This window comes from Roseateles cavernae, assembly GCF_040187885.1.
Taxonomy (GTDB): Bacteria; Pseudomonadota; Gammaproteobacteria; order Burkholderiales; family Burkholderiaceae_C; genus Roseateles_E; species Roseateles_E cavernae.
The window spans coordinates 1-54,799 of the sequence record NZ_JBDPLH010000003.1 but is presented as its reverse complement, the minus strand read 5'-3'; the positions used below and the strand labels follow the sequence as shown (position 1 = coordinate 54,799).

57 protein-coding genes and 1 riboswitch (1 of these 58 cut by a window edge) are annotated in these 54,799 nt (G+C 66.7%); of the genes, 42 read left to right on the top strand and 15 right to left on the bottom strand.

Features of this window, described 5'->3' with window-relative positions:
- The 3 genes in view from ABGI63_RS10890 to ABGI63_RS10880 are tightly spaced (at most 27 nt apart) and all read left to right on the top strand, a layout consistent with a single transcriptional unit that may run on beyond the window.
- Positions 1-126, top strand: the 3' end of a protein-coding gene (locus ABGI63_RS10890) for a heavy metal translocating P-type ATPase (protein WP_349742452.1). The gene continues 2,232 nt to the left of window position 1, outside the view; the window shows 126 of its 2,358 coding nt (coding positions 2,233-2,358); its start codon lies off the left edge, out of view; the stop codon is at positions 124-126.
- Positions 123-524, top strand: coding sequence for a Cu(I)-responsive transcriptional regulator (gene cueR, locus ABGI63_RS10885; protein ID WP_137941337.1), 402 nt, complete (start codon positions 123-125; stop codon positions 522-524). Before ABGI63_RS10890 ends, cueR begins: the two co-directional genes overlap by 4 nt.
- A gap of 27 nt (positions 525-551) precedes the next feature.
- Positions 552-1,439, top strand: coding sequence for a pirin family protein (locus ABGI63_RS10880; RefSeq protein ID WP_349742451.1), 888 nt, complete (start codon positions 552-554; stop codon positions 1,437-1,439).
- Positions 1,440-1,441: 2 nt separating this feature from the next.
- On the opposite strand, the gene ABGI63_RS10875 is transcribed toward ABGI63_RS10880, so the two are convergent.
- The 3 genes from ABGI63_RS10875 to ABGI63_RS10865 all read right to left on the bottom strand — a co-directional run bounded on the left by ABGI63_RS10875 (position 1,442) and on the right by ABGI63_RS10865 (position 3,582).
- Positions 1,442-1,984: a cysteine hydrolase family protein gene (locus ABGI63_RS10875; RefSeq protein ID WP_349742450.1), complete on the bottom strand. Its 543-nt coding sequence runs from the start codon at positions 1,982-1,984 to the stop codon at positions 1,442-1,444.
- Between the two features lie 72 nt (positions 1,985-2,056).
- Positions 2,057-2,923 (bottom strand): pirin family protein, encoded by an 867-nt coding sequence (locus ABGI63_RS10870; protein ID WP_349742449.1) that lies wholly within the window; start codon positions 2,921-2,923, stop codon positions 2,057-2,059.
- A 35-nt stretch (positions 2,924-2,958) separates the two neighbouring features.
- Positions 2,959-3,582: an FMN-dependent NADH-azoreductase gene (locus ABGI63_RS10865; RefSeq protein WP_349742448.1), complete on the bottom strand. Its 624-nt coding sequence runs from the start codon at positions 3,580-3,582 to the stop codon at positions 2,959-2,961.
- Positions 3,583-3,707: 125 nt separating this feature from the next.
- Here ABGI63_RS10865 and ABGI63_RS10860 point away from each other — a divergent pair, with 125 nt between their 5' ends.
- The gene (locus tag ABGI63_RS10860) at positions 3,708-4,619 is read left to right on the top strand and encodes a LysR family transcriptional regulator (RefSeq protein ID WP_349742447.1); all 912 of its coding nucleotides are present in this window, start codon (positions 3,708-3,710) and stop codon (positions 4,617-4,619) included.
- Between the two features lie 7 nt (positions 4,620-4,626).
- Here the strand turns inward: ABGI63_RS10860 and ABGI63_RS10855 are convergent, their stop codons facing one another.
- On the bottom strand, positions 4,627-5,352 hold the full coding sequence (locus ABGI63_RS10855; protein ID WP_349742446.1) for a TonB family protein: 726 nt from the start codon (positions 5,350-5,352) through the stop codon (positions 4,627-4,629).
- 154 nt (positions 5,353-5,506) lie between these two features.
- A riboswitch (TPP riboswitch) is annotated at positions 5,507-5,642 on the top strand.
- 87 nt (positions 5,643-5,729) lie between these two features.
- Between ABGI63_RS10855 and thiC the strand changes: the two genes are divergently transcribed.
- The 6 genes from thiC (at position 5,730) to ABGI63_RS10825 (ending at position 12,127) form a co-directional block, all read left to right on the top strand.
- Positions 5,730-7,598 (top strand): phosphomethylpyrimidine synthase ThiC, encoded by a 1,869-nt coding sequence (gene thiC / locus ABGI63_RS10850; protein WP_349742445.1) that lies wholly within the window; start codon positions 5,730-5,732, stop codon positions 7,596-7,598.
- A gap of 82 nt (positions 7,599-7,680) precedes the next feature.
- Positions 7,681-8,718 carry an FAD-dependent oxidoreductase gene (locus ABGI63_RS10845; protein ID WP_349742444.1) on the top strand — a complete coding sequence of 346 codons (1,038 nt, stop codon included), beginning with the start codon at positions 7,681-7,683 and terminating at the stop codon, positions 8,716-8,718.
- Complete coding sequence (gene thiS, locus ABGI63_RS10840) at positions 8,715-8,918, top strand: sulfur carrier protein ThiS (RefSeq protein ID WP_349742443.1); 204 nt, start codon at positions 8,715-8,717, stop codon at positions 8,916-8,918. The genes ABGI63_RS10845 and thiS overlap by 4 nt, the downstream gene beginning before the upstream one ends.
- 1 nt (position 8,919) lies before the next feature.
- Entirely contained in the window at positions 8,920-9,711 is a 792-nt protein-coding gene (locus tag ABGI63_RS10835; protein ID WP_349742442.1) for a thiazole synthase, read from the top strand.
- Between the two features lie 5 nt (positions 9,712-9,716).
- Positions 9,717-11,360, top strand: a complete 1,644-nt coding sequence (locus ABGI63_RS10830; protein ID WP_349742441.1) for a PfkB family carbohydrate kinase — start codon at positions 9,717-9,719, stop codon at positions 11,358-11,360.
- A 35-nt stretch (positions 11,361-11,395) separates the two neighbouring features.
- Entirely contained in the window at positions 11,396-12,127 is a 732-nt protein-coding gene (locus ABGI63_RS10825; protein WP_349742440.1) for a glutathione S-transferase, read from the top strand.
- 3 nt (positions 12,128-12,130) lie between these two features.
- Here the strand turns inward: ABGI63_RS10825 and ABGI63_RS10820 are convergent, their stop codons facing one another.
- Together ABGI63_RS10820 and ABGI63_RS10815 are read right to left on the bottom strand one after the other, a co-directional pair.
- Positions 12,131-12,793: an ion channel gene (locus tag ABGI63_RS10820; protein ID WP_349742439.1), complete on the bottom strand. Its 663-nt coding sequence runs from the start codon at positions 12,791-12,793 to the stop codon at positions 12,131-12,133.
- 43 nt (positions 12,794-12,836) lie between these two features.
- Entirely contained in the window at positions 12,837-13,187 is a 351-nt protein-coding gene (locus tag ABGI63_RS10815) for an antibiotic biosynthesis monooxygenase (RefSeq protein WP_349742438.1), read from the bottom strand.
- A 132-nt stretch (positions 13,188-13,319) separates the two neighbouring features.
- On the opposite strand from ABGI63_RS10815, the gene soxR reads away from it, so the two are divergent.
- On the top strand, positions 13,320-13,793 hold the full coding sequence (gene soxR, locus ABGI63_RS10810; RefSeq protein WP_349742437.1) for a redox-sensitive transcriptional activator SoxR: 474 nt from the start codon (positions 13,320-13,322) through the stop codon (positions 13,791-13,793).
- A 12-nt stretch (positions 13,794-13,805) separates the two neighbouring features.
- Here soxR and ABGI63_RS10805 read toward each other — a convergent pair whose 3' ends face one another.
- The gene (locus tag ABGI63_RS10805; protein WP_349742436.1) at positions 13,806-14,300 is read right to left on the bottom strand and encodes a hypothetical protein; all 495 of its coding nucleotides are present in this window, start codon (positions 14,298-14,300) and stop codon (positions 13,806-13,808) included.
- A gap of 133 nt (positions 14,301-14,433) precedes the next feature.
- Between ABGI63_RS10805 and ABGI63_RS10800 the strand changes: the two genes are divergently transcribed.
- The 9 genes from ABGI63_RS10800 to ABGI63_RS10760 all read left to right on the top strand — a co-directional run bounded on the left by ABGI63_RS10800 (position 14,434) and on the right by ABGI63_RS10760 (position 20,931).
- Positions 14,434-14,652 carry a TOBE domain-containing protein gene (locus tag ABGI63_RS10800; RefSeq protein WP_266004691.1) on the top strand — a complete coding sequence of 73 codons (219 nt, stop codon included), beginning with the start codon at positions 14,434-14,436 and terminating at the stop codon, positions 14,650-14,652.
- Positions 14,653-14,662: 10 nt separating this feature from the next.
- Positions 14,663-15,256: an RBBP9/YdeN family alpha/beta hydrolase gene (locus ABGI63_RS10795; RefSeq protein ID WP_349742435.1), complete on the top strand. Its 594-nt coding sequence runs from the start codon at positions 14,663-14,665 to the stop codon at positions 15,254-15,256.
- 178 nt (positions 15,257-15,434) lie between these two features.
- A complete protein-coding gene (gene ssuE / locus ABGI63_RS10790; RefSeq protein ID WP_349742434.1) occupies positions 15,435-15,986 on the top strand; it encodes an NADPH-dependent FMN reductase in 552 nt (183 codons plus the stop codon).
- 31 nt (positions 15,987-16,017) lie between these two features.
- Complete coding sequence (locus ABGI63_RS10785; RefSeq protein WP_432767405.1) at positions 16,018-16,998, top strand: sulfonate ABC transporter substrate-binding protein; 981 nt, start codon at positions 16,018-16,020, stop codon at positions 16,996-16,998.
- Positions 16,995-18,182, top strand: a complete 1,188-nt coding sequence (gene ssuD, locus ABGI63_RS10780) for an FMNH2-dependent alkanesulfonate monooxygenase (protein ID WP_349742433.1) — start codon at positions 16,995-16,997, stop codon at positions 18,180-18,182. Before ABGI63_RS10785 ends, ssuD begins: the two co-directional genes overlap by 4 nt.
- 4 nt (positions 18,183-18,186) lie before the next feature.
- Positions 18,187-18,600 carry a VOC family protein gene (locus ABGI63_RS10775; RefSeq protein WP_349742432.1) on the top strand — a complete coding sequence of 138 codons (414 nt, stop codon included), beginning with the start codon at positions 18,187-18,189 and terminating at the stop codon, positions 18,598-18,600.
- The gene (ssuC, locus tag ABGI63_RS10770; RefSeq protein ID WP_349742431.1) at positions 18,572-19,384 is read left to right on the top strand and encodes an aliphatic sulfonate ABC transporter permease SsuC; all 813 of its coding nucleotides are present in this window, start codon (positions 18,572-18,574) and stop codon (positions 19,382-19,384) included. The genes ABGI63_RS10775 and ssuC overlap by 29 nt, the downstream gene beginning before the upstream one ends.
- Complete coding sequence (locus ABGI63_RS10765; protein ID WP_349742430.1) at positions 19,381-20,250, top strand: ATP-binding cassette domain-containing protein; 870 nt, start codon at positions 19,381-19,383, stop codon at positions 20,248-20,250. The genes ssuC and ABGI63_RS10765 overlap by 4 nt, the downstream gene beginning before the upstream one ends.
- Positions 20,251-20,286: 36 nt before the next feature.
- Positions 20,287-20,931, top strand: a complete 645-nt coding sequence (locus tag ABGI63_RS10760) for a peroxiredoxin (protein ID WP_349742429.1) — start codon at positions 20,287-20,289, stop codon at positions 20,929-20,931.
- A gap of 2 nt (positions 20,932-20,933) precedes the next feature.
- Here the strand turns inward: ABGI63_RS10760 and ABGI63_RS10755 are convergent, their stop codons facing one another.
- The 5 genes from ABGI63_RS10755 to ABGI63_RS10735 all read right to left on the bottom strand — a co-directional run bounded on the left by ABGI63_RS10755 (position 20,934) and on the right by ABGI63_RS10735 (position 25,671).
- Positions 20,934-21,794: an ABC transporter permease gene (locus tag ABGI63_RS10755; protein ID WP_349742428.1), complete on the bottom strand. Its 861-nt coding sequence runs from the start codon at positions 21,792-21,794 to the stop codon at positions 20,934-20,936.
- Entirely contained in the window at positions 21,791-22,609 is an 819-nt protein-coding gene (locus ABGI63_RS10750) for an ABC transporter ATP-binding protein (protein ID WP_349742427.1), read from the bottom strand. The genes ABGI63_RS10755 and ABGI63_RS10750 overlap by 4 nt, the downstream gene beginning before the upstream one ends.
- Positions 22,609-23,616, bottom strand: coding sequence for an ABC transporter substrate-binding protein (locus tag ABGI63_RS10745; protein ID WP_349742426.1), 1,008 nt, complete (start codon positions 23,614-23,616; stop codon positions 22,609-22,611). Before ABGI63_RS10745 ends, ABGI63_RS10750 begins: the two co-directional genes overlap by 1 nt.
- 23 nt (positions 23,617-23,639) lie before the next feature.
- Positions 23,640-24,539, bottom strand: coding sequence for a TauD/TfdA dioxygenase family protein (locus ABGI63_RS10740; protein WP_349742425.1), 900 nt, complete (start codon positions 24,537-24,539; stop codon positions 23,640-23,642).
- Between the two features lie 91 nt (positions 24,540-24,630).
- Positions 24,631-25,671 carry an isopenicillin N synthase family dioxygenase gene (locus tag ABGI63_RS10735; protein WP_349742424.1) on the bottom strand — a complete coding sequence of 347 codons (1,041 nt, stop codon included), beginning with the start codon at positions 25,669-25,671 and terminating at the stop codon, positions 24,631-24,633.
- Between the two features lie 155 nt (positions 25,672-25,826).
- Here ABGI63_RS10735 and ABGI63_RS10730 point away from each other — a divergent pair, with 155 nt between their 5' ends.
- The 17 genes from ABGI63_RS10730 (at position 25,827) to ABGI63_RS10650 (ending at position 42,747) form a co-directional block, all read left to right on the top strand.
- Positions 25,827-27,155 carry an O-acetylhomoserine aminocarboxypropyltransferase/cysteine synthase family protein gene (locus ABGI63_RS10730; protein ID WP_349742423.1) on the top strand — a complete coding sequence of 443 codons (1,329 nt, stop codon included), beginning with the start codon at positions 25,827-25,829 and terminating at the stop codon, positions 27,153-27,155.
- 306 nt (positions 27,156-27,461) lie between these two features.
- Positions 27,462-28,679: an acyl-CoA dehydrogenase family protein gene (locus ABGI63_RS10725; RefSeq protein ID WP_349742422.1), complete on the top strand. Its 1,218-nt coding sequence runs from the start codon at positions 27,462-27,464 to the stop codon at positions 28,677-28,679.
- Positions 28,680-28,689: 10 nt separating this feature from the next.
- A complete protein-coding gene (locus ABGI63_RS10720; RefSeq protein WP_349742421.1) occupies positions 28,690-29,502 on the top strand; it encodes a methionine ABC transporter ATP-binding protein in 813 nt (270 codons plus the stop codon).
- The gene (locus ABGI63_RS10715; protein WP_432767404.1) at positions 29,495-30,172 is read left to right on the top strand and encodes a methionine ABC transporter permease; all 678 of its coding nucleotides are present in this window, start codon (positions 29,495-29,497) and stop codon (positions 30,170-30,172) included. Before ABGI63_RS10720 ends, ABGI63_RS10715 begins: the two co-directional genes overlap by 8 nt.
- Before the next feature lie 26 nt (positions 30,173-30,198).
- The gene (locus ABGI63_RS10710; RefSeq protein ID WP_349742420.1) at positions 30,199-31,011 is read left to right on the top strand and encodes a MetQ/NlpA family ABC transporter substrate-binding protein; all 813 of its coding nucleotides are present in this window, start codon (positions 30,199-30,201) and stop codon (positions 31,009-31,011) included.
- On the top strand, positions 31,008-32,405 hold the full coding sequence (locus ABGI63_RS10705; RefSeq protein WP_349742419.1) for an LLM class flavin-dependent oxidoreductase: 1,398 nt from the start codon (positions 31,008-31,010) through the stop codon (positions 32,403-32,405). Before ABGI63_RS10710 ends, ABGI63_RS10705 begins: the two co-directional genes overlap by 4 nt.
- Positions 32,402-33,394: an aliphatic sulfonate ABC transporter substrate-binding protein gene (locus ABGI63_RS10700; protein WP_432767403.1), complete on the top strand. Its 993-nt coding sequence runs from the start codon at positions 32,402-32,404 to the stop codon at positions 33,392-33,394. Before ABGI63_RS10705 ends, ABGI63_RS10700 begins: the two co-directional genes overlap by 4 nt.
- 10 nt (positions 33,395-33,404) lie before the next feature.
- Positions 33,405-34,241 (top strand): ABC transporter permease, encoded by an 837-nt coding sequence (locus tag ABGI63_RS10695; protein WP_349742417.1) that lies wholly within the window; start codon positions 33,405-33,407, stop codon positions 34,239-34,241.
- On the top strand, positions 34,241-34,969 hold the full coding sequence (locus ABGI63_RS10690) for an ABC transporter ATP-binding protein (RefSeq protein WP_349742416.1): 729 nt from the start codon (positions 34,241-34,243) through the stop codon (positions 34,967-34,969). The genes ABGI63_RS10695 and ABGI63_RS10690 overlap by 1 nt, the downstream gene beginning before the upstream one ends.
- Before the next feature lie 25 nt (positions 34,970-34,994).
- On the top strand, positions 34,995-35,798 hold the full coding sequence (locus ABGI63_RS10685; protein WP_349742415.1) for a MetQ/NlpA family ABC transporter substrate-binding protein: 804 nt from the start codon (positions 34,995-34,997) through the stop codon (positions 35,796-35,798).
- Positions 35,799-35,927: 129 nt separating this feature from the next.
- Entirely contained in the window at positions 35,928-36,920 is a 993-nt protein-coding gene (locus ABGI63_RS10680) for a sulfate ABC transporter substrate-binding protein (RefSeq protein ID WP_349742414.1), read from the top strand.
- Positions 36,920-37,801, top strand: a complete 882-nt coding sequence (cysT, locus tag ABGI63_RS10675; RefSeq protein ID WP_349742413.1) for a sulfate ABC transporter permease subunit CysT — start codon at positions 36,920-36,922, stop codon at positions 37,799-37,801. Before ABGI63_RS10680 ends, cysT begins: the two co-directional genes overlap by 1 nt.
- Complete coding sequence (gene cysW, locus ABGI63_RS10670; protein ID WP_349742412.1) at positions 37,798-38,688, top strand: sulfate ABC transporter permease subunit CysW; 891 nt, start codon at positions 37,798-37,800, stop codon at positions 38,686-38,688. Before cysT ends, cysW begins: the two co-directional genes overlap by 4 nt.
- Positions 38,685-39,665, top strand: a complete 981-nt coding sequence (locus tag ABGI63_RS10665) for a sulfate/molybdate ABC transporter ATP-binding protein (protein ID WP_349742411.1) — start codon at positions 38,685-38,687, stop codon at positions 39,663-39,665. Before cysW ends, ABGI63_RS10665 begins: the two co-directional genes overlap by 4 nt.
- Positions 39,662-40,591, top strand: a complete 930-nt coding sequence (locus ABGI63_RS10660) for a CysB family HTH-type transcriptional regulator (protein WP_349742410.1) — start codon at positions 39,662-39,664, stop codon at positions 40,589-40,591. Before ABGI63_RS10665 ends, ABGI63_RS10660 begins: the two co-directional genes overlap by 4 nt.
- Before the next feature lie 89 nt (positions 40,592-40,680).
- Entirely contained in the window at positions 40,681-41,625 is a 945-nt protein-coding gene (locus ABGI63_RS10655) for a CysB family HTH-type transcriptional regulator (RefSeq protein ID WP_349742409.1), read from the top strand.
- A gap of 105 nt (positions 41,626-41,730) precedes the next feature.
- A complete protein-coding gene (locus tag ABGI63_RS10650) occupies positions 41,731-42,747 on the top strand; it encodes a sulfate ABC transporter substrate-binding protein (protein WP_137941315.1) in 1,017 nt (338 codons plus the stop codon).
- Positions 42,748-42,866: 119 nt separating this feature from the next.
- Here the strand turns inward: ABGI63_RS10650 and ABGI63_RS10645 are convergent, their stop codons facing one another.
- Complete coding sequence (locus ABGI63_RS10645) at positions 42,867-43,688, bottom strand: class I SAM-dependent methyltransferase (protein WP_349742408.1); 822 nt, start codon at positions 43,686-43,688, stop codon at positions 42,867-42,869.
- Here ABGI63_RS10645 and ABGI63_RS10640 point away from each other — a divergent pair.
- The 4 genes from ABGI63_RS10640 (at position 43,660) to ABGI63_RS10625 (ending at position 49,229) form a co-directional block, all read left to right on the top strand.
- Entirely contained in the window at positions 43,660-44,532 is an 873-nt protein-coding gene (locus tag ABGI63_RS10640) for a LysR family transcriptional regulator (RefSeq protein WP_349742407.1), read from the top strand. The genes ABGI63_RS10645 and ABGI63_RS10640 overlap by 29 nt on opposite strands.
- Positions 44,533-44,680: 148 nt before the next feature.
- Positions 44,681-45,490, top strand: coding sequence for a TnsA endonuclease N-terminal domain-containing protein (locus tag ABGI63_RS10635; RefSeq protein WP_349742406.1), 810 nt, complete (start codon positions 44,681-44,683; stop codon positions 45,488-45,490).
- Positions 45,487-47,730, top strand: a complete 2,244-nt coding sequence (locus ABGI63_RS10630; RefSeq protein ID WP_349742405.1) for a TnsB C-terminal domain-containing protein — start codon at positions 45,487-45,489, stop codon at positions 47,728-47,730. Before ABGI63_RS10635 ends, ABGI63_RS10630 begins: the two co-directional genes overlap by 4 nt.
- A 5-nt stretch (positions 47,731-47,735) precedes the next feature.
- On the top strand, positions 47,736-49,229 hold the full coding sequence (locus tag ABGI63_RS10625) for an ATP-binding protein (RefSeq protein ID WP_349742404.1): 1,494 nt from the start codon (positions 47,736-47,738) through the stop codon (positions 49,227-49,229).
- Between the two features lie 796 nt (positions 49,230-50,025).
- Here ABGI63_RS10625 and ABGI63_RS10620 read toward each other — a convergent pair.
- Positions 50,026-51,804, bottom strand: coding sequence for a TniQ family protein (locus ABGI63_RS10620; RefSeq protein WP_349742403.1), 1,779 nt, complete (start codon positions 51,802-51,804; stop codon positions 50,026-50,028).
- Between ABGI63_RS10620 and ABGI63_RS10615 the strand changes: the two genes are divergently transcribed.
- Positions 51,703-53,772, top strand: coding sequence for a TnsD family Tn7-like transposition protein (locus ABGI63_RS10615; protein WP_349742402.1), 2,070 nt, complete (start codon positions 51,703-51,705; stop codon positions 53,770-53,772). The two genes, ABGI63_RS10620 and ABGI63_RS10615, sit on opposite strands and share 102 nt — an antisense overlap.
- 625 nt (positions 53,773-54,397) lie before the next feature.
- Here ABGI63_RS10615 and tnpB read toward each other — a convergent pair.
- Entirely contained in the window at positions 54,398-54,775 is a 378-nt protein-coding gene (tnpB, locus tag ABGI63_RS25880; protein ID WP_432767412.1) for an IS66 family insertion sequence element accessory protein TnpB, read from the bottom strand.
- Positions 54,776-54,799 lie beyond the last annotated feature (24 nt).

Here is a 54,799-nt window from a genome sequence, read left to right as displayed (position 1 = left end):
GGCATCCCGCTGGCGGCGCTGGGCTATCTGAACCCGGTGATCGCCGGTGCGGCAATGGCGCTGTCCAGCGTCTCGGTGCTGGGCAATGCGCTGCTGCTGAAGCGCTGGAAGGGCCTGGCGACATGAGCACGCTGTTCAATATCGGCGAGGCGGCCGCGCGTTCGGGCGTCTCGGCCAAGATGCTGCGGCACTACGAGTCGCTGGGCCTGCTGCCTCAGGTCGCGCGCACCGAGGCCGGCTACCGGCTCTATTCGGACAAGGAGGTGCACACGCTGCGCTTCATACGCCGCGCCCGCGATCTGGGCTTCTCGATCGCCGAGATCACCGAGCTGCTCAAGCTCTGGCAGAACCGCCGGCGCGCCAGCAGCGAGGTCAAGCGCATCGCGCTGGCCCATGTGGCCGACCTGGACCGCCGCCTGGCCGAGATGACGGCGATGAAGCGCAGCCTGGAGGCCTTGGCCAGCTGCTGCCATGGCGACGAGCGGCCCGACTGTCCCATCCTCGACGGTCTGTCTGAGGCATGATCGCCGCTCTGACGAAAGGAGCCCTCAATGGCCTTGATTGAACGTTTCACCGCCAAGCAAGGCGAGGTCGGCGGCCTGCCGATCAGCCGTGCGCTGCCGGTCGTGGGCCGCCGCACCGTCGGCGCCTGGTGCTTCATGGACCATGCCGGCCCGGCCACGCTGGCGCCGGGCCAGGGCATGCGGGTCGGCCCGCATCCGCACACCGGGCTGCAGACCTTCAGCTGGATGATAGAAGGCGAGATCCTGCACCGCGACTCGCTGGGCAGCGAGCAGGTCCTGCGCGCCGGCCAGGTCAATCTGATGACGGCCGGGCGCGGCATCTGCCACTCGGAGGAGTCGCTGACCGATAGGCTGCAGCTGGCCCAGCTGTGGATCGCCTTGCCGGAGCACAGCCGCTTCGGCCCGCCGCGCTTCGAACATTTCGCCGCGCTGCCGCAGCTGAGCCTGGGCGGCTTCGCGGGCACGCTGCTGGTCGGCAGCCACGGTGGCGCGCGCTCGCCGGTGCCCAGCGATACCGAGCTGCTGGGCATGGACCTGGCCTGTGCCGCTGCGGCCGAGGCCGAGCTGGCGCTGCAAACTCATTTCGAACACGGGCTGATGGCGCTGGAAGGCGAGCTGACGCTGCAGCTGGACGACGGCGAGACCGCCTCGCTGCAGCCCGGCGAGCTGCTGTATCTCGCGCCCGGCCAGACCCGGCTGCAGCTGCGCAGCACGGCGGCCGCGCGGCTGCTGCTGCTGGGCGGCCCGCCCTTCCCGGAGCCGCTGCTGCTGTGGTGGAACTTTGTCGGCCGCAGCCCCGACGAGATCCGCCGGTTCGCGGCCGACTGGAACGCCGGCCAGGGCTTTGGCGAGGTCAGGGGCTATGACGGCGAGCGCCTGCTGGCGCCCGAGGTGCCGGCGCTGCGCGCGCCCTGATCTCAGGGGTCGAGATCGATCTGCGCACTCGGCTCGGCGCTGATGCGCGGGCCGAAGCTGCTGATCTCGGACAGCGTGACATTGTGGTGCTCGCGGATGAAGGCAGCACCGGCATGCGGCTTGTCGTGCGTGGTGTGCGCATCGGCCGCCAGCACGACCTCGAAACCCAGCGCGGCGGCGCGGCGCGCGGTCGTGTCGACGCAGAACTCGCTGGCATAGCCGCACAACACGACGCGCCGGCGGCCATGCTTGGCCAGCCAGTCCGCCAGACCGGTGCGCAGAAAGGAATCCGGCGTGGTCTTGCGCAAGAGCGCATCGCCGACGCCGATATTCAGCTTCGACTCCAGCAGCCAGCTGTCCGAGTGAAAGGCCAGCAGACCCTCGGCGGTCTCATGCTGGATGAAGGCCACCGGCACACGCTCCTGATGCGCCCGGGCGGTCAGCGCATTGATGCGCGCCACCACCGCATCGGCCTCGAAGGGCCGCGGCTCGGGCTCGAACAGCCCGCGCTGCACATCGATGACAAGAACAGCGGTTTCGCTCATGGACGACTGCTTTCACTGCGGCCAGGCCGGGACTCGTCAGTCTATACCCGGCCCGCCGCAGCAATGGCTCACTCAGGCCAGCTTCCCCGTCTGGAAGTCACGCACCGCCTGCATCAGCTCGGCCTGGGTGTTCATCACGAAGGGGCCGTACTGCGCGATCGGTTCGTCCAGCGGCTTGCCGGCGATCAGGATCGCGCGGGTCGGCTCGTCGCCGGCGCTCAGCCGCACACCGTCGCTGCCCGGCGTGTTGGCCAGTATCGCCATGCGTTGCGGCGGCACCGTGCAGCCGGTCTCGAAGCGCAGCGCGCCGCGATAGACGTAGACAAAGGCGTTGTGCGTCTCGGGCAGCAGCTGCTCGAAGCTCGCACCGGGCGCCAGATGCAGGTCCAGGTACAGCGGCTCGGTGTGCTCGCGCTGCACCGCGCCCTTGACGCCATGGCTTTCGCCGGCGATCACGCGCACCTTGACGCCGTCCCGTTCGAACTCCGGGATCTCGGTGCTGGCGATGTCGCGGTACCAAGGGTCACGCAGCTTGTCCTTGGCCGGCAGATTCAGCCACAGCTGGAAGCCTTCCATCCGGCCCTGCTGCTGCTCGGGCAGCTCGCTATGGATCACGCCGCGGCCGGCGGTCATCCATTGCACGCCACCGCCCTCGATCAAGCCCTCGTTGCCGGCCGAGTCGCGGTGCCGCATCCGGCCTTCGAGCATATAGCTGATGGTCTCGAAGCCGCGGTGCGGATGGTCGGGAAAGCCGGCGATGTAGTCATCGGCCTGGTCCGAGCCAAAGGCGTCCAGCATCAGAAAGGGGTCCAGGCGGCGCTGCAAAGTGTTGGTCAGCACGCGGGTCAGCTTGACCCCGGCGCCGTCGCTGGTCGCCTGGCCGGCGACCAGTCGCTCCACCGCGCGCGGCTGGGTCAGCGTCAGTGTGGTGGTGCTCATGGTCGGTGCTCCTTGTCGATAGGGATTGAAATGAATTAGACCGTAGCCGGGCTGAACAGCTCGGCGATCTGCGCACGGGCGCCGGCCACCGCGGCGGCTTCGGCATCCGGGCCCATCGCCAGGCCTTCGGCATAGATGAAGCTGACATCGCTCATGCCCAGGAAGCCCAGCACGGTCTTCAGATAGGGCACCATGGTGTCGCTGGGCTGGTCGCGGTAGACGCCGCCGCGGGCCAGCACCACATAGACCTTCTTGCCCTTGACCAGGCCTTCGGGGCCGTTGGCCGTGTAGCGGAAGGTGGTGCCGGCGCGGGCCACCGCGTCGATCCAGTTCTTCAGCTGGGTCGGGATGCCGAAGTTGATCATCGGCGCGCCGATCACGATCACGTCCTGGGCTTGCAGCTCATTGATCAGCGCATCGTTCTCGGCCACGCGGGCATTCTGCTCGGCGCTGCGCGCATCGGCCGGGGTGAACAGGGCGCCCAGTGCCGCCTCGTCCATCACCGGGGTCGGGTTCAGGCCCAGGTCGCGCACGGTGACACTGGCGCCGGGATGCTGGGCCTTCAGCGCCTCGACCAGTTCGCTGGCCAGACGGGTGGAGAAAGAGCCTTGGCCGTCCTGGACACGACGGGCGCTGGAGTTGATTTGCAGAACGTTCATGGTGGTGCTCCGGTAGTGGGTTGGGTCGTCGTCTTGACGATGACTCCAATGTATTGGGCAGACTCGCGAGACAGAAGACGGTAGTCTGGATAAGATCGTTCCACCAACGAGACAATCACGCCGATATGAGCCTGGACGCCGACGATCTACTGCTGTTTGCCCGCGTGGCCGAGGCCGGCTCCTTCAGCCGCGCCGCCGAGCGGGTCAAGCTGCCCAAATCCACCGTCTCGCGCCGCCTGGCGGCACTCGAAGAACGGCTGGGCGAGAAGCTATTGCAGCGCAGCACACGCCGCCTGACCCTGACCGAGTTCGGCCAGGGCGTGCTGGAACATGCGCGGGCGGTGGCCGCCGAGGTGGACGGCGCGCTGTCGCTGGCCCTGCACCGCCAGCAGCGCCCGACCGGACGGCTGCGGGTCTCGATGCCGGCCGACTTCGCCCACCAGGCACTGGCGACTATGCTGTGCACCTTTGCCCTGGAGTATCCGGAGGTGTCGCTGGAGCTGGACCTGTCGCCGCGCCGGGTCGATCTGATCGCCGAGGGCTTCGATCTGGCGGTGCGCATGGGCGATCTGCCCGAGGACAGCCAGCTCGCCGCGCGCCGTCTGGCCCTGTTCACGAACAGCCTGTATGCCGCCCCCAGCTATCTGCGCCTGCATGGAGAACCGCAGCTGCCCGAGGCCCTGGGCAGCATGCATGGGCTGATGATTCTGTCGCGCTCCGGCGAGCCCATGCCCTGGAGCCTGCGGCGCGGCAGCGAGGGCCTGGCGTGGCAAGGCGTGCCCGACAAGCGCAGCCTGGTCAACGCGCCCGATATGCTGCTGCGCCTGGCCTGCGCCGGCGTCGGCATCACGGCCGTGGGCGACCACTTCGCCCAGCCCTATGTCAGCCGCGGCGAACTGGTGCGCGTGCTGCCCGACTGGGAGCTGGAGCCGGCCGCCTGCTGGGCGGTCTTCCCCGGACGTCGGCTGATGCCGCTGCGCACCCGGGTCTTTATCGAAGCGATGGCCACGGCGCTGTCGGCCTGCCCGGGCCAGTGATGCTGCCTCACTCCGGAGGCCGGAAGCCGACCTCCACCGTGGCCACCCGGGTCTTGCTGATCGGCGCGAAACGCCAGCGCGCCACCGCCGCCAGCACGCTGGCGACCAGGCGCTGATTGCTGGACTTCAGCGCCTCGGGCGCCTGCACCGAGCCATCGGGCTTGACCTCGAACTGCACCAGCACCGAGCCGCTGCCGCGGCCACGCAGCAGCACCGCCGGGTACTCGGGCTCGACCCGCTCGATCAGCCGCAGCGGCTCTTCCGGTGGCTCGGGGGCAGGCGGCGCTGCCGCCAGCGCGGCGACGGCCGGGCTGGGCATGGCCGGGCTGGCAGCCTGCGCAGCGAGTGCCACCGCCTGGGTGGCAGGCTCGGGCGGGGCCGCGGTGGCCACGAGCGGCTGCTCGGGCCCGGGCATGGGCTCTGCTTGAGACTGCTGCGCCAGCGCCGGCCGCTCCGGCGGCGCTGACCTGACGGCGACGGGGGCCGTGGCCGGCCTTGCCGGCGCCTCGGCCGCCGGCGCCACTCTGGGCTTGGCCGGTGCCTTGTCGGCATGGAAGCGTATCCACTGGTAGACCTTGTCGGCATCGCGCTTGGCCCGCTCGGCCGCACTGAGTTTGGCCTTGGCCTCGAGATCGCCGAGATCCTGCGCCAGGCCGGGGCCGCCGCTCAGTGTCAATGCCATGGCGAGCCCGGCGAACACGCCGGCCCTGTGATGCCGCAAGCTGATCTTCATCCATCCCTCCCTGGTCTGGTGTGGACACTGCGGCAGGTCTTCTGGATCGCCGCCTGTGCGTCAAGCGCCCGAAGTGTAGGCAGCAAGCCCCCCCGAACAGGCTCCGGGTTTGCACCGACTCTTGCCAAACTGTTCACACCTGACCCTATACTGCGCGCCTGCTCCGGGGTGCCCTGCTGCGCTTGATTAAGAAGTCTTAATGAAGCGTCGGGCTGAGATGTGGTGGAAGCCATGGTCCCGCTGAACTTGATCCGGTTTGTACCGGCGTAAGAAGAGCCTGCTCGCCTCCCCATGCCCCGGGTGCGAGCCCTGCCCGCTTCGCGCGCCCGTCCCCAGCCGTTCCAAGACCAGTCTCCGGGGTTCACCTGGAGACCGTCATGAACAGCATCACCGAACCGACTGCGCTGGATCAGAGCATCGCGCTGAGCCGCGAACCCCTGCCCGCGTCGACCAAGATCTATCTGGCCGGCGAGCGCCATCCCGAGCTGCGCGTGCCGATGCGTGCGATCGCGCTGACGAACGGCGAGACCGTCACCGTCTACGACCCCTCCGGCCCCTACACCGACCCGGCCGCCGCCATCGACGTGCGGCGCGGCCTGCCCACGCCACGCGCCGCCTGGGTCGAGGCTAGACAGGACACCGAGGCCTACGAGGGCCGCCGCATCCAGCTGATCGACGACGGCCTGCGCGACCAGGCCCAGCAGCTCAAGCTGCACGAGATCAGCGCCGGCCTGCAGCGCACGCCGCGCCGCGCCAAAGGCGGCATCGGTGCGGGCACAAATGTCACGCAGCTGCACTACGCGCGCCGCGGCATCGTCACGCCGGAGATGGAGTTCGTCGCGATCCGCGAGAACCAGCGCCATGAATGGATGCGCGAGTACGAGGCCGACGCCGAGCGCGAGGCCCGGCTGAAGGGCCAGTCCTTCGGTGCCAGCATTCCCGAGCTGATCACGCCCGAGTTCGTGCGCGACGAGATCGCCCGTGGCCGCGCCATCATCCCGGCCAATATCAACCACACCGAGCTGGAGCCGATGGCGATCGGCCGCAACTTCCTGGTCAAGGTCAACGCCAATATCGGCAACTCGGCGGTCACCTCATCCATCGAGGAAGAGGTCGAGAAGATGGTCTGGGCCACGCGCTGGGGCGCCGACACGGTGATGGACCTCTCGACCGGCCGCAACATCCACACGACGCGCGACTGGATCGTGCGCAACAGCGCCGTGCCCATCGGCACCGTGCCCATCTACCAGGCGCTGGAGAAGGTCGGCGGCGTGGCCGACGACCTGACCTGGGCGCTGTTCCGCGACACCTTGATCGAGCAGGCCGAGCAGGGCGTCGACTACTTCACCATCCATGCCGGCGTGCGCCTGCCCTTCATCCCGATGACGGTCAAGCGCCGCACCGGCATCGTCTCGCGCGGCGGCTCCATCCTGGCCAAGTGGTGCATCGCCCACCATCAGGAGAATTTCCTCTACACGCATTTCGAGGAGATCTGCGAGATCATGAAGGCCTACGACGTCAGCTTCTCGCTGGGCGACGGCCTGCGGCCCGGCTCGCTGTCGGACGCCAACGACGAGGCCCAGTTCGCCGAACTGCGCACCCTGGGCGAGCTCACGAAGATCGCCTGGAAGCACGATGTGCAGACCATGATCGAGGGCCCGGGCCATGTGCCTATGCACCTGATCCAGGCGAACATGACCGAGCAGCTGAAGCACTGCGACGAGGCGCCGTTCTACACGCTGGGGCCGCTGACCACCGACATCGCGCCCGGCTACGACCACATCACCAGCGGCATCGGCGCCGCGATGATCGGCTGGTTCGGCTGCGCGATGCTCTGCTACGTCACGCCCAAGGAGCATCTGGGCCTGCCCGACCGCGACGATGTGAAGGCCGGCCTGATGGCCTACAAGATCGCGGCGCACGCGGCCGATATCGCCAAGGGCCACCCGGGCGCGCGCGCGCGCGACGACGCGCTGTCCAAGGCCCGTTTCGAGTTCCGCTGGACCGACCAGTTCAACCTCGGCCTGGACCCCGACACCGCGCGCGAGTTCCATGACGAGACCCTGCCCAAGGACAGTGCCAAGGTCGCGCACTTCTGCTCGATGTGCGGCCCGAAGTTCTGCTCGATGAAGATCACGCAGGAGGTTCGCGATTACGCCGCCGCCCAGCAGGGCATGGCCGACAAGAGCGCCGAGTTCAAGGCCCAGGGCAGCGAGCTCTACATCCCCATCAAGACCGTGCTCTGAAAATGAGGCCCCCACGCTCGCTTTGCTCGCTGCTCCCCGAGGGGGCGCAGGCCTCCCTTGGGGTGGCCCGGCGGGAGCCCTGATGGCACGCATCGCCATCGCCGGCGCCGGCCTGGCCGGCCGCCTGTTCGCCTGGGCGCTGGCGCGGGCGGGGCACAGCGTCGAGGTCTTCGACCCCGCGCTCGGCCCCGGACCCAGCTTCGACGGCCAGGGCGCGGCCGCCTTCACCGCCGCCGGCATGTTGAGCCCGCTGGCCGAGCAGGAGTGCGGCGGGGAGGCGATCGCCGCCCTCGGCTGGCAAAGCCTCGCTCTGTGGCCCGGCATCGTGGGCCGGCTCAAAGCACCGGTACGCCTCAGGGTGCAAGGCAGCCTGCTGCTGGCCCATCGCAGCGACCGGGGCACGGCGGCGCGGGCGCTGGCCCGCATGCCCGGTGCGCAGGACCTGAGCCCGGATCAGCAGCGCGCGCTGGAGCCGGCGCTCGCGCCGGGGCTGTGCGCCTGGCTGCTGCCCGGCGAGGGCCTGATCCACCCGGTCGAGGCAATGGCGGCCCTGCATGCCGAGGCGGCCGGCGTGGCCTGGCATTGGCAGCAGGCCGTGAGCGCGGTCGAACCTGGCCGCCTGCAACTGACCGGCGGCCGATATGTCCACGCCGACTGGGCCATAGACACGCGCGGCCTGGGCGGCCGGCCCGAGCTGCCGAGCCTGCGCGGCGTGCGCGGCGAGGTGGTGGCGCTGGCGCTGCCGGGCCACGGCTTGCAGCGCCCGCTACGTCTGCTGCACCCGCGCCACCGCGTCTATCTGGTGCCACGCAGCGAGCACGAGCTGATCGTCGGCGCCAGCGAGATCGAGAGCGAGGACCGCAGCCCGGTCAGCCTGCGCAGCGCGGTGGAGCTGATGGCGGCGGCCCACAGCGTGCTGCCGGCGCTGGCCGAGGCCCGCATCAGCCGGCTGGACCGCCACCTGCGCCCCGCCCTGCCCGACAACCTGCCGCACAGCCATCATGAGCCCGGCCTGCTGCGGCTGAACGGCCTGTACCGCCACGGTTGGCTGCTGGCCCCGGCGCTGGTGCAGCGCCTGCTGGGCGAAAGCGCTCTCGCTTCCCTGGAAACCACCCCATGATCACCATCCATCTGGACGAACAAGCGCTGCAGCTGCCGCCCGGCAGCACGCTGGCCGAGCTGCTGGTCCGACAGCAGCGCGCACCCGAGAGCGTGGCCACCGCCCGCAATGGCGAGTTTGTCGCCCGCGAGGCAAGACCTGGCACCGTGCTGAGCCACGGCGACCGTATCCTGCTCTTCAAACCGATTGTCGGAGGCTGATATGGATGATGTCTTGAGCATCGACGGCGTCGCACTGCGCAGCCGCCTCTTCCTCGGCACGGCCGGCTACCCCAGCCCGCAGGTCCTGCAGCACGCGATACTCGCCAGCGGCAGCATGCTGCTGACCGTGGGCCTGAAGCGCACCCTGCAGGCGGGCGACAACGGCGCGCTCGCGCAGGCCCTGGCGAGCGCCCAGGCCCAGGGCGCACGGCTGCTGCCGAACACCGCCGGCTGCCGCACGGCCCGCGAAGCGGTGCAGCTGGCGCAGATGGCGCGCGAGCTCTACGGCACGCACTGGATCAAGCTGGAGGTGGTCGGCGACGAGCTGAGCCTGCAGCCCGACCCCTTCGAGCTGCTCGCGGCCGCCACCGAGCTGGTGCGCGCGGGCTTCACCGTCTTCCCCTACTGCACCGAAGACCTGATCCTGGGCCGGCGCCTGCTGGACGCCGGCTGCGCCGTGCTGATGCCCTGGGGCGCGCCTATCGGTTCGGGCCAGGGGCTGATGAATCTGCAGGGCCTGCGCACGCTGCGCGAGCGCCTGCCCGAGGCGCTGCTGATCATCGATGCCGGCCTCGGCGCGCCCTCGCAGGCCGCGCAGGCGCTGGAGCTGGGCTTCGACGCCGTGCTGCTGAACAGCGCGGTGGCCCAGGCGCGCGATCCGGTGGTGATGGCCGAGGCCTTTCGCGATGCCGTGCGCGCGGGCCGCCAGGCCCGCCTCGCCGGGCTGATGGCACCGCAGGATTTCGCGGTGGCCAGCACGCCGGTCAGCGGCCACGCCTTCCTGCTGGGCTGAACGCCATGGACGAGCCTCTCTATCCCCACCCCAGCCTGTCCTCGCCCTGGATCCAGGCCGTCGACCCCGACACCGACCATACGCCGCCCTGGACGCAAGACCCGACCCCGCCGGTGATCTGGAGCGTGGCCGGCACCGACAGCGGCGGTGGCGCCGGCCTCGCGGCCGACACGCGCGCAGCGGCGGCGATGGGCGTGCATCTGTGCCCGGTGGTGGCGGCCGTCACCGCGCAGAACTCGCTCGGGGTACGGGCCGTGTTCCCGCTGCCCGGAGAGCAGCTGCAGGCCCAGCTGGAGGCGCTGGCCACCGACATGCCGCCGCGCGTCATCAAGACCGGCCTGCTGGCCAGCGTCGCGGCGGTGCGCTCGGTGGCCGAAACGATCGACGCGCTGCGGCGTGAGCACGGCTTTGTCGGCCTGGTGGTCGATCCGGTGCTGGGCGCCAGCGCCGGCGGCGCCAGCTTCGCCGACGAAGCGCTGATCGCCGCCTACCGGGAATGGCTGCTGCCCCGCGCGAGCCTGATCACGCCGAACCGCCGCGAGGCCGCTCGACTGACCGGGCTCGCGGATGGCGTGCCGGCCATGGCCGCCGCGCTGCGGCAGCTGGGTGCACAGGCCGTCTGCATCACCGGCGGGGACGACGCCGCCGAGCTGGCGCTGGACTGGTGGGACGGCCCGCTCAGCCCCTGGCAGCCCGAGCTCGGCGGCACGGCCGGCTGGCTGGCCCTGCCCCGCGTGGCCACGCGCCACCACCATGGCAGTGGCTGCAGCTTTGCCACGGCAGCCGCCGCCGCGCTGGCACGCGGCTTCCCGCTGCCCGACGCGGCGGTGCTGGCCAAGATGCTGAGCTGGACCGCGCTGCGCGACGGCCATGCCGCCGGCGCAGGCGCCGGCCCGCTGCGGCCGGCGCCGGCCTTCATCGCCGAGCCGCTGGCGATGCCGGTGATGAGCTTCGGCGATGAGGCGCTGGATGCGGCAACACTGGCCCGCTGGGGCCGGGTCTTGCGCGGCGAGGTGATCGCAGACCATCGCTGCGGGCTCTACGCGATCACCGACGACGCGGCTCGCGTGGCCGGACTCGCCGCGTCGGGGCTGTTCCCACAGATCCAGCTGCGTGTCAAAGCCGATGCCGGCGAGGATCTGCGCACGGCGATACGCAGGGCCTTGCAAGGCCTGGGGCACGGCAGCCAGCTCTGGATCAACGACCACTGGCGCCTGGCCCTGGAGGAAGGTGCGACGGCCCTGCACCTGGGGCAGCAGGACTGGGCGGCGCTGAGCGATGCAGAACGCAGCCTGCTGCTGCGCGAACGCGAGGTCTGCGGCCTGAAGCTGGGCATCTCCAGCCACAGCCTGTGGGAGCTGGCGCGCGCACGCGGCCTGGCGCCCGGCTATATCGCCTGCGGCCCGGTCTGGCCCACCACGACCAAGGACATGCCCTGGCTGCCGCAAGGTCTGAGCCATTTGCGCTGGTGGGCTCGGATGGCCGGCACACCGGTGCTCGGCATCGGCGGCATCGTCTCGCCCGCGCAGGCCGAGCGCGTGGCGCGCACCGGTGTGGCGGGCGTCTGCCTGGTCAGAGCGCTGGATCAGGGGCCTGCGGTCTGGCCATCTTATGGAGAAGCCTGGATGCGGGGGCAGTGGGCCGAGTAACGGCCGGGGCCGCTGCGCAGGCTACAGTCCCCGGCATGGCATATGAACTCCACTACTGGCCGACCATCCAAGGTCGCGGCGAATTCGTGCGGCTGGCGCTCGAGGCGGCCGGCGCGCCCTATCACGATGTGGCCCGCGGGCCGGAGGAGGCCGGCCAGGGTCTGCCGGCGATGCTGCAGCATCTGCAGGACAGCCGCCAGCCGCACCCGCCTTTTGCGCCGCCCTTTCTGAAGGACGGCAACTTCATGATAGGCCAGACCTCGGCCATCCTGCACTACCTCGGCGCCGAGCTGAAGCTGCTGCCGCGCAGCGAGCAGCTGCGGGCGTGGACCCAGCAGATCCAGCTGACCATCGCCGATATCGTGACCGAGGCGCACGACACCCACCATCCGCTGGGCCCCGACCTGTATTACGAGGACCAGAAGCCCGAGGCACTGCGCCGCGCCCAGGCCTTCTGCAACAGCCGCCTGCCCAAGTTCCTGCCCTGGTTCGAGGCCATCGTGCAGCGCAACCCGGCCGGCACCCGCCATCTGGTCGGCGGCAAGCTGAGCTATGCGGACCTGTCGCTGTTCCAGCTGATCGAAGGCCTGCGCTACGCCTACCCCAAGGCCACGGCCCGCGTGCTGGCCGCCACACCCGGCGTCGTCGCCCTGCATGATCGCGTCGCCGCGCTGCCCAAGGTCGCGGCCTATCTGCGCAGCGAGCGCCGCATCCCGTTCAGCGAGCAGGGCATCTTCCGTTGCTATCCGGAGCTGGATGCCGGCTAGCCTCTAGCGCCGCTGCAGGGTCAAGCCGATCAGCCGCGACACCACAGCCGCCAGATACATCACGCCGACAAACATCTCGATGCTGGCGATGGCGCGCGCCATCGGCCGGATCGGTATCACGTCGCCGATGCCGGTGCTGGACAGCAGCGCGAAGCTGAGAAACATCAGCTCGGTCCAGCTGCGCTGCGCCTCGGGATTGAGCGCCGCCGAGAAGCTGCCCGGCTGCCAGGCCTGCAGCACCAGGAACAGATAGGCAAACGCCCAGGCCAACAGCGTAAACGTGGCGCCGGCGGCGAACAGCTCATCGGTGCTGGCGTGATAGTCCTGCAGCATATAGGCGATCAGACTGCCCGCCGCATAGAAATAGAACACCGCCTCGAGCGCGGCCGACCAGGGATGCAGATAGTCCGCGTCGAAGACGGCCTGCAGCATCAGCAGCAGGATGGCCGGCAGCGCGATGCAGACGCTGATCCAGGTCAGGCCGGGCGTACGCCGCACCATGCCGGTCGTGATCACCAGCACCACGATGCCAAAGGCCCCGAGCGCCACCGGCCCGGCCCGGGTCGACTCCAGCAGCGGATAGAGCAACAGGCCCAGCAACTGCACCAGCAGCAGGATCGCAGAGGGATGGCGGCGAGTCAGCGCAAGCAGGCGGGTATATCGCATGTGCCATTGTCCAACGCCGACGGACGGGCGGCGGCCGCTGCCGTCATCCGGCCAGCTCGGCCCGTCGGTAGTCGCCAAGATCGGCTCTGACTCCGAGCTCCTGTATGAATGCCGCCGGCTCAAAGCCATCGCGCCGGTAGCGCTGCCGCATATGGGTTTTGGCAGCAATCAGATGTGCCGGACTGGTCCATTCGACCAAGGTCATCACGTGGAAGACCTCGGCCGCAACATCAGGCTCCTGGATCAGCACCAGATGCTGCTCGCAGCCGGGCAAGGTGCTCAGCTCGGCATCGATACGCTCGATCTGCTTCAGGAAGCTGCTCAGCGCGGACGAGGGCACGATGAACTTGTCGATGCGATAGCGCGAGTCGGCGGACGGGGTGGCGTGGGACATGGCAGACCTCGGTAATGATCCGGTCCGAGCCCGCGCGGACATCGCGCGGCACCGAACAGGAGCAGCGCGAAGTCTCAGACCTCAAGTAATGTTAAGGTCAAGCAGAATCCACGCGGAATGAAAGGACAAGCGATGACAACAGGCTTGGAGGCCGCCGGCATCGCGCCGACGCTGTCGGTCGGCGAGGTGGCGCGGCGCAGTGGCGTGGCGGTCTCGACGCTGCACTTCTACGAGACCAAGGGCCTGATCAGCAGCAGCCGCAGCGAGGGCAATCAGCGCCGCTATGCGCGCGAGGTGCTGCGCCGCGTCGCCTTCATCCGCGTGGCCCAGCGGGTCGGCATCGGCCTGGCCGAGATCGCCACCGCGCTGGCCGCGCTGCCGCCCAAGGCGGCGCCCAGCCGCGCCGACTGGACCCGGCTGTCGGCCGACTGGCGCGGCGAACTGGACGAGCGCATCGCGCAGCTCAAGAAGCTGCGCGACACGCTGGACGACTGCATCGGCTGCGGCTGCCTGTCGATCGACCGCTGCCGGCTGCGCAATCCGTACGACCGGCTCGCCGACGAAGGGCAGGGGCCGCAGCGGCTGCTGGTCAAGCGCTCGCGCTGAGACAGCGGCGCTTCAGCAGCCTTTGACGGCCCGCACGCCCTTCAGAAAACCGCGCCGCACCGCACCCGCCGCGATGGCGGCCGCGACCTTGCGCGACTGGCGCTCGGCGCCGCTGAGTTTGCGCACCCAGCCGCGGAAAGGCACCACACCCTCGGCGGTGCGCCGCAGCGCGCCAAGAGCGGCATCGCCCGCTGCATCGCTGCCGCGCTCGATCAGGCTGGGATTGCCGGGCTGCGGCGGCGCGTCCAGATCGGGACCCAGGGCCTCGTCGAGAGCACGCAGTTCTTCAGCCGCTGCCGCACAGGCCTGCTCGGCCGGCGGCAGCACATAAGGCGTCTTCAGGGCCTGGCTCAGCACCGCCGGGATCTCGGCGCTGAGCAGGTTCAGATCGTTCAGCGGCGCGCTCACCGCCTGCACCGCATCCGGCTGCTTGGACGCAGCGCAGGCACTCAGCAAGGCGCAGATCAGCGCAAGCGGCAGGATCGCGAGAGGGGGTCTGTTTGTCATGGTCATGGTGGCGGCGGATCTTACGACGCTGGCGGCGCATATCTGTTTCCCGCATGTCCTGCTGCGCCAGCCTTCGTTGGCGGCACAAGGGGGGCGGCCTAAGCTGGCGCGTCATCATCGTCAAGGATCCGCCATGAGCATCAGCGCCATCAATGTCCGCAACCAGTTTCGCGGCACGATCAAGGAAGTCATCGAGGGGCCGGTGGTCTCGGAAGTCGATGTGCTCACGCCCTCGGGCCTGATCGTCACCTCCGTCATCACGACCCGCTCGGTCAAGGAACTGGGTCTGGTGCCGGGCAAGGAAGTGGTGGCCCTGGTCAAGTCGACCGAGGTCTCGATCGCGACGCTGTGAGTCGGCTGTCATGGTCGCGCCCTACCGCCCGCCGCGCCTGCTGATCATTCCGGGCCTGCATGACAGCGGGCCGGCGCACTGGCAGACCTGGCTGCAGCAGCAGTACCGCGATGCGCGCCGCGTCGTGCAGCGCGACTTCAGCCATCCCGATCTGCAGCGCTGGGCCGAGCGCATCGGCACCAGCCTGGACAGCGCCGGCCCCGGCGAGTGGATCGCGGTGGCCCACAGCTTCGGCACGCTGGCGCTGGCCCGGCATCTGGCCGACAACCCCGACTCACCGATCCGCCAGGCCTTGCTGGTGGCCCCGGCCGAGCCGGACAAGTTCGGCCTGGCGGAATCGCTGCCGCAGCGCCGGCTGGGGCGGCCCGTGACCCTGATTGCCAGCCAGAACGACCCCTGGATGAGCGCGGCCAGCGCCCAGCGCTGGGCTGGCCGCTGGGGTGCGAGCTTCACCAATCTGGGCGCGGTCGGCCATATCAATACCGAGTCCGGCTTCGGGCCGTTCCCGCTGGCCCGGCGCTGGGTCGAGGCGGCGCGCGCCCGCGCTGCGCGCGAGCAGCGCGCCGTGCATGCGGCATTCGGCGAATGGTCGTTCGCGGTCTGAACGGCCACCCTGCCCTGAAGCGATGCAGCCGCCCTTCATCGCCACCTTCATGGCCGAGCACATCCGCTCACCCTTCGCCCATCAATTGGAAAACGGCTAAGCAAGGACGAAGTTCTTCGTTCGCTGCGGGTCGCCGGCTTCGTAGAGTGCGGCCATCACCGCTTCCCGCTCGAACACCATGTCCCTGCTTCTGATCGCCGCCAGCCCCAGCGCCCGTTCGCGCTCCGGCGCCCTGCTCGGCGCGGCCGCCGAGCGGCTTCAGCATCTGGGGCTGACGCCGCAGACCCTGCGCCTGCGCGAGCTGCCGGCCCAGGCCCTGCTGCACGCCGACTTCAAGAACGAGGCGATCCAGCAGGCCCAGCAGGCGGTCGCCGAGGCCCGCGTGATCGTGCTGGCCACACCGATCTACAAGGCCGCCTACAGCGGGCTGCTGAAGGTCTTTCTGGACCTGCTGCCGCAGGACGGACTGAAGGGCAAGGCCGTCTGGTCGCTGGCCAGCGGCGGCAGCCTGGCCCATCTGCTGGCGCTGGACTATGCGCTGCTGCCGGTGCTGACGGCGCTGGGTGCCCGCGCCCATATCGACTCGGTCTACGCCACCGACAGCCAGATCAGCCAGAGCAGCGACGGCGACTACCGGGTCGGCGACGAGATCACGCGCCGGCTCAGCCTGGGCGCCGCCCAGCTGTTCGAGCACCTGCCGCAGCCGGCCGCCGCGCTGGCCCACGACTGATTCATCCCCGCATAGACAGATCGGAGACCTTGTGAACCTGCTCTCGACAACCCGCCGCCACCGTCTGCTGAAACCCCTGCTGATCACCGCCCTGGGCCTGCTCACCGGCCTGGCCCAGGCCCAGGCCTCCGAGCTGCGCATCGGCTTCCAGAAATACGGCACCTTGACGCTGCTGAAGGCCAAGGGCGAGCTGGAGAAGCGCCTGGCGCCGCAAGGCATCACGGTCAAATGGGCCGAGTTTCCGGCCGGCCCGCAGCTGCTTGAAGGCCTCAATGTCGGCTCGATCGACTTCGGCACCGTTGGCGAGGCGCCGCCCATCTTTGCCCAGGCGGCCGGCGCCGATCTGGTCTATGTCGCGAACCAGCCCCCGGCACCGACGGCCGAGGCCCTGATCGTGCCCAAGGACTCGCAGATCAAGACCGTGGCCGATCTGAAGGGCAGGAAGATCGCGCTGAACAAGGGCTCGAACGTGCATTTCCTGCTGGTCAAGCTGCTGGAGAAGGCCGGCCTGAAGTACGGCGATGTGCAGGTGGTCTTCCTGCCGCCGGCCGATGCGCGCGCCGCCTTCGAACGCGGCGCGGTCGACGCCTGGGTGATCTGGGACCCCTTCCTGGCCGCCGCCGAGCGCCAGATCGGCGCCCGTGTCGTCGCCGACGGCCGCGGCGTCGTGGCCAACCATCAGTTCTATCTGGCCGCCCGGCCCTATGCCGACAAGCGCCCCGAGGTGATACAGATCATCGTCGAGGAGCTCGCCAAGCTCGACGCCTGGGCCGAGGGACGGGCCAAGGAAGTCGCCCAGCTGCTGGCGCCGCAGATCGGCCTGGACCTGGCCATCACCGAGCTGGCCGCCAGCCGTTTTGCCTACGGCATCAAGCCCATCAGCCCGGCGGTAGCCGTCGAGCAGCAGAAGATCGCCGATGTGTTCTTCGAGCTGAAGCTGATCCCCAAGCCGATCAAGATCAGCGATGCCCTGCCGCGTGCGCTGAAGACTGCCAGCACGAGCAAGCCATGAAGATTCTCTGGTTCATCCCCACCCACGGCGACTCGCGCTATCTGGGCACCTCGCTGGGCGCGCGCACCGCCGACTTCGCCTATTTCAAGCAGATCGCGATCGCCGTCGACAGCCTGGGCTACGAGGGCGTGCTGCTGCCCACCGGGCGCAGCTGCGAGGATTCCTGGGTCGTCGCCGCCAGCCTGATCGATGCGACCCGCCGGCTCAAGTTCCTGGTGGCGCTGCGGCCGGGCCTGGTGGCGCCGGTGCAGTCGGCCCGCATGGCCGCCACGCTGGACCGCCTGTCCGGCGGGCGCCTGCTGGTGAACCTGGTCACCGGCGGCGACGCGGAGGAGCTGGCCGGCGACGGCCAGTTCCTGCCGCATGCCCAGCGCTACGAGCAGTCGGCCGAGTTTCTGGCCATCTGGCGCGAAGCCCTGGCGGCCAGCCATCGCGGCGAGGCCTTCGACTTCGAGGGCCGGCATCTGCGCGTCGAAGGCGGCAAGCTGCTCTATCCGCCGATCAACAAGCCCTACCCGCCGATCTTCTTCGGCGGCTCCTCGGACGCCGCGCATGATCTCGCCGCGGCCCAGGTCGACACCTATCTGACCTGGGGCGAGCCGCCGGCCGCGGTGGCCGCCAAGCTGGCCGATGTGCGTGCGCGCGCCGCCGCCCAGGGCCGCGAGCTGGAGTTCGGCATCCGCCTGCATGTGATCGTGCGCGAAACCGAGGATGAGGCCTGGCGCGCAGCCGCCGAGCTGGTCCAGCACCTGGACGAGGGCGTGGTCGCGGCCGCGCAGGCCAAGTTCGCCAGCATGGACTCGGTCGGCCAGCGCCGCATGGCCGAGCTGCACCAGGGCCGGTTCAACAAGGCCGATGTGCGCGAGGGCCTGGAGATCTCGCCCAATCTCTGGGCCGGTGTCGGCCTGGTGCGGGGCGGTGCCGGCACCGCCCTGGTCGGCGATCCGCAGCAGGTGGCGGACCGCATCAAGGAATACGCGGCGCTGGGCTTGAACTACTTCGTGCTGTCGGGCTATCCGCATCTGGAGGAGGCGCACCGCTTCGCCGAGCTGGTGTTCCCGCTGCTGCCGCTGGATGTGCAGGAACGGCTGCAGGGACCGAAGCTGACCGGCCCCTTCGGCGAGATCGTCGCCAACAACTACCTGCCGCAGGCCGCGCTGCAAAAAGCCGCGTCGGCGTCCTGAAACCATGAGCGCTGCCCTCGTCCACCATGTGCAGCTGCCGATGCCGCCCGGCGGCGCGCGCGTGGCGCGGCGTTTCTACGAGTCGCTGCTGGGCTTGCGCGAGCACCGCGACCCGGCACTGGACCGGCCCGGCGTGCTGCGTTTCGCGCTGGGTGGCTCGCGCCTGGACCTCAGCGAAGGGCTGTACAGCGGCGTCGCGCCGCAAGCCCATCTGGCCCTGACCGTGCAAGACCTGGCCCCGCTGCTGCGCCGCCTGCAGGCGGCCGAGCATCCGGTGGACCGCGGCCTGCTGTCCGAGGGCCGCGCCTATACCGAAGACCCCTTCGGCAACCGCCTGGAGCTGATCGAGGCGCCGGCCGAAACCAGTCCTTTTGTGCTGCGAGACCACCATGTCACCGAACTCAAGCTGGCGCTCTGACTGGGGCCGCCTGACCGTCCAGCGGCTGCTGCCCTGGCTGCTGCCCTGGCTGCTGCCGCTGGCCCTGCTGGCCGGCTGGCAGCTCAGCGCCCAGTGGGGCTGGCTGTCGACCCGCGTGCTGCCCGAGCCCTTGGCGGTGGGCAGGGCCTTCGTCGCGCTGGCCTCGTCGGGCGAGCTGTGGGGCCATGTCTGGGTCAGCACCGGCCGCGCGCTGCTGGGCTTCGCGCTCGGCGGCGGCCTGGGACTGGCCCTGGGCCTGCTGACGGGCTCGCTGCGCTGGGTTGAGACCCTGCTGGACTCCAGCCTGCAGATGCTGCGCAACATCCCGCCGCTGGCCCTGATCCCGCTGGTGATCCTGTGGTTCGGCATCGACGAGACGGCCAAGCTCTTCCTGGTCGCGCTGGGTGTGTTCTTTCCGCTCTATCTGAACACCTTCCACGGCATCCGCTCGGTCGACCCGGCGCTGATCGAGATGGCGCGCTCCTACGGCCTCTCGGGCTGGCAGCTCTATCGCCGGGTGATACTGCCCGGCGCCACCGCCTCCATCCTGGTGGGCGTGCGTTTCTCGCTGGGCCTGATGTGGGTGCTCCTGATCGTCGCCGAGACCCTCTCGGCCCAGGCCGGCATCGGCTATATGACGATGAACGCGCGCGAGTTCCTGCAGACCGATGTGGTGCTGGTCGGCATCCTTCTGTATGCGCTGCTGGGCAAGCTGGCCGATGTGCTGGCGCGCGGGCTTGAGCGCGCCTGGCTGCGCTGGCATCCGGGGTATCAGGCATCATGACCCTCAGCAGCGAAATCGATGTGCTGAACGCCAGTGCGCTGGCCTTCCCGACGCTGCGTCCGCATGAGGCCGCGCCGCTGCGCCGGGCCCGGCCCGAGGCCGGCGTCGCGCTCAGACTCGAAGGCCTGAGCAAGCGCTATGGCGAGCGCCAGGTGCTGCAGGCTCTGGACCTGCAGATCCGGCCCGGCGAGTTCGTCGCCATCGTCGGCCGCAGCGGCTGCGGCAAGAGCACGCTGCTGCGCCTGCTGGCCGGGCTGGAGACCCCATCGGGCGGGGCCATCAGCGGGCTGGCCGGCCATGACACCCGCTTCATGTTCCAGGACGCCCGGCTGCTGCCCTGGGCCCGGGTGGTCGACAACGTCGCGCTGGGTCTGCAGGGCAGCGATGTGCGCGGCCGCGCCGAGGCGGCGCTGGCCCAGGTCGGCCTGGCCGAGCGCGGCAGCGACTGGCCGGCCCGGCTCTCCGGCGGCCAGCGCCAGCGCGTCGCGCTGGCGCGCGCGCTGATCCATGCACCGCGCCTGCTGCTGCTGGACGAGCCGCTGGGCGCGCTGGACGCGCTGACCCGCATCGAGATGCAGACCCTGATCGAGGGGCTGTGGCTGCGCCATGGCTTCACCGCGCTGCTGGTGACGCACGACGTCTCGGAAGCCGTGGCCCTGGCCGACCGGGTGCTGCTGATCGAGGACGGCCGGGTCGCGCTGGACGAGCGCATCCCGCTGCCGCGGCCCCGCGTGCATGGGTCGGCCTTCGCCGCGCTGGAGCAGCGCCTGCTGGACCGTGTGCTCAGCAAGCCGGCCAGGACCGAGCCCGAACCCGCCGCCCTGCCCGATGCGCTGCCGGCCCAGGCCTTGCGCTGGGCCTGGTGACATCGCATCGTTTTTTCAACCACTCAAGGACCCAGCATGGCCAGCCTCAGACTCGGCGATATCGCCCCCGACTTCACCCAGGACTCCAGCCAGGGCCCGATCAGCTTCCATGCCTGGCTCGGCGACAGCTGGGGCGTGCTGTTCTCGCACCCGGCCGATTTCACGCCGGTCTGCACCACCGAGCTGGGCCGCACCGCCAAGCTCGCGGGCGAGTTCGCGCGTCGCCATGTCAAGGCCATCGCGCTGTCGGTCGACCCGGTCGAATCGCACCAGCGCTGGATCGCCGACATCAACGACACCCAGGGCACCGAGGTCGAGTTCCCCATCATTGCCGATGCCGACCGCAAGGTGAGCGAGCTCTATGACCTGATCCATCCCAACGCCAGCACCACCGCCACCGTGCGCTCGCTCTTCATCATCGACCCGGCCAAGAAGGTGCGGCTGATCATCACCTACCCGGCCAGCACCGGCCGCAACTTCGACGAGATCCTGCGCGTGATCGACTCGCTGCAGCTGACCGAGTACCAGGGCGTGGCCACGCCGGCCGATTGGCAGGACGGCGACGATGTCGTGATCCTGCCGTCCATCCAGGACCCCGAGGTCCTGAAGCAGAAGTTCCCGCAGGGCTTTGACGCGGTGCGGCCCTGGCTGCGCTATACCCAGTTGCCCAGGAAGCGCTGAACCTACCTCTGCATGCCCCAGCGCCGGATGGTCAGGCGCTCCAAGGTGTTGAACACCAGGCTCTCCACCACCAGGCCGATCAGGATGACCATGGCCAGGCCGGCGAAGACACGGTCGGTGTAGAGCTCGTTGCGGTTCTGGAAGATGTACCAGCCCAGGCCGCCGCGCCCCGAGGAGGCGCCGAAGAACAGCTCGGCCGCCACCAGGGTGCGCCAGGCAAAGGCCCAGCCGATGCGCAGGCCCGACAGGATGGCCGGCAGGGCCGAGGGCACCAGGATCTGCAGCACGAAGCGCAGACCGCCGAGCCCGTAGTTGCGGCCCGCCATGCGCAGCGTCTCGGGCACGGCCTGGAAGCCGGCAAAGGTATTCAGCGACAGCGGCCACAGCACCGCATGCACCAGCACAAAGATCAGGCTGGTCGGGCCCAGGCCGAACCACAGCAGGGCCAGCGGCAGCAGCGCGATGGCCGGCAGCGGGTTGAACATCGCCGTCAGCGTGGCCAAGAGATCGCGGCCGATGCGCGTCGAGATCGCCAGCGCGGTCAGTGCCAGGCTCAGCAGCACGCCCAGCGCATAGCCCTGCAGCAGCAAGCCGATCGACATGCCGGCCCGCAGCAGCAGCTCGCCGCTGCGCCAGCCCTCGACAAAGGCCCGGGCGGTCTGGCTGAAGCTGGGCAGCAGCAGATCGTTGTCGGCCCAGCGTGCCAGCAGCTCCCACAGCCCGGCCAGCAGCAGCAGGATCAGGCCGCGCCGCAGCGCACTGATCTGGGCCAGGCGCTGCAGCCAGGGCAGGCGCCGCTCCAGCGCAGCGGCCGGCAGCGGCGCCGGCGCTATCTCGTACTCGGGGCGCAGCAATGTGCTCATGAAGGCTCGGGAGAGGAAAACAGCAGACGGTGGATGCGCTGGGTCTGGGCCTGGAAGTCGGCCGAGCCGGCGCTGCTCAGATCGAAGCGCTCGGCATCGAGCTCGGCCCTGACCCGGCCCGGATGCGGGGACAGCAGCAGGATGCGATTGCCCACCACCAGCGCTTCCTCGATCGAATGGGTGACGAAGAGCAGCGTGAAACGCTCCTGCTGCCACAGCCGCAGCAGCTCCTCCTGCATGCGCCGGCGCGTCAAGGCATCCAGCGCGGCGAAGGGTTCGTCCATCAGCAGCACGCGCGGCGCCATCGCCAGCGCCCGCGCGATCGCGACACGCGCCTTCATGCCACCCGAGAGCTCATGGGGGTAGACGCCGGCAAAGTCGGCCAGGCCGACCTTGTCCAGCCAGTGCAGCGCGCGCTCGCGGGCCTCGGTCCGGCCGGCGCGCCGGCTCGCCAGCAAGGGAAACTCGACATTGGCCAGCACCGTCTTCCAGGGCGGCAGCTGGTCGAACTCCTGGAACACCGCGACCCGGTCGGGTCCGGGACCGTGGATGGGCTGCCCGTCCAGCAAGACCTGACCCTCGCGCGGCACCAGAAAGCCGCCGACCGCCTTCAGCAGCGAGGACTTGCCGCAGCCGGAGGCTCCCAGCAGCACGAAACGGTCGCCCTCCTGCACCGCGAAGTCGACCCGGTGGGTGGCACGCACGATGCGTCCCGGCGTCGCGTACTCCAGGCTCAGGCCCTGGACCTGCAGCAGCGGGCGGGCGGCAGCGAGCTGCGGCGCGGGCGCCAGCACCTCCTCCAGCAAGGCACTCATCAGTTGGCAGCAGCGTTGTGCGCGTCGTCGAAGAAGTAGTCGCGCGCAGAGCCGGGCTTGGCCTTGATCGCGCCGACACGGTGCATGAAGTCGGCCAGCGGGTAGGTGTTCTGCGGCGTCAGCTTGAACTGCACCTCGGGGTTCTTGATGATCTTGATCAGGAACTCGCGGTCGATCTTGGAGTTGTTGGTGCGGATGAAGATATCGGCCGAGGCCTCGGGCTTGGCGCTGGCGAAGGCGGCCGCCTCGGCCAGCGCGTCGACGAAGGCCTTGTAGGTCTTGGGGCTCTCGCGGCGGAACTTCTCGGTGCCGTAGAGCACGGTGGCCGAGGCCGGGCCGCCCAGCACCTCATAGCTCTTCAGCACGATGCGGGCGTTCGGATTGCCGGCCAGGCCCTGCTCCTGGAAGGGCGGGTTGCCGAAGTGGGCGGTGATCTCGCTGCCGCCCTTGATGATGGCGGCCGTGGCCTCGGGGTGCGGCAGCGCGACCTGCAGCTTGTCGAGCCGGTTGTACTGGGCCTCGCCCCAGAGCTTGGCGGAGGCCAGCTGCAGCACCCGCGACTGCACCGACACGCCCACCGCCGGCAGCGCGATGCGGTCCTTGTCGCTGAAGTCGGCAATCGTCTTGACCGCCGGGTTGTTGGTGGTCAGGTAGTAGGGGAAGTTGCCCAGCGAGGCGATGCCGCGCACGCGGCCCTGGGTGCGGTCCCAGATCGTCAGCAGCGGGCCGACGCCGGCCCCGGCCACATCGATGCTGCCCGACAGCAAGGCCTCGTTGACGGCGGCGCCGCCCGAGAGCTTGACATTCTCGACCTTGATATGGATGCCGGCGGCCTTGCCGTGCTTCTCGATCAGCTGCTGGTCCTGGGCGATATTGAGCAGCAGGTAGACGATGCCGAACTGCTCGGCAATGCGCAGCTGCCCCTCGGCATGGCCGGGCAGCGCGGCGGCCAGCAGGCCCAGCGAGGCGGCGGCCGTGGCGATGGTCTTGATCAGCGGTGTTTTCATGGTGTGACCTGAGGACGAGGGAATCAGAACGGGCGATCGCCGGCGATGGTGCTGCGGTTGAGGCGGCGGCGCAGATGGTCGGGGCAGCCGGCGGCCAGATGGGTGACCGAGCGGTTGTCCCAGAACACCATGTCATGCGGCTGCCAGGCGTGGCGGTAGACCAGCTCGGCACGGCTGCTCAGCGCGAACAGCTCCTGCAGCAGCGCGCGGCTCTCGTCCTCGGGCAGGCCGATGATGCGGGTGGTGAAGTGCTCGCTGACGAAGAGCGCGCGCCGGCCGTTCTCAGGATGGGTGCGCACCACCGGATGGACGGCGGGCTTTACCGCGTCGATCTGGGCCTGGCTCAGCGCCGGCCGCCAGGGGTTGCGCGCGCGCAGCTCCTCGTACTTGCACAGATAGCTGTGCTCGGCCTGCAGGCCCTCGATCGCACTCTTCAGCGCCTTGGGGCACATCTCCCAGGCCAGGTGCTGGTTGGAGAACAAGGTATCGCCGCCCTCCTCGGGCAGCTCGATCGCATGCAGCATCGAGCCCAGGCTGGGGCGTTCCTTGTAGGACAGGTCGGAGTGCCAGTAATGGCCGGCGTCGCCCAGGCCGATCGGCTGTCCCTGCTCGTCGCGGATATTGGAGACCACCAGCAGCTCCGGATGGTCGGGCAGCAGGAACTGGCTCAGCACATGGATCTCCAGCGTGCCCCAGCGCCGGCTGAACTCGAGCTGCTGGGCCGGCGTGATGCGCTGGTCGCGGAACACCAGCACATGGTGGTCCAGATGGGCGCGGTGCAGCCGGGCGAAGTCCGTGGGTGCCAGCGGCCGGCTCAGGTCCAGCCCCAGCACCTCGGCGCCCAGCGGAGCGGTCAGGGCGCGGATCTCAAAGCCCTGCCCGCTGCGGGTCTGGGCGGGGGGCGACAAGGTGGCATTCGTCATGCCCGCACTCTAGGCAGGCCGCCTCAGAACAGGAACGAATGGGAGCGCATACCCAATCTCGAAAATCAGATATCAAACAGGGCCCAAGCGCCTATCGAGCAGTGGGCAGCACATCCGCGTAAAAGGCCTGCGCCACGTCCTGGTGCGAGCGCAACCGCCCTTTCAGGAAGTTGCGGCCGGCATGGGGGATCAGCGGATTCAGCGGGTCGATCTCGACACCGCGCGCCTGAGCCGCCAGATCGGCCGGCAGCTGCAGCGGCAGCAGATGGGCATCGAGACGGGGCCCATGGAAATAAGCCACCGACAGGCGCTCGACACCGCTGGGCGGGCTGACGACGCGGTGCAGCGTGGCGCGCAGATAGCCGCCGGACAGCATCTCCAGCACCTCGCCCAAGTTCACGACCAGGCTGCCCGGCAGCGGCGGCACCTCAATCCAGCCGCCGCCGAACTGCACTTGCAGGCCGCCCTGGCGGTCCTGCTGCAGCAGGGTCAGGCAGCCGCTGTCCTTGTGGGCACCGACCCCTTGCTGGCCCTGCCCGGGCGCTCGGCCCGGATAGCGGATCAGCTTCAGATGCTGGACCGGCTCGGGCTCGAACAGGGCCTCGAAGCCGCGCTCGGGTTGCTGCAGGGCCAGCGCCAGCGCGCGCAGCAGGCTGCGGGCCACGCCGCCCATCTGCTCCTGCCAGGCCAGCAGCCGGGTCTTCAGCTCGGGCAGCTCGGCCGGCCATTGGTTGGGGCCTTGCAGACGCCGCCAGGCCTGCTCGACGGAACCGGGCAGCAGCGCGCGCTCGGCGCCGATGTCCAGCTGCTCGCGCCAGTCGGGCGCGCCGCGGGTGATCTCCTCGCCATGGCCGGTGTAGCCGCGAAAGTGCGGCGAGTTCACCATGCGCAGCGCCAGCTTGCGCTCACGCGGCAGCGCGAAGAACTCACGGCCGCTGGCGAACAGGCCGGCCACTTCGTTGGCGCCCAGGCCATGGCCTTGCAGATAGAAGAAGCCGACCCGGTGCGCCGTCTCGCGCAAGCGGGTGACGAAGCGGGCCCGGCTGGCTGGCGTGCCGCCGTTGAAGTCGCGCAGGTCCAGCAGCGGCAGGGCCGTCGCTTCGCTCGATCTCTGGCTTGCTGCTGAGCTCATCGTGTGTCCACTCCCGCGTGATGTCCGTGTCACCTTAGTGGGTCCGCCGCCGCGTCCCAAGCGCGCAGTGCGCAGATGCATATGCGCACTGCGCAGTTCGCGGCAGCGCGGCGCCGCCCTAGCCTGTGCCCACCATTCAAGCGGAGATCAGCACGATGAGCAGCAGCCCCGACCCCAAGCCCACTCTGAACCCGAACTGGCGCTTCGAGACCCGTTCCCTGCATGCGGGCTACCGGCCCGACCCGACGACCCGTGCGGCCGCCGTGCCGATCTACCAGACCGTGGCCTACGCCTTCGACAGCGCCCAGCATGGCGCCGACCTGTTCGACCTGAAGGCCGAGGGCGCGATCTACACCCGCATCAACAACCCGACACAAAGCGTGCTGGAAGAGCGGCTGGCCGCGCTGGAAGGCGGCGTCGCTGCGCTGGCCGTGGCCTCGGGCCAGGCGGCCGTCACCTACGCGATCCTGACCATCGCCGAGGCCGGCGACAACATCGTGGCCTCCAGCGCCCTCTATGGCGGTACCTACAACCTGTTCGCCCACACGCTGCCGCAGTACGGCATCGCCACGCAGTTCGCCGACTACCGCAAGCCCGAGAGCTTCGAGGCCCTGATCAACGACAAGACCAAGGCGGTCTTCGTCGAGTCGCTGGGCAATCCGCAGGGCAATGTCACCGACATCGAGAAGATCGCCGCGATCGCGCACCGCCACGGCGTGCCGCTGATCGTCGACAACACCGTGCCCAGCCCCTATCTGAGCCGTCCGATCGAGCACGGCGCCGACATCGTCGTGCACTCGCTGACCAAGTACCTGGGCGGCCACGGCACGGCCATCGGCGGCGCCATCATCGACGCCGGCAAGTTTCCCTGGGCCCAGCACAAGACCCGCTTCAAGCGCCTCAACGAACCCGATGTCAGCTACCACGGCGTGGTCTATACCGAGGCCGCCGGCGCGGCCGCCTACATCACCCGGGCGCGGGTCGTGCCGCTGCGCAACACCGGCGCGGCGATCTCGCCCTTCAACGCCTTCCTGATCCTGCAGGGCATAGAGACCGTGGCCTTGCGGGTCGAGCGCATCAGCGAGAACGCGCTGAAGCTGGCCCGGCATCTGAAGAGCCACGCCAAGGTTGGCTGGGTCAACTATGCCGGGCTGGAGGACCATCCCGACCACGCCCTGGTGCAGAAATACCTCAGCGGCAAGGCCTCGGGCGTGCTGACCTTCGGGCTCAAGGCCGCCGACGGCCAGTCACCCCGGGAGGCCGGCGCGCGCTTTCTCGATGCGCTGCAGCTCTTCACCCGCCTGGTCAATATCGGCGACGCGAAGTCGCTGGCCACCCATCCGGCCTCGACCACCCACCGCCAGCTCTCGCCGGCCGAGCTCGACCGCGCCGGGGTCAGCGAGGACACGGTGCGCCTGTCGGTGGGCATCGAGCACATCGACGATCTGCTGGCCGATCTGGAGCAGGCGCTGGCGGCGGTCTGAATCGGCGCTTATGCAGGCAACACCCAAGCTTCAACGATTTGCTTCGTGGCCGGCGGCACGGCCCGCCATTACTCTGAACACCGTGCTGGAGAGCATGTCGAGAGAGGAAGAGAAGAAGAGGTCAGCTCCTGCGGAGCTCGATCCACAAAGAGGGAGCGCTTCACAGCGTTGAGACATGCCGGCATGGGCCGGCATGGGACGGGCCAGACCGTGCCTGGGTTGTCATGGGGTGTCATAGGGGTATGGCGAAGGAGATGACCCCGGCACGGTTCTGGCCCCGTTTTTTGCAGCACAGCGACGAATCTAATGACAAGCAGCACCTTGATACGGACACCGGCAGCCGCCGGCCCGACACTTCACCAGGCCCTGGGGCCAGGTCTTGAGGCCCTGGCCGAGCAGCTCGCGGCCACGGCCGTCGAACGCGACCGCCAGGGCGGCCACGCCGCCCATGAGCGCGAGCTGATACGCGCCAGCGGTCTGCTGGCCTTGACGATTCCGGCGGAGCTGGGCGGCCTGGGTGGCGGCGTGGCCGAGCTCTGCAGTGCCGTGCGCCGGCTGGCCCGGGTCGACAGCGCGCTGGCCCATGTGCTGGGCTTTCACCATCTGCAGCTGTTCGGCGTGCAACTCTATGGCGGCCCGGCCGCGGCCCAACACGGCCAGCGCCATCTCGCCGACACCGCCGAGCAGCGCCTGTTCTGGGGCAATGCGCTGAACCCGGCCGACACCCGGCTGCGCGCCCGGCGCGTGGACGGCGGCTACCGGCTGCAGGGCCTGAAGAGCTTCTGCTCCGGCGCGCTGGGCTCGGACCGGCTGACGCTGTCGGCCACGACGGCCGATGGCGGCTTCCTGATCGGCATCGTGCCGACCCGGCGCGAGGGCGTGCAGGTCGAGAGCGACTGGGACGCCTTCGGCCAGCGCCAGACCGACAGCGGCACGGTGCGCTTCGACGAGGTCTGGCTGGCCGACGCCGAGCTGCTGCAGCTGCCCGGCACGACGCCGACGCCGCGGGCCACGCTGCGCTCCCAGATCGCGCAGCTGATCATGGTCAATCTCTACCTCGGCATTGCCGAGGGCGCCTTCGACGAGGCGCGCCGCTACACCTTGACGCACAGCAAGCCCTGGTTTGCCTCGGGCGTGACGCGCGCTGCGGACGACCCACTGATTCAGCAGCGCTATGGCGATCTGTGGCTCTATCTGCGTCCTGCCCAGGCACTGGCGGATGAGGCCGCGCTGAAGCTGGCCGCCGCTCTCGTGCGCGGCGAGGCGCTGACGGCCGATGAGCGCGGCGCGGTGGCGATCGCCAGCGCCGAGGCCAAGGTGCTGGCACACCGTGCTGCGATCGAGGTCAGCACCCAGTTGTTCGAGCTGACCGGCGCGCGCAGCACCTCGGCCCGCTTCGGCCTGGACCGCTTCTGGCGCAACGCCCGCGTCCACACCCTGCACGACCCGGTGGACTACAAGCTGCGCGACCTCGGCCGCCACGTGCTGGATGCGCGCATTCCCGACCCCACGGCCTATTCCTGAAAAGCGCCCGATGACAAGCAATATCCAACACTTGCCGCTGATCCGGCTCGAGGGCCTGTCCAAGTCCTTCACCCTGCCTAACGGCCAGCGCTTCGACGCGGTCAAGGACGCCAGCCTGCAGATCCGCGAGGGCGACATCTTCGGCCTGATCGGCAAGAGCGGCGCCGGCAAGTCCACCCTCCTGCGCCTGATCAATCTGCTGGAGCGGCCCGAGGCCGGCCGGGTCTTCGTCGCAGCGCGCGAGCTAACGGCCTTGCCCAAACGCGAGCTGCGTGCCGCGCGCCAGAACATCGGCATGATCTTCCAGCAGTTCAATCTGCTGCAGAACGCCAGCGTGGCTGAGAACGTCGCCTTCCCGCTGCGCCTGCACGGTAACTTCAGCGGCGCCGAGATCGCGGTACGTGTGGCCGAATGCCTGGCCCTGGTGGGCCTGACCGACAAGGCCGACAGCTATCCGGCCCAGCTGAGTGGCGGCCAGAAGCAGCGCGTCGCGATCGCCCGCGCGCTGGCGCCGCGGCCGGCCGTGCTGTTGTGCGACGAGCCGACCTCGGCGCTGGACGCCGAGACCACCCGCGAGCTGCTGGCCACCCTGGCCGACATCAATCAGAACCTGGGTGTGACCATCGTCATAGTCACCCATGAGCTGACGGTCGTGCAGCAGCTTTGCCGCCAGGTTGCGGTCATCGAGAACGGCGCCATCGTCGAGCAATTCCCGGTGGCCGAGGCGGGCTCACGCGGCAAGACCGCGCTGGCCCGCGAGCTGGCCCAGTTGCAGCGCCTGGCGCTGCTGCAGGAACAGGAAGAGGCCGCTGTCTATGCTTGAGACGCTACTGCCGGCGAACATCGTCGCCATCCTGCCCGAGCTGTGGGTGTCCTTCGGCCAGACCGCGCTGATGTTGTGCATCGGCCTGTCCGCCGCGATCCTGTTCGGAGGCCCGCTGGGCGTGCTGCTATTCCTCTTGAGCCCGGGCCAGTCGCTGGCCCGGCCGGCGGCCTACCGCGTGCTGAACTGGATCGTCAACACGGTGCGCAGTTTTCCTTTCATCATTCTGCTGGTGGCTCTGGTGCCCTTCACGCGGGTGATCGCCGGCACCTCGATCGGCCCGCTGGCCGCGGCGGTGCCGCTGTCCTTTGCGGCGATTCCGTACTTTGCGCGCCTGGTCGAGCAGTGCATCCGCGAGGTGCCGCGCGGCGTGATCGAGGCAGCCCATGCGATGGGCGCCTCCGAGCTGCAGATCGTGCTGCGCGTGTTGGTGCGCGAGGCCCGCGCCGGCCTGGTAACGGCGCTGACGGTGCTGGCGATCAGCTTCCTCTCGTATTCGGCTGTGGCCGGCGTCGTGGGCGGCGGCGGCATCGGCGACCTGGCGATTCGCTACGGCTACTACCGCTTCCAGACCGACGTGATGGTCTTGACCGTCGCGGTGCTGATAGCCCTGGTGCAGATCATTCAGTTCATCGGCAATACCGCAGCGCGCCGGCTCGACAAGCGCTGATTCAAACCCCAGAAAGAAGACTCTTCATGCAAATCGTTCGTCGCTCCCTGATCGCGCTGGCCGCTGCCACCGTCACCACCGCCGCACTGCCCGCTTTTGCCCAGGCCACCAAGAAGGAACTGGTCATCGGGGCCACCGCTGGCTCCAATATCGAGGTGCTGCGCCTTGGCATCCAGCCGCAGCTGGAGAAGAAGGGCTACAAGCTCAAGCTGGTCGAGTTCAACGACTATGTGCAGCCCAATCACGCGCTGGCCCAGGGATCGCTGGACGCCAACTTCTTCCAGCACATCATCTACCTCAACAAGTTCAAGACCGACCAGAAGCTCGATCTGGTGGAGCTGGTGCAGGGCCCGATCGCGCCGCTGGGCATCTACTCGAAGAAGCGCAAGAGCATCGCCGAGATCAAGGCCGGCGATCGCATCACCCTGCCCAATGACCCCAGCAATCTGGCCCGCGCGCTGGTGCTGCTGGAGCAGCAGAAGCTGCTGACCTTGAAGACGGGCTTGGACCCGCTGCGCGTCAGCGAGAAGGACATCGCGACGAACCCGCTGAACCTGAAGCTGCAACCGCTCGAAGCTGCCCAGCTGCCTCGCACCTTGGACGACGCTGACTACGCGATCATCAACGGAAACTTCGCGATCTCCTCGGGTCTGAAGCTGACCGAGGCCGTGGTGCTGGAGAAGACGCCCGACCATTACCTGCTGGTGGCCGCCGTGCAGAGCAAGAACAAGGAGCAGCCCTGGGCGCGAGATCTGGCCGAGGCCTTCCGCACGGCGGAGTTCAAGGCGGTGCTGGAGAAGAACTTCCCCGGCTACGCGCGGCCGAGCTTCTTGCAATGAGCCAGGCGAAGCAGATCCGGTTCAATGCGTTCGCGATGAACACGGTGGGTCATCAGAGTCCAGGACTCTGGACCCATCCGCGTGACCAGTCGCACCGCTACACCGATCCGGCTTACTGGCAGGATCTGGCACGGCTCTTGGAACGCGGGCGCTTCGACGGCGTCTTCCTGGCCGATGTGCTGGGCGTCTACGACGTCTTCAACAGCAGCGCCGATGCGGCGCTGAAGCATGGCGCCCAGGTGCCGCTGAACGATCCGCTGGCCCTGGTGCCGCTGATGGCCGGTGTCACCGAGCATCTGGGCTTCGGCGTGACCTGCGCGCTGACCTATGAACATCCCTACACCTTCGCTCGCCGGATCTCGACGCTCGACCACCTGACGCGCGGGCGCATCGCCTGGAACATCGTCACCGGCTATCTGGACAGCGCCGCGCGCAATCTGGGCCTGAGCCAGCAGCTGGCGCACGACGAGCGTTACGACCTGGCCGACGAATACCTCGACGTGGTCTACAAGCTCTGGGAGCTGAGCTGGGAAGACGATGCGGTGCGGCGCGACAAGGCCGGCAAGGTCTTCACCGACCCGGCCAAGGTGCATGCGATCCGCCACCAGGGCCGGCACTACCAGGTGCCGGGCTTCCATCTGAGCGAACCCTCGCCGCAGCGCACGCCGCTGCTGTTCCAGGCCGGCACCTCCTCGCGCGGCAAGGCCTTTGCCGGCCGGCATGCCGAATGCGTGTTCGTCAGCGGGCCCAGCCAGAAGGTGGTCAAAGGCTATGTGGACGGCGTGCGCGCCAGCCTGGTCGAGGCCGGCCGCCGCGCCGACGATGTGCTGATCTACACGCAGGCGCTGATCATCACCGGCACCACCGAGGCCGAGGCACGCGCAAGGCACGAGGAATACCGCGCCCATATCGACATCGAGGCCGCGCTGACCCTGCTGTCGGGCTGGACCGGAGTCGACTTCAGCCGCTATGCGCTGGACGCGTCCATCGAGGACGTCGACACCCAGGCCGGCCGTACCGCGCTGGGCTCCTTCAGCAGCGCCGACCCGAACAAGCGCTGGACCGTGCGCGAGGCCGCCGAGTTCATCGGCCTGGGCGGGCGCGGTCCGGTGCTGGTCGGCGACCCGGCCCAGGTGGCCGATCAGCTGATCGCTTGGGCAGACGCCACCGGCATCGATGGCTACAACCTGACTTATGCGGTGGCCCACGAAACGCTGCGCGATGTGGTCGACCTGATCGTGCCCGAGCTGCAGGCCCGCGGCCGCTACCGCCGCGAGTACGAGGCCGGCACCTTGCGCTACAAGCTGTTCGGCCAGGGCGACCGCCTCAAACCCACCCACGCCGGCCGCCAGCTGCGGCTGCAGAACGAACAAGGACTGGAGAGAGCCGCATGAGCCTCAAGCACCTGATCACCCGCCGCGACACCTTGGCGCTGGGCCTGGCGGCCGCCGCGCTGCCGACGATGGCCCGCGCGGCCGACGCAGCGCCCAAGGAAGTCCGGCTCGACTATGCCTATTACTCGCCGTCCAGCCTGGTGCTGCGCCGCTTCGGCTGGCTGGAGGAAGATTTCAAGAAGGACGGTATCGCGCTGCGCTGGGTGCTCAGCGCCGGCAGCAACCGCGCGCTGGAGTACCTGAACGCCGGCAGCCTCGACATCGGCTCCACCGCCGGCCTGGCCGCGCTGCTGGCGCGCGCCAACGGCGTTCCCGTCAAGGCGCCCTATATCTACTCGCGGCCCGAATGGACCGCGCTGGTGGTGCGTGCCGATTCGCCGATCAAGAGCCTGGCCGATCTGCGCGGCAAGAAGGTCGCGGCCACCAAGGGCACCGACCCCTATCTATTCCTCTTGCGCTCGCTGCAGACCGTGGGCCTGAAGCGCAGCGATATCGAGCATGTGGCCCTGCAGCATGCCGACGGCCGCGCCGCGCTGGAGCAGGGCCGCGTCGATGCCTGGGCCGGCCTGGACCCGCATATGGCCGCCAGCGAGCTGGGCAGCGGCGCCCGCCTGCTCTACCGCAATGTGGGCTTCAACACCTATGGCTTCCTGAATGTGCGCGAGGACTTTCTGGCCCGCCACCCGCGCGAGGTGCAGCGCGTGATCGCCGGCTACGAGCGGGCCCGCCAATGGATTCTGGCCAACACCACCGAGGCCGCGAAGATCCTGTCCGAGGAGGCCAAGGTCAGCCTGCCGGTGGCCCTGCTGCAGATCAAGCTGCGCACCGACCTCAGCACACCCCAGCCCGGCGCCGAGCACATCAAGGCCTTGCAGGCGGCCGCGCCGATTCTGCTGGCCGAGCAACTGGTCAAGCCCGGCACCGATCTGAACAAAACAGTGACCGATCTGGTCGACACCCGTTTCGCGGCCGGCCTGCTGCGCGCCTGAGGGGACAAGCATGGCAGCCGAGCATGAGCTGATCGCCCATCTGGCGCCGCCGCGTTCTGCGCCGCCGGCCCCGGTGCGCACGCTGCCGCTGGCCTGGCTGGGCCTGCTGCCGCCGCTGGCCCTGCTGGCGCTGGCCGAGCTGGCGGTGCGCCTGGGCTGGGTGGCCCCGAACCTGCTGCCCGCCCCCAGCGATGTGCTGGCGACGCTGCAGGAGCTCGCCCGGCAAGGCGGTCTGCTGGGCCATATCGGCAGCAGCAGCTTGCGCGTGGCCGGCGGCTTCGCGCTGGGCGCCGGCCTGGCCCTGCTGCTGGGCGCACTGGTGGGCCTGTCGCGGCGGGCCGAGGCCTTGCTGAACCCGAGCTTCCAGGCGCTGCGCGCGATTCCGTCACTGGCCTGGGTGCCACTGCTGCTGCTGTGGCTGGGCATCGACGAGGCCCCCAAGATTACGCTGATCGCGATCGGCGCCTTCTTCCCGGTCTTCATGGGCGTGTCCTCGGGCTTTCGCGATGTGGATCGCAAGCTGGTCGAGGTGGCACGGCTGCGCGGGCTCTCGCGTGCGGCGCTGGCGCGGCGGGTGCTGCTGCCGGCCGCCCTGCCGGCGGTGCTGACCGGCCTGCGCAACGGCCTGAGCCTGGCCTGGATGTTCATGGTGGCGGCCGAGCTGATCGCCGCCAGCCACGGCCTGGGCTATCTGCTGACCGACGGCCGCGAGACCAGCCGGGCCGACATCGTGCTGGCCGCCATCGTGCTGCTGGCCCTGCTGGGCAAGCTCAGCGACAGCCTGATGGTGGCGATCGAAACCCGTGCGCTGCACTGGCGTGACAGCTTTGGCGGAGCAGCCTGCTGATGCTGGACCTGCACATCCGCCACAAGCGATTCCCGGGTCGCAGCCAGCCGGTGCTGGGCGAGCTGGGGCTGAGCCTGGCCGCCGGCGAGGTGCTGGCCCTGGTGGGCGCCAGCGGCTGCGGCAAGAGCACGCTCTTGCGCATCGTCGCCGGCCTGGAGCCCGACTACGAGGGCCAGGTCTTGCTGGACGGCCGGGCGCAGCAGGGCCTGAGCCGCGCGATCGGCTATGTGTTCCAGGAGCCGCGGCTCTTCCCCTGGCTGACGGTGGCCGAGAACGTCGGCTTCGACATCGGCCGGGGCTATGACGCGCCCCGCGTGGCCGCGCTGCTGGCCGAGGTCGGCCTGGCCGGCTGCGAGGGCTATCTGCCCAAGCAGCTGTCCGGCGGCCAGGCCCAGCGCGTCGCGATCGCCCGCGCGCTCTACACCCGGCCGCGCCTGCTGCTGCTGGACGAACCCTTCTCGGCCGTCGACGCCTTCACCCGCATCAAGCTGCAGGACCTGATCACCGAGCTGGCTCGCGCCCATGGCAGCGCGCTGCTGCTGGTGACCCACGATGTCGAGGAGGCGGTGCTGCTGGCCGACCGGGTGCTGGTGCTGGAGGCCGCGCCGGGCCGCATTGCCCGCGAACTGGACGTCGCGCTGCCGCGACCGCGGGCCCGCCACGATGCCCGACTGGCCGCCTTGCGCGCCCAGGTGCTGGAGGCCCTGCATGCCGTGCAGGCGCTGTAGTTTTTCTTTTCTTCAACACACGCCGATGAAAACCGCCCATAAACGCCTCACCCTCAAGACCCTGCTGGCACTGAGCCTCGCCGCTGCCGGCCTGGCCCAGGCCCAGGAAGCCACCACGATCAAGATCGCCGTCACCAACGGCCCCCATGCCCAGATCGCCGAGGTCGCGAAGAAGGTGGCCGAGCGCGAGGGCCTGAGGCTGCAGATCGTCGAGTTCGCCGACTACATCCAGCCCAATGCGGCGCTGGACGCCGGCGATGTGCAGGCCAACAGTTTCCAGCACCTGCCCTTTCTGCAAAGCCAGATCCAGGCGCGCGGCTACAAGATCAGCGCGGTGGGCAACACGGTGACCGCGCCGCTGGGCTTCTATTCAAAGAGATACAAGACGCTGGCCGAGCTGCCCAGGGGCGCCAAGCTCGGCATCCAGAACGACCCCAGCAACAGCGGCCGCGCGCTGAATGTGCTGGCCAAGGCCGGGCTGATCAAGCTCAAGCCCACGGCCGGCATCAGCGCGACGCTGGCCGACATCGCCGAGAACCCGCGCGGCCTGCAGATCATCCAGGTCGAGGCGGCCCAGCTGCCGCGCACGCTGGACGATCTGGACGCCAGCGCCATCAACACCAATTACGCGGTGCAGGCCGGCCTGCTGCCCAGCCGCGACGCGATCGCGATCGAGGACGCCAGAAGTCCCTATGCCAACCTGATCGCGGTGCGCAGCGAGGACAAGGACAAGCCCTGGGTCGCCAAGCTGGTCAAGGCCTTCCAGTCGCCCGAGGTGCGCAGCTTCGTCGACACCAGCCTGAAGGGCTCGCTGATCCCGGCTTTCTAGCGATAGCTGTTTTTCAGAAATGCTTATTCCGGATAAACAAATACCAAAACTATCGTTCCGCGAATAAGCGCTTCTTGGCACTCTGCAGGTCTTCGCATCAGCAAGACCTGCGGGTCGCACAAGAAAACCATGCTCACAAAGTCGCTCACGACCCTGGCCCTGGGTCTTGCACTCGCCCTGCCGGCCCTGGCCCAGGACGCCTTGCTGAATGTCTCCTACGACGTCAGCCGCGAGCTCTACAAGGACGTCAACCCGGCTTTCAGCAAGCACTGGCAGGCCAAGAGCGGCAAGGCCGTCACGGTCAACCAGTCGCATGGCGGCTCGAGCCGCCAGGCCCTGGCGGTGGCCAGCGGCCTGGATGCCGATGTGATCACGATGAACCAGGCCTCGGACCTGGACTTCCTGGCCGACAAGGACGTGATCCGCAAGGACTGGCGGCAGGCCTTCCCGAAAGGCGCCGCCCCCTATAGCAGCGTGACGGTCTTCCTGGTGCGCAAGGGCAATCCCAAGGGCATCAAGGACTGGGCCGATCTGACCCGGCCCGGCACCGGCGTCATCGTCCCCAACCCCAAGACCTCGGGCAACGGCCGCTACACCTATCTGGCGGCCTGGGGCAGCGTGGTCGCCAGGGGCGGCACCGAGGCCCAGGCCCGCGACTTCGTCGCCAAGCTGCTGAGCAACGTGCCGGTGCTGGACGGCGGCGGCCGCGGCGCCACCACCACCTTCACGCAGCGCGATATCGGCGATGTGCTGGTGACCTTCGAGAACGAGGCCGAGCTGATCGAGAACGAGTTCGGCAAGGGCAAGTACGAGGTGGTCTACCCCAGCATCACGATCGAGGCCGAGGCGCCCGTCGCGATCAACGAGAAGGTGGTCGCGAAGAAGAACTCCGCAGAGGCGGCACGGGCCTACCTGAACTTCCTGTTCAGCCCCGAGGGCCAGGAAATCCTCGCCAAGCACAACTTCCGCCCCCGCGACGCCGAGGTGGCCAAGCGCCATGCGGCGCGCTTCCCGGCCGTCAAGACCTTCACGGTCGACTCGCTGCTGGGCGGCTGGCCGGCCGTGGTCAAGACCCACTTCGCCGACGGCGGCGTCTACGACCAACTGGTTCTGAAGCGCTGATGACTACCGTTGTCCTGAGCGGCGCGCCGAACAGCGCGCCGCTGCGAAAACCGCGCCGTGTCCTGCCGGGCTTTGCCCCGACGCTGGGCTTCACCGTCTTCTATCTGTCGCTGATCGTGCTGATCCCGCTGTCGGCGGTCTTCATCAAGGCCGGCGGCCATGGTTTCGAGGCCTTCTGGGCGGCGGCCACGGCGCCGCGCGTCGTGGCCTCCTACCAGCTCAGCTTCGGCACCTCGCTGCTGGCGGCCCTGATCAATCTGGTGTTCGGCCTGATCCTGGCCTGGTCCCTGGTGCGCTACGAGTTCCCGGGCAAGAAACTGGTCGACGCGCTGGTCGACCTGCCCTTCGCGCTGCCCACTGCGGTGGCCGGCATCGCCCTGACCGCGCTCTATGCCGGCAACGGCTGGCTCGGCTCGCTGCTGGCCCCCTACGGCATCAAGGTGGCCTTCACGCCGCTGGGCATCCTGATCGCACTGATCTTCATCGGCCTGCCCTTTGTCGTGCGCACGGTGCAGCCGGTGCTGGAGGATATGGAGACCGAGCTGGAAGAGGCGGCGGCGGCGCTGGGCGCGCATCGCTGGCAGACCTTTCGCCTGGTGATACTGCCGATGCTGCTGCCGGCCCTGCTGACCGGCTTCGCGCTGGCCTTTGCCCGCGCCGTCGGCGAGTACGGCTCGGTGATCTTCATCGCCGGCAATATCCCGATGGTCAGCGAGATCACGCCGCTGATGATCATCGCGAAGCTGGAGCAGTACGACTATGTGGGCGCGACCTCGATCGCGGCCGTGATGCTGGTGTTCTCCTTTGTGCTGCTCTTGGCCATCAACGGCCTGCAGGCCTGGAGCTCGCGTCGCAACGGACAGGATGGCAAGAAATCATGAGCGCCGCAGTCTCCACACTGACGACCAGCCGCAAGCCCGGCGGGCTCTATCAAAGCAAGCCCGCCACCCGTGAGGCGCCGTGGGTGCGCCGCACGCTGCTGACCCTGGGCCTGGGCTTCTTCCTGCTGTTCCTGGTGCTGCCGCTGCTGACGGTCTTCATCGAGGCCTTGCGCAAGGGCTGGGCCGTCTATATCGCGGCCCTGCTGGAGCCCGATGCAGTCTCGGCCATCTGGCTCACGCTGACGGCGGCGGCCATCTCCCTGCCGCTGAACCTGGTGTTCGGCGTCAGCGCGGCCTGGGCGATCGCCAAGCACGACTTCCGCGGCAAGCAGCTGCTGATCACCTTGATCGACCTGCCCTTCTCGGTCTCGCCGGTGGTCGCCGGCCTGGTCTTCGTGCTGCTGTTCGGCGCCCAGGGCTGGTTCGGCCCCTGGTTGCAAAGCAACGACCTCAAGATCATCTTCGCGGTGCCGGGCATCGTGCTGGCCACCGTGTTCGTGACCTTCCCCTTCATCGCCCGCGAGCTGATCCCGCTGATGCAGGCCCAGGGCCGCGACGAGGAGGAGGCCGCCACGGTGCTGGGCGCCTCGGGCTGGCAGACCTTCTGGCGCGTCACGCTGCCCAATATCAAATGGGGCCTGCTCTACGGCGTGATCCTGTGCAATGCGCGCGCGATGGGCGAGTTCGGTGCGGTCTCGGTGGTCTCGGGCCATATCCGCGGCTACACCAACACGCTGCCGCTGCATGTGGAGATCCTCTACAACGAATACCAGTTCGCCGCCGCCTTCGCGGTCGCCTCGCTGCTGGCCCTGCTGGCCCTGCTGACCCTGGTCATCAAACAAATCGTCGAGTGGAAAGCCCACTCCCAAGTCAAGGAAGCGCCATGAGCATCCAGGTCCGCAACATCCACAAATCCTTCGGCAGCTTCACCGCGCTGGGCGATGTCTCGCTCGACTTCCCGACCGGCGAGCTGGTCGCGCTGCTGGGCCCCTCGGGCTGCGGCAAGACCACGCTGCTGCGCATCATTGCCGGGCTGGAGACGGCCGACCGGGGCCAGGTCCTGCTGGAGGGCGAGGACGCCTCCGACACCCATGTGCGCGAGCGCCAGGTCGGCTTCGTGTTCCAGCACTACGCGCTGTTCCGCCATATGACGGTGTTCGACAACGTCGCCTTCGGCCTGCGCGTCAAGCCGCGCAAGCAGCGCCCCAGCGAGAGCGAGATCAAGAAGAAGGTGCATGAGCTGCTGAACCTGGTGCAGCTGGACTGGCTGTCGGACCGCTACCCACCGCAGCTCAGCGGCGGCCAGCGCCAGCGCATCGCCTTGGCGCGTGCGCTGGCGGTCGAGCCGCGCGTGCTGCTGCTCGACGAGCCCTTCGGCGCGCTCGACGCCAAGGTACGCAAGGAGCTGCGCCGCTGGCTGCGCCGGCTGCACGACGATCTGCACATCACCAGCATCTTCGTGACCCATGACCAGGAAGAGGCGCTCGAGGTGGCCGACCGCGTGGTGCTGATGGACCATGGCAAGGTCGAGCAGGTCGGCACGCCGGCCGAGGTCTACGAGCGCCCGGCCACGCCTTTTGTCTACGGCTTCCTCGGCACCACCAACCGCCTCGAGTACGAGGGCCGGCCGGCCTTTGTGCGGCCGCATCAGCTGCAGGTCCATACCCAGCCGGGCAGCGAGGGCTGGTCGGCCCAGGTCTCGCGGGTGCTCAGCTTCGGCGTGGCCAGCCGCGTCGAGCTGATCGGCGCCGATGGCCAGCATCTGGAGGCCGAGCTGGTGCGCGAGCAGGCCGAAGCACTGAACCTGCAACCGGGCCAGCGGGTACGCTTGACGGCTTCCAGCCTGAGCGCCTTCGAATCATGAACTTCCAGCAACTGCGCATCATCCGCGAAGCGGTCCAGCAGAACTTCAACCTCACCGATGTGGCCGAGGCGCTGTTCACCTCGCAGTCGGGCGTCAGCAAGCACATCAAGGACCTGGAGGACGAGCTGGGCGTGGCCCTGTTCGTGCGCCATGGCAAGCGATTGCTGGGCCTGACCGCGCCCGGCAAGGAGCTGGCCGTGATCGTCGAGCGCATGCTGCTCGACGCCAAGAACATCAAACGCCTGGCCGAACAGTTCGCCGATGCCGATGTCGGCCAGCTGAGCATCGCCACCACCCACACCCAGGCCCGCTATGCCCTGCCCCAGGTGGTGGCGCGCTTCAAGGCCGCCTATCCCAAGGTTCATCTGGTGCTGCACCAGGGCAGCCCGGCCGAGATCGTCGCGCTCCTGGAGTCCGGCGAGGCCGACATCGGCATCGCCACCGAGGCGCTGGGCAAGAACAATGCCTTCGTCACCTTCCCCTTCTACGACTGGCACCATGCGGTGGTCGTGCCGCAGGGGCATGCGCTGGCACAGCTGAGCGGGCAAGATCTGACCCTGGAGCAGATCGCTGAACACCCGCTGATCACCTACCACCAGGGCTACACCGGCCGCGAACGCATCGACGCGACCTTTGCCAAGGCCGGCCTGGCGCCAGACCTGGTGATGTCGGCGCTCGATGCCGACGTGATCAAGACCTATGTGCAGGTGGGACTGGGCGTCGGCATCGTCGCGGCGATGGCCTTCGAGCCGCAGCGCGACCAGGGCCTGCAGCTGCTCGACGCCGCCCATCTGTTCGAGGCCAACACCACCCACATCGCGCTCAAGCGCGGCCACTATCTGCGCGGCTATGCCTATCGTTTCCTGCAGGAGTGCGTGGCCGACCTCAGCGAGGACGCGGTGCGCGCCGCGCTGAGCGAGGCCTGATCCTTGTTCATATCCTTATCGGAATAAGTTGGAGGACAGGCAGCGGGCGACTCTCAATAATGAAAAACAAATAACGAGAGCCCCTTGCCGTGAATTTCCAACAACTCCGATCCGTCCGCGAGGCCCAGCGCCGCAGCTTCAACCTGACCGAGGTGGCGCAGGCGCTGCACACCTCGCAGCCCGGCGTCAGCCGCCAGATCCGCGAGCTCGAGGACGAGCTGGGCATCGACCTCTTCGTGCGTGCCGGCAAGCGCCTGACCGGTCTGACCGAGCCGGGCCGCCAGGTCATGCCCATCGTCGAGCGCCTGCTGCACGAGGCCGAGAATCTGCGCCGTGCCGGCGACGATTTCGCCCGCGCCGGCAGCGGTGCGCTGCGGATCGCCGCCACCCACAGCCAGGCCCGCTATGCGCTGCCGCCGGTGGTGCGCGACTTCCGCGCCGCCCACCCCGATGTGATGCTGCATATGCAGCAGGGCTCGCCGCAGCAGGTGGCCAAGCTGCTGCTGGACGGCGAGGCCGATGTCGGCATCGCCACCGAGGCGCTGGCCCAGTTCGACGAGCTGGTGGCCCTGCCCTGCTACCGCTGGACCCACACCATCGTGACGCCGCCGGACCACCCGCTGGCCCGCGAAGCCTCTGAGGGTCAGGTCTTGACACTGCAGCGTCTGGCCCAGTTTCCCATCATCACCTACGAGACCGGCTACACCGGCCGCTCGCACATCGATGACGCCTTCCGCGCCGCCGGCCTGGACATCGATGTGGTGCTGGTGGCGATGGATGCCGACGTGATCAAGACCTATGTGGACCTGGGCCTGGGTGTGGGCATCGTCGCGGCAATCGCCTACGACGAGGAGCGCGACCGCCATCTCGCCGCGATCGACGGCCGCCATCTGTTCGCCGACAACATGACCCGGCTGGCGGTGCGCCGCGATGCCTATCTGCGCGACTATGTCTACGCCTTCATCTCGACCTTCGCCGCGCCGCTGACGCGCGCCGCCGTCGAGGAAGCGCGCCAGGGCCTGCTGGCGGCCTGAGCGCCCACGCTGCAAAGCAAAGCAACTCTTCTTCGTTCACAAGCGCGCAGGCGCTCCCTACAGTCAAGTCTCCCCGCCACACCTCAAATCAAGAAGGTCCATGCCGTGAACGCCATCCGACGCACCCTGTCCCTGCTGACCGTCAGCACCCTGCTGGGCCTGGCCTCCACGGCCCAGGCCCAGACCACCCTGCTCAACGTCTCCTACGACCCGACCCGCGAGCTCTACCAGGACTTCAACGCCGCCTTCATCAAGCAGTGGAAGGCCAAGAGCGGCGAGACCGTGACGGTCAAGCAGTCGCATGGCGGCTCGGGCAAGCAGGCCCGCTCGGTGATCGATGGCCTGGAGGCCGATGTCGTGACCCTGGCCCTGGCCTATGACGTCGATGCGCTGCACGACAACGCCAAGCTGATCCCGGCCGACTGGCAAAAGCGTCTGCCGCAGAACGCCAGCCCCTACACCTCGACCATCGTGTTCCTGGTGCGCAAGGGCAATCCGAAGGCGATCAAGGACTGGAACGATCTGGCCCGCCCCGGCGTCGAGGTCGTGACCCCGAACCCCAAGACATCGGGCGGCGCCCGCTGGAACTATCTGGCCGCCTGGGGTTATGCGCTGGCCCAGCCGGGCGGCAATGCCGACAAGGCCAAGGACCTGGTCAAGCGCATCTACACCAACACCAAGGTGCTGGACTCCGGCGCGCGCGGCTCGCTGACCAGCTTCACCGAACGCGGCATCGGCGATGTGCTGATCTCGTGGGAGAACGAGGCCTTCCTGGCGGTCAAGGAACTCGGCCCGGACAAGTTCCAGATCGTCACGCCCAGCCTGTCCATCCTGGCCGAGCCGCCGGTGGCAGTGGTCGACAAGGTGGTCGACAAGCGCGGCACCCGCAAGCAGGCCCAGGCCTATCTGGAGTATCTGTACAGCCCCGAAGGCCAGGAGATCGCCGGCAAGCACTACTACCGCCCGCGCGACGCCAAGATCGCCGCCAAGTTCAGCGAGCAGTTCGCCCAGGTCAAGCTGATCACCGTCGACGAGGTCTTCGGCGGCTGGCGCACGGCCCAGAAGACCCACTTCGCCGACGGCGGTGTGTTCGACCAGATCTACACGCCCGGCGGTCGCTGACAAGACCTGGCCCCTGCATTGTTTGTCTCCTCGATAGGCTGAGTCTTATCGACCTCAACCCCGGCGCGTCTTGGCGTGCCGGGGTCTTTTTTTGCTTCATCGCCGATGCGCGGGGAGACTCAGCCCGGCTTGCGGGCCACGATGACGACGCGGATGTCCTTGCCCTTGCTGCCATGCCGCTCGACCGATTCGATGAAAAAGCCGTGCCGGGCAATTGCCGCCTCAAGCTCCTTGCCGTTGAAACACAACACCCTCGGCGCCTTGCCGATGGCACGCATCAGCGGCAATGCCAGCCAGGGAATCAGCGGGTTCATCTCCGAGAGGCAAGCGGTCTTGGAAATCAGCCGGCCGCCCGGCCGCAAGGTCTGCATCACCGAAGCCAGCGTCTGGTCCAGGTCGCTCACCAGATGCAGCAGGTTGAACGCCAGCACCGCATCGAACTCGCCCGCGCCGGCCACCCCTGCCTCAGCGTCGGCCACGGCAAAGCTCAGCTGCGGCAGGGGCTGGGCCGCCAGCTTCTCGCGGGCGATGCCGATCATCTCGGCAGACACGTCGGTCGCCAGCAGGCGGCGTGTGCAGGGCGCCAAACGCAGCGCGGTGCTGCCGGTGCCACAGCCGATCTCCAGCACGTTCTGGTCGGTCGAGAGCAGGGCCTGCACACGCGCCAGCGTGGCCTCGTAGCCCGCCAAGTCGGCGATCGGGTCGGCCGCGTACTTGCGGGCGACACGGTCCCAGAACCGGGCCTTGCGTGCGATGGACTCGCTCAGCGGTGACGGCGAGGCACTCTCGGCAAAGGACGCAGTGGGGGGAGACGGCATGGGCAGGACTCGGTGATACGCGGCGGTGCCATGGTAGTCATGCACGTACTTGATAGAAACTGCGATAAATTGCAGCGGACATATACACAAACGCATGAGCAACCTCGATTGGAACCAGCTCAAGGCCTTTCTGGAGACCGCTGAAACCGGCTCGCTCTCGGCCGCCGCCCGCAAGCTGGGCTTGAGCCAGCCCACCCTGAGCCGCCAGGTGGCCGCCATAGAACAGCGCATGGGCGTGACCCTGTTCGAGCGGGTCGGCAAGGCCATGGCGCTGACTTCCACCGGGCTGGACCTGCTGGAACACGCGCGCGCCATGGGCGCGGCCGCCGAAGCCATGGGGCTGGCTGCCAGCGGCCGCTCGCAGGCCGTCGGCGGCGTGGTCTCGGTGTCGGCCTCCGACGCGGTGGCCGCCATCTTGCTGCCGCCGCTGCTGCGGCAGTTGCGCGAGCAGGAGCCCGGCATCGCCGTCGAGGTGATCCCGACCAATGTGCAGAGCGACCTGCTGCGGCGCGAGGCGGACATCGCCATCCGCCACGTCAAGCCCGAGCAGCCGGAACTGATCGCCCGGCTGATCCGGGAGGCCACGGCTCACTTCTACGCCTCAGAAGACTGGGTGAAAGTCCACGGCCATCCGCGCAGCGCCACGGACGCCGCCCTGCTGCCCTTCGTGGGCTCCGACCGCTCGGGCCGGTACCTGGCCTACCTGCGCACGCACGGCCTGCCCCTGAACGAAGCCAACTTCAGCTGCTATGCCGACCACACGGTGGCCCACTGGGCACTGGTGCAACAAGGCATGGGCATAGGCGCGATGATGGAAGAGATCGCCCTCGCCACGCCGAGCATGGTCCGCGTGCTCGACGACCTGCCGCCGGTGCGGTTTCCGATCTGGCTGGTGACACACCGCGAGCTGCGGACGTCGCGGCGGATACACGTGGTGTTTGAGGCCTTGGCGCAGGGCTTGACCTGAGGCAACGAAGCCCAGCCTGACGGATTTACTCTGCCAAACAGGCTTGAACTTGCAATAAATGCGGGGCGTCATCCCCAGTTAGATGCGCAAGTGTTGCATTTTCCCATCTATTGTGGACTTTTCCATCCCAGAGGAAGAGACTGCGACGATGGAATGGACTGCCGATCCCAAGCTTTATCCAGCCTACCTCGCTAGAAAGATCAAGCGAGGGCGCGGCTGCGGCAGTGGCGTGAGCTACCTCTCCTGGTACACCACGGCGGAGATCAAGTCACGCGGCACCTGCGACACCCCAAACAGCATCCGCAACGGAAGATCGTACGAACTGCTGTCGGATTTCGAGACCCTGTACTTCTTCATCCTCGAGCGCAAGAAGGGCGTTGAGGACGTGAGGGAACAGTTCCCGATCTTTGACATCACCGGCACCCAACGCATCTGCGCCGAACTCGGCATCGATCACAAGACGACGTCGCGCGGTCCGCAGAGGCCGGAGCCCTACACGATTGATTTTCTCGTGACAGAGGAAGTCAGCGGCACGAGCCAGACACGAGCAGCCAGCATCAAGCCGCCCTATCAACAGCTGGACGCCGCGACCACGGCCAAGCTGAATGTTGAGCGGCTCTGGTGCGAGCGCAACGGGATCCCCTGGCAGCTCATTGACATGAAGGGCCTCCCGAATCACCTGACGACGCTTTCGGCGCTTCGCTATACGCGCAAGTGGTACTTGAATCGGTGGCAGCCTGACCTGGTGCTGCGGAAGCTGTTCAAGGAACACTTCATGTTCGCCTACGAGCGGAACGTGTCGCTCAAACGTCTCCTCGAAAGGGCGGCAAAGCGCACGCGGCTCCCCTTCCCACAGGCGGAAGACGCGTTCCGGCACGGCGCCTGGATTGGCGATATCCCGGTCTCTTTCAACCACGAAATCGCGTTGGACCTGCCGCTGGTCCTGGTGCAAGAATGAAATTTGAGCCGCTTCCACAAGCTCGGCGAAAGGTGCCTCACGTTCTCGCGGTCGAGGTGGATCAGCCGGGCACGAAGAGATACCTCCGGCTGACCCATTGCTTCACCGGGGCCTGTTTCTGCCAGTGGGTGACCAACGCCGCAGGTGCGCGCGATGCTTCTCGCCCGCTGAGGTTCAGCTGGGATGAGATCACGCAGATGGAGAGCGATGGCGGCGTCTGGGGACGCCTCTCGCTGCCCTACGAACTGGCCAAACCGCTGGACGAGAACACGCCAGATGCTGCAGATGCGGGTTGGCGGATCATCGAACCACTGGTGAACTTGTTCAAACGCGAGAGCAATCTTGCCCGAAACCGATACTCCCATCTGGCAACCCAGCGCGCCCTCGAGCTCGGAATCGCTCTCAAAACCGTCAAGCGGCTGCTGAGCCGCTACTACTATTTTGGCCAGGAACATGCGGGGCTGCGCATGTTGACGCCAGGCCGGCGCCCAATGGAACTGTCTGAGCGACGGGCTCTCGGCACCGCGGGCGCTGCGGATCAGCCTGGCGACCAGGATGAAGACTCCGGCACGGTGGCGCATGAACGCCAGGTGGCGACACGCGAACGACCCGGGCCAAGAGCCAGCGTTGAGGCGAAGTTCGGGAAGAACACCTTCATTGTGTCGCCGGAGGACATCCAGGACATGGTCGCGCGCCTGGCCTCAATGGCCACGAAGAAGCGCACCTTCGTCATTGAAGCGTACAGCGAGTACCTGAAAATTGACTTCAAACGACGTCACCCTGTGCTGTTCAAGGGGGTCGCTGAGGGGAAGCATCCGATCCCAGTATCGAAGTGGCAATACCGCAGATACGTCAATGAGCACCTCGTGCTGACAAAGGACGTCGCGAGAAATCTGCGAACACGATCTGCAAAAGCCACCGGGGAAGGCTCCTTGGATTCAGCAGGCCCAGGCGACATCTATGAGATTGATGCAACCGGCGGACGCATCGTTCTTGTGACGTCAGGCGAATCGCCACGGGTGATAGCCACGCCGACCATCTACGTCATCCTCGACCGGTGGAGTCGTTTCATCGTCTCCATCTATGTCTCCCTGAAGGCGCCGTCGTGGGACGAAGCCCGATATGCGGTGCTCATTGCATTCACCTCACGGGAGAAGCGGTTCTCGACGCTCGGCGTGGATATCACCAACAAACGATGGCCGGTCGGTCGGGTTTGCAGCGTACTTCGTCGTGATCGCGGCTCGGAACTTACCAGCGAGTCGATGGACAAGGCTGTCTCCGGTGACATGCGTATCGATCCATCCACCCTTCCCTCGGTCACCCCGAACGGCAAGGCCATCATCGAACGCTTCATGCGCACCTTGAAGGGCTGGATGGCGCGGAATGTGAAGGGCAGTTATGCGGAGCGACCGATGGACCTCCACGCAAAGAGGGCCGCGAAACAAGCCAAGCAGATCACGGTGCATTCCCTGGCGGAGTTGTACCGGGCGCTGATCGACTTCGTCGAGAAGTACAACAACACGCCTCACTCGCATCTGAAGAAGCTCGGCGTCCTGAAGCAGGCCGGGATCGCCCCTACGCCGCAGGCGGCGTACATCTGGGGCAGCGAAAACATCACTGGGGCGAGAGTTTCAAGCTACTCCGATGGCGACATGCAGAAGCTGATGCTCGGCGTCGACCAGGCCTCGACTGGCGGAGGCGAGCTTCGCTACAAGTCGAGGCGCTACGTTCCGGCCAACCCTGCAGCGCGCGCCTTCCTGGCTTCGCGGCCTGCAGCCCGCAGAGCCTTGCAAGTACGCGTCGACAAGACCTTTCCACATGAACTCTATGTTGAACGCCGCACGGAATGGCCCCGATTCACCATGGTCTCAGCCGACAAGCGAGCTCTGGGATACCTCAGCCTCGATGAGTACGACGCGCTGACGCCGGTCGCCAACGCTGAGACCCGAGACCTGGAGCATGAACAGTTGCGCGCCGAGGTGACCGCAGCACCTGCCGCGCGTCGACCGACCATCGACGTGGACCGCAGCGTTCCGTCGCAGCGTCAGCTCGCGGACGACCGTCAGGCTGAAACCACCGCGCTCAAGGCGACGTTGACCGGCAAAGAGCATCCGCAAGCCAGGTCATCGCCAACGGAGACGAAGCCGACCGCCAAGTCAAGCATTCCGGAATGGAAGCGGCGGGAAGAAGAGAAGCGAGCGACCGCTTTGGCTAAATTGCAAAAATCTCGACGGGAGTAATAAAAATGCTACTGCGCAAGACGCACATTGTGGATGCCGAATACACGCCTTCAACGGTCCCGGCCTATCGCGGCAATCCTCTGATTGAAGCTTTGCCGCTGCTCAGCTCCTTTGCGCAGCTTACCAATGCGCTGGAGCACTTTCCGCCCAAGCCAGATGCAGCAATGCGAAAACAGGATGAATGGACCCGCTATCAGGCTGTGAGCAACCTGCGGGACATCATTGTCGCGACCCCGGAGTACAAGCGCGCGTCGATTCAACTCCACACCCTCTTGCGCAACACCTATATGGCCCGCAATGCGGCAGACAAAACTGAAGAGATTCGTTGCATTGCAATCGCCAACAGAAAGCTCAGCGACGACTTGAAATTGCCATTCGACTGGAAATCGACCGCATCCGGCCACATGTTCATTTCATCCACTGGCACGGGAAAGACAACCTTCATTGACGCATTCCTGCTTCGATTGGCACAGGTCATTCGCCACAAGGAATACCAAGGCGAAGAGCTTGGTCGAGCCCAGGTCGTGTATCTAAAGATATCCATCCCCCCGGACGGCACGCTGAAAGCTTTCTGCCTGAATTTCTTTCAAGCCGTCGACAAGTTGCTCAACACGAACTACCTCAAGCAGGCCTATGCAGCCAAGACCGTTGCGAACATGACGCTCTTGATGGGAAAGGTTGCCACCAGCATTTCGCTCGGGCTGCTGATCGTCGATGAGTTTCAGAATTTGAAGATCGCCAAGACAGAGCAGTGCGTAATCGTCTTCAACATGTTCGTCCAAATGATTGAAGACTACGGCATTTCTGTTGTGACCCTCTGCACACCCGCGATACAGAGGCTGCTCGCAGCAAAGCTTGCGATTACTCGAAAGCTGATGGGAAATACAACCTACTTCCCCCTGATGGCCGCAGGCAGCAACGAGTGGAAGCACTTTTCCGAAGCTGTTTGGCCATTTTGCTACACCGAGCACAAATCCCCGTTAACACCGAAAATCAGCGCTGCCTGGCACAGAGCATCCGGTGGGAATACGGCGTTCGCTATCAATGCTTACAAGCTCGCTCAAGAGTACGCGATAACAGAAGAATCGCGCGTTGACGAAGTGAGTTTCGAAATGGTCTTGAACACCAGCTTTGCGGCCCTGAAACCAGCAATCGACGCCCTGGCTCGCGGGCGTCCGTCGGAATTGGAGGCGTTCGAAGACTTGATTTGTGATGCCGAAAGCAGGGCGCTGATTGCAGCATTCATGCCGCATGCAGTCTACGACATGCCTGCGACCGCGCCATTGAATCCGACTGACCGAGAGACAGCACCGGATAAATCCGAAGAGAGCGCCGACAAAGCCATACGCGGCGCTGGCGAGTTTGACGAAATTACAGAAGCGGCCAAGCCCGCCAAGCCCAAGAAGGCCGCAACCCCGCGCTCAACAAGGAGACAGAAGGTACCGGGCTCCGTAACCTCACCACTACCAACGCGGCCAGTGGGCGCGGACTTGGCATAAATGGCGGAACAACACCCCCAACTGGACATCATCAAAGTTACGTAGGACTATCCCATCATACAAGTCAAGTACCAGGATTTCCGGAAGTGGTCTACGAAACTATTTCATTGAATTCATTCGCGATTTTTGACTGATACACGCCTAGAAAGATATGGGGTGCCATTGTGGTCTTTAATAGAAAATTCAGTGGATGCGCATAGCCTTTGCGTGGTGTCCAAAGTCTTTAGCGAAAGGCCCCGCTGTGAGGATATTTGTAGAAGGCGACAAGAGCAAAGCGTTCTGCGCCCGATGTTCAACACTTGTTCAAACAACCTTTGTTCTTCGCGATGTTCCGTTCAGCGATGGCGGAGGCATCGCAGCGAACATCCTCGTTGGAACTTGCGACAACTGCGGAGAGGTTGTTGCTATTCCCGCGCAGTCAGTCCCGGCCATCGCCCACGCCCGAGGAATCAATACCAATGCCGGCCAAGCAACAAACGATCAACTTTGACGCTCACGAGCCGTGCGAGCGGCAGCAGAGTGGGATTCGTAAGCCCTTGTCGGAGCTCAACATAATTTTCCATAATCATTCATAGTTCGCTTACTTTTGACTACCGCACGTAGATTTGGCTGATACATTCGGCAAAAAGCCCATCATTCACAGGTCCGAGGCAAGAGGCTGCTCGTGAGATGCTGAGGCTCATTGCCACTCAGAATCCTGAGAGGCTGTGCTGTTGGCGCTCACCCCCTTCAGCGAGTATCTATACGGGTTAGCGGCGATTTGCAAGGTCGACTAATTACGTGTTTGTCCACCAACTCAAGACTGATCGCCACCGTCGCCTAGACTTTTACTTTGGTCAACCGGAGTTGAGCCGGAGACTTGCACCAGAGCCACCCAGTCCTCACGTTCCTTCAAAATCTCAAGTCCAAGCTGATAGTTTCGCGCATAGGGGAAATTCAACGCGATTTCTCGGAGCAAGATTGACAGCCCGACTCTGCGCTGCTCGACGACCAATTGCCTGAGCTTCTTACGGATTCGCTCTGCTGGATAGTTTCTGTTCACCCGCTCAAGTTCCGCCGCGAACTCAGGATGTGCGGCAATACTCTTCTTCAAGATGTACGCAGTCGTCCCGCAGACCAGCGCGAGCTCTTGCACGAAGATACGTGATGGTTGATGTTGCGAAGTCAACACCCGCTGCAACGCTTCTTGGAGTTGCTGGCCGCTCATAAGCGGCGCCTCCCGTCCCTTGTTGATCGGAGCTTGCGGCACCGCGGACTCGAACCATTGCGCGTCGCGCACCCTGGCTCTTGCGCTCGCCGGCGAGCGCAGCATTTCATGCCTTGGGCAACCACAAGCTATAGCGTCAATGATTGTTTGGCGGTCTGACTCGACGCTTGAGACATACAGATTGTCGACTTCAATACCGACGAGTTCGCGGAGCCAAGGTCTGTCATTGAAGTAGACGAGCCAGAACGGCGTTTTCATCGTCTGTAGATTGGCGAATCTTCCAGTCTGTTGAAACCTCAATGCAAGAGCATTCTTGGCCGCCGGCACAGCTGAAAAGCCCAGTGCGCCAGTGCTGAAGAAATTCCGCCTTGGCTGGCTTCTTTTCTGATCCAAAACGACTGTCTGATCCATCAATTTCTGACGCAAATCCGACAGCCCAATGCCCGCTGTAACGAACAAAGAAGCAAATGTCACGGCACTCCAATAGGTAGGAACACCCTGCAAAATCAGTTGCGGAACGGCAGGATCAAGCTCTGGATTGGATAGCTTCAATCCATAGCTTGAATAACGCTGGAGTCCAAAATTACCCTCCATGGCATCAAAGGCTCGTGCGAGACGTCCTCCCCATTCTTGATTAATAACTGCTTGGGCGACGGAGACCACATGTGCTCGACTCCAGGTTGGCAGACCTGCTCCAAGGGTCTGGAACGTCAATGCTGACAATGCATGAAACTGCCTGCCGATTTCTGAAGTCGATGCGGGTAGTTCTGTCAAGTCTGCGCCGCAACTACAAGCAGGCTCTGGCATTTTCATGATCTTCTGTTTTCGAAGCTCATGAATCCTTCCGCACGAGAAGCAAGACGTCCGCAAAAGCACCTTATGCTCGACGCAGACTACTGATGTCGGCAGCTGATGGGATCTTCGCCAATAGGGGTCAATGTCACGCTCAAGCTGGTCCTTCATGCAGCTGGGACAGTATTTCAGACGTTTCAGTTTTCCTTGAAGTCGAGCCTGAGAAGGGGAGCCTCTTCCTGCCACATCTCGCGCGGGAATTTTGACTTCCCGGTCATAGGCAAGCTCACTTTGAGACGCCTCAAAGAACAACCAAAAGGGGAGTGTCGTCATCTCGAGCGTTGACTGTGGATACGACTTGCCCAATGCCCCGAGAAGCAATTCATATCGGCCATCATGTCCAGCGATATCAAGTGGCGGCTGGTGTTTTTCCCCAAAGCCGCATTGATTTAGCACCCAGTTCCAAGTTGCAGCTTGATTCGCCGATGCAATTCTGGAGAACCAAGAGCCGAGAAGCTCGTCTTCGTTCACCTTAGGGATGAATGGGAGCGTCGGCGTCGTTTTTATCAAAGTCATTTTTCTCGAAAATCAGCATTAAAATGTTTGCCTCGGATTTTCAGACATTTCTCTGGCAAGACATCTGAATTTCAGCCATCCCGGGGAGGCGAGGAATTGGAATCTGCGGCTGGAGCCTCAGCACTGACCATCGGCACCGTCTTGCCGCTGCGGGACGACGAGATCCTGTACTCGTGGCTCGGCCGCATGTTCCGTCGCAACTCCTTTGCTCCTACGAAGGCTGCTGTGAACATGTTTCTCGGTGGAAGTTATCGCACGTTGTGCGTGGACCTACCCACAGGGCTGGGGCATCTTCAAACCGTACTCGGTCCCGCATCGCCTCTGCCGGCCTCACACAACTGGATAGACCGTGCCACCTTATACCCCTACCACCGTCCATTCTTGACGCCTGAGCGGAATCGCATCATTTGCGAGAACATGCTCAGCGCAAGCAATGCAGGTGGTGCTCAGAAGGCGCTGATGGGGCGTTTGGCCAACAGATTCGGCGCGGCCACCTCCCTTCGCTATTGCCAGCTCTGCATTCGTGCCGACGCGGTCCGCCCCGGCGAACCCTATTGGCGACGAAGCTGGCTTCTGCCGGGCGTTGCGCGCTGCCCGACCCATGGCATTGCTCTGGTAGAACTCGTGCCAGCGACAAGGCCAAGCAACCCTTTCGAGTCGCGTCAGCCGCCGTCACATCCTCCTGTCATCAACTGCATCCCATGCGCCGAAGGATCTCTCGACTGGGCGTTCAGCAAGTTGTCGGCCGAGTTGCTGCAATCCAACCTGCCCGCTCTTCGCCGGAACGTCCTGACCACAACGTATCGAAAGCGCGCCCTGAAACTGGGCTATGGCTGTACGACGGGCCGCGTCCGCATTTCCAAGGTCGCGCAGGCCGTCCGCGAACACTACCGGGATTTCGAGGGCTTTGCGCATCGCAATCGCCTCATTCAAACGCAGGCGAAACCGCTGGGCTGGCTGCACACCATCTTCAACAAGCCAGACAGAGCTGTTCATCCGATTGCTCATCTGATGCTGATCGGACACCTATTTGGGTCGATTTCGGCCTGGCGTGATGCACTTGAAGCCGATGGAGCCCACGCCGCCACTCTTCCGGCACGGCTGCAGAGCCCGAGACGGCGAACCCGCCCCACTGGACCTGAACTCTTGGATTCTTCATTGTCCTGTCGCGCTACCGCCGCCGCGCTGGGTGTCGATACGGCCACCGTAGTTGCCTACCGGCGCGAATGCGGGATGCAGATCACGCCACGAAATCACAAGACCACACGCATGGTCGAAGGCCAGATCGTCGATGACTTGGTGGCCGGCTTGCCTCTTGTGGAAGTCGCGGGCAATAGCGATGTATCGATGGCAACGGTGTGCCGCATCTTGCGATCCAACGCAGAAGCCCAAGCGAGGCGGCAGGCGAGTGTTCATCAAACCAACGAGCGCAAGGCCAAGGACGAATGGCAGGCAGCCGTCCGCAGCGCTGACTCCATCACTGCAGCCCGCCGCATTGCCCCCGCCGCATACATCTGGCTCTACCGGAACGATCGAAACTGGATAACTGACCAGGGCAACTTCGAACCGGCGGCGGTGCGAAAGCCACCTAGCAGCGCCCGGGTGGACTGGCCAATGAGGGATCTGAATCTGAGCACGCTGGTCTTCAATCTGCAATCCGTAGAGCTTGAGCAATGTGCGACAGAACGCCTCAGCGCCTATCGGATCCTGCGCATACTTGGCATCCAGACCATGATGATTCGCAATCGACACCGCTTGCCATTGACCTACGACGCACTCGTGGCCTGTATCGAAACCGAAAGCATGTGGCGCGAGCGGCGGCTGGTCGCTGCGGCCAATCAACTCACAACGCTGGGGCTGCCCCTGACCACCGTCAGCCTCTGCAAGGCCGCAAACATCAATTGGGCATATCGGCGCTGGGTCGAAGCTTGGCTGGGTGCTTTCCGCCATGCGAGCAGCACGAAGTAGCTCGCCGGAGGCACGGCGCGAGATATCGATGCTGATGCGCTAGAAAATGGATTCCTGTCGCTACAACGGCAACTGGCCGGCGTGCTTGGCCACGAGCAAACGTGGTTCACCAAGCATGACAACACAGCAGGCGCAGGCACGCTTCCACTACATGACCCGCAAATGCAGCATTTCATAGAAGGCGCGGGGCGTTGTCGCGCACGGCTGCGTCACCGACGTGCCAACGATACCTTCGAGACAGGCGCCGGGCAGTCCGTCGCCGATGCCAAGCACTCGGTCGTGATTCAGGACAGAGAAGGCCACTTGGCAGCATCCGCACCATTGCTCGGCCAAAGTCGCCTACAAATGACCTCGCGCAGCGCACTGAGGCTGCCAACGATCACCGGTTGCATACAACGCCTCCGTCGCCACCCGCCGGGCACCGAAGGCCTAGATTTTTAAGTGGCTAGACGACAAATCCACCAACTTCTTAGTGTCTCTACGACATGCTAGAGCGACTTCTAAGTGAAAACGAAGTCCCATCGCCTGGCCGCATTCGGTGTCAAATGTCGTTGTTGCATGTGCCGAGCATGCCCCGCATCGTGCCGGGCAGGTCGGCCGCGCTCCATTGGCACAAGTGCCGTTGTCAGCGCTTTGGGCTTATGCCCTGGTGATGCGCTGCATCTCGGGCAGGCCCAGCACCAGGGCGTCGAATGTGCACTGGTGAGCGCCAGCGCCGCAGACGTGCTTGACGCCATTTCGGCCCAGGTGAAGTGGCCGGCGTTAGGCGCCGGGCTGCGCACCACACGCCGAAGCCGTCGTGCACGAGCAGCTTCACGCGAGTGCAGCGGGCGTTGGCGAAGAGGTAGCCGTCGTGGGCCTGGGCCACGCCGAAGACCTGCACCACGCGCGTCAGCAGCCGGTCGGCACCGGCGCGCATGTCCACGGGTTCGACAGCCACATCGCGTCGATGCGGATCATCGAAGCAACTCGCGCATCCATGGTATGCGTCCGGCCAAGTCATCTTGACAGGCTGACGACCTGAGCG

Excerpts from the sequence above, each read along its gene's own strand:
- ABGI63_RS10830 (WP_349742441.1), top strand. The coding sequence starts at position 9,717 with ATGGACGAGCCTCTCTATCCCCACCCCAGCCTGTCCTCGCCCTGGATC.
- cueR (WP_137941337.1), top strand. The coding sequence starts at position 123 with ATGAGCACGCTGTTCAATATCGGCGAGGCGGCCGCGCGTTCGGGCGTC.
- ABGI63_RS10710 (WP_349742420.1), top strand. The coding sequence starts at position 30,199 with ATGCAAATCGTTCGTCGCTCCCTGATCGCGCTGGCCGCTGCCACCGTC.
- ssuE (WP_349742434.1), top strand. The coding sequence starts at position 15,435 with ATGTCCCTGCTTCTGATCGCCGCCAGCCCCAGCGCCCGTTCGCGCTCC.
- ABGI63_RS10665 (WP_349742411.1), top strand. The coding sequence starts at position 38,685 with ATGAGCATCCAGGTCCGCAACATCCACAAATCCTTCGGCAGCTTCACC.
- ABGI63_RS10685 (WP_349742415.1), top strand. The coding sequence starts at position 34,995 with ATGAAAACCGCCCATAAACGCCTCACCCTCAAGACCCTGCTGGCACTG.
- ABGI63_RS10845 (WP_349742444.1), top strand. The coding sequence starts at position 7,681 with ATGGCACGCATCGCCATCGCCGGCGCCGGCCTGGCCGGCCGCCTGTTC.
- ABGI63_RS10880 (WP_349742451.1), top strand. The coding sequence starts at position 552 with ATGGCCTTGATTGAACGTTTCACCGCCAAGCAAGGCGAGGTCGGCGGC.
- ABGI63_RS10860 (WP_349742447.1), top strand. The coding sequence starts at position 3,708 with ATGAGCCTGGACGCCGACGATCTACTGCTGTTTGCCCGCGTGGCCGAG.
- ABGI63_RS10755 (WP_349742428.1), bottom strand. The coding sequence starts at position 21,794 with ATGAGCACATTGCTGCGCCCCGAGTACGAGATAGCGCCGGCGCCGCTG.
- ABGI63_RS10745 (WP_349742426.1), bottom strand. The coding sequence starts at position 23,616 with ATGAAAACACCGCTGATCAAGACCATCGCCACGGCCGCCGCCTCGCTG.
- ABGI63_RS10795 (WP_349742435.1), top strand. The coding sequence starts at position 14,663 with ATGGTCGCGCCCTACCGCCCGCCGCGCCTGCTGATCATTCCGGGCCTG.
- ABGI63_RS10855 (WP_349742446.1), bottom strand. The coding sequence starts at position 5,352 with ATGAAGATCAGCTTGCGGCATCACAGGGCCGGCGTGTTCGCCGGGCTC.
- ABGI63_RS10735 (WP_349742424.1), bottom strand. The coding sequence starts at position 25,671 with ATGAGCTCAGCAGCAAGCCAGAGATCGAGCGAAGCGACGGCCCTGCCG.
- thiC (WP_349742445.1), top strand. The coding sequence starts at position 5,730 with ATGAACAGCATCACCGAACCGACTGCGCTGGATCAGAGCATCGCGCTG.
- ABGI63_RS10660 (WP_349742410.1), top strand. The coding sequence starts at position 39,662 with ATGAACTTCCAGCAACTGCGCATCATCCGCGAAGCGGTCCAGCAGAAC.
- ABGI63_RS10760 (WP_349742429.1), top strand. The coding sequence starts at position 20,287 with ATGGCCAGCCTCAGACTCGGCGATATCGCCCCCGACTTCACCCAGGAC.
- ABGI63_RS10725 (WP_349742422.1), top strand. The coding sequence starts at position 27,462 with ATGACAAGCAGCACCTTGATACGGACACCGGCAGCCGCCGGCCCGACA.
- tnpB (WP_432767412.1), bottom strand. The coding sequence starts at position 54,775 with ATGACTTGGCCGGACGCATACCATGGATGCGCGAGTTGCTTCGATGAT.
- soxR (WP_349742437.1), top strand. The coding sequence starts at position 13,320 with ATGACAACAGGCTTGGAGGCCGCCGGCATCGCGCCGACGCTGTCGGTC.
- ABGI63_RS10740 (WP_349742425.1), bottom strand. The coding sequence starts at position 24,539 with ATGACGAATGCCACCTTGTCGCCCCCCGCCCAGACCCGCAGCGGGCAG.
- ABGI63_RS10640 (WP_349742407.1), top strand. The coding sequence starts at position 43,660 with ATGAGCAACCTCGATTGGAACCAGCTCAAGGCCTTTCTGGAGACCGCT.
- ABGI63_RS10705 (WP_349742419.1), top strand. The coding sequence starts at position 31,008 with ATGAGCCAGGCGAAGCAGATCCGGTTCAATGCGTTCGCGATGAACACG.
- ABGI63_RS10765 (WP_349742430.1), top strand. The coding sequence starts at position 19,381 with ATGACCCTCAGCAGCGAAATCGATGTGCTGAACGCCAGTGCGCTGGCC.
- ABGI63_RS10825 (WP_349742440.1), top strand. The coding sequence starts at position 11,396 with ATGGCATATGAACTCCACTACTGGCCGACCATCCAAGGTCGCGGCGAA.
- ABGI63_RS10690 (WP_349742416.1), top strand. The coding sequence starts at position 34,241 with ATGCTGGACCTGCACATCCGCCACAAGCGATTCCCGGGTCGCAGCCAG.
- ABGI63_RS10875 (WP_349742450.1), bottom strand. The coding sequence starts at position 1,984 with ATGAGCGAAACCGCTGTTCTTGTCATCGATGTGCAGCGCGGGCTGTTC.
- ABGI63_RS10620 (WP_349742403.1), bottom strand. The coding sequence starts at position 51,804 with ATGACTTTGATAAAAACGACGCCGACGCTCCCATTCATCCCTAAGGTG.
- ABGI63_RS10635 (WP_349742406.1), top strand. The coding sequence starts at position 44,681 with ATGGAATGGACTGCCGATCCCAAGCTTTATCCAGCCTACCTCGCTAGA.
- ABGI63_RS10800 (WP_266004691.1), top strand. The coding sequence starts at position 14,434 with ATGAGCATCAGCGCCATCAATGTCCGCAACCAGTTTCGCGGCACGATC.
- ABGI63_RS10730 (WP_349742423.1), top strand. The coding sequence starts at position 25,827 with ATGAGCAGCAGCCCCGACCCCAAGCCCACTCTGAACCCGAACTGGCGC.
- ABGI63_RS10835 (WP_349742442.1), top strand. The coding sequence starts at position 8,920 with ATGGATGATGTCTTGAGCATCGACGGCGTCGCACTGCGCAGCCGCCTC.
- ssuC (WP_349742431.1), top strand. The coding sequence starts at position 18,572 with ATGTCACCGAACTCAAGCTGGCGCTCTGACTGGGGCCGCCTGACCGTC.
- ABGI63_RS10680 (WP_349742414.1), top strand. The coding sequence starts at position 35,928 with ATGCTCACAAAGTCGCTCACGACCCTGGCCCTGGGTCTTGCACTCGCC.
- ABGI63_RS10750 (WP_349742427.1), bottom strand. The coding sequence starts at position 22,609 with ATGAGTGCCTTGCTGGAGGAGGTGCTGGCGCCCGCGCCGCAGCTCGCT.
- ABGI63_RS10865 (WP_349742448.1), bottom strand. The coding sequence starts at position 3,582 with ATGAACGTTCTGCAAATCAACTCCAGCGCCCGTCGTGTCCAGGACGGC.
- cysW (WP_349742412.1), top strand. The coding sequence starts at position 37,798 with ATGAGCGCCGCAGTCTCCACACTGACGACCAGCCGCAAGCCCGGCGGG.
- ABGI63_RS10630 (WP_349742405.1), top strand. The coding sequence starts at position 45,487 with ATGAAATTTGAGCCGCTTCCACAAGCTCGGCGAAAGGTGCCTCACGTT.
- ssuD (WP_349742433.1), top strand. The coding sequence starts at position 16,995 with ATGAAGATTCTCTGGTTCATCCCCACCCACGGCGACTCGCGCTATCTG.
- ABGI63_RS10715 (WP_432767404.1), top strand. The coding sequence starts at position 29,495 with ATGCTTGAGACGCTACTGCCGGCGAACATCGTCGCCATCCTGCCCGAG.
- ABGI63_RS10695 (WP_349742417.1), top strand. The coding sequence starts at position 33,405 with ATGGCAGCCGAGCATGAGCTGATCGCCCATCTGGCGCCGCCGCGTTCT.
- ABGI63_RS10870 (WP_349742449.1), bottom strand. The coding sequence starts at position 2,923 with ATGAGCACCACCACACTGACGCTGACCCAGCCGCGCGCGGTGGAGCGA.
- thiS (WP_349742443.1), top strand. The coding sequence starts at position 8,715 with ATGATCACCATCCATCTGGACGAACAAGCGCTGCAGCTGCCGCCCGGC.
- cysT (WP_349742413.1), top strand. The coding sequence starts at position 36,920 with ATGACTACCGTTGTCCTGAGCGGCGCGCCGAACAGCGCGCCGCTGCGA.
- ABGI63_RS10700 (WP_432767403.1), top strand. The coding sequence starts at position 32,402 with ATGAGCCTCAAGCACCTGATCACCCGCCGCGACACCTTGGCGCTGGGC.
- ABGI63_RS10805 (WP_349742436.1), bottom strand. The coding sequence starts at position 14,300 with ATGACAAACAGACCCCCTCTCGCGATCCTGCCGCTTGCGCTGATCTGC.
- ABGI63_RS10815 (WP_349742438.1), bottom strand. The coding sequence starts at position 13,187 with ATGTCCCACGCCACCCCGTCCGCCGACTCGCGCTATCGCATCGACAAG.
- ABGI63_RS10820 (WP_349742439.1), bottom strand. The coding sequence starts at position 12,793 with ATGCGATATACCCGCCTGCTTGCGCTGACTCGCCGCCATCCCTCTGCG.
- ABGI63_RS10775 (WP_349742432.1), top strand. The coding sequence starts at position 18,187 with ATGAGCGCTGCCCTCGTCCACCATGTGCAGCTGCCGATGCCGCCCGGC.
- ABGI63_RS10625 (WP_349742404.1), top strand. The coding sequence starts at position 47,736 with ATGCTACTGCGCAAGACGCACATTGTGGATGCCGAATACACGCCTTCA.
- ABGI63_RS10720 (WP_349742421.1), top strand. The coding sequence starts at position 28,690 with ATGACAAGCAATATCCAACACTTGCCGCTGATCCGGCTCGAGGGCCTG.